The 54,686-nt window shown below is 64.3% G+C and carries 56 protein-coding genes and 1 pseudogene (1 of these 57 only partly in view); 38 read left to right on the forward strand and 19 right to left on the reverse strand.

The features are described 5' to 3' along the window. Positions 1-932, reverse strand: a 932-nt coding sequence (trmB, locus tag L0D18_RS08220; RefSeq protein ID WP_243028398.1) for a tRNA (guanosine(46)-N7)-methyltransferase TrmB, incomplete at its 3' end; no start/stop codon positions are given. A gap of 72 nt (positions 933-1,004) precedes the next feature. Here trmB and L0D18_RS08225 point away from each other — a divergent pair. From L0D18_RS08225 to L0D18_RS08235, 3 genes are all read left to right on the forward strand, one after another. Further along, positions 1,005-1,235, forward strand: coding sequence for a hypothetical protein (locus L0D18_RS08225; RefSeq protein ID WP_243028399.1), 231 nt, complete (start codon positions 1,005-1,007; stop codon positions 1,233-1,235). A 205-nt stretch (positions 1,236-1,440) separates the two neighbouring features. Next, entirely contained in the window at positions 1,441-1,611 is a 171-nt protein-coding gene (locus tag L0D18_RS08230; protein ID WP_243028400.1) for a hypothetical protein, read from the forward strand. Next, a complete protein-coding gene (locus tag L0D18_RS08235) occupies positions 1,608-2,582 on the forward strand; it encodes an HD-GYP domain-containing protein (protein ID WP_243028401.1) in 975 nt (324 codons plus the stop codon). The genes L0D18_RS08230 and L0D18_RS08235 overlap by 4 nt, the downstream gene beginning before the upstream one ends. Here L0D18_RS08235 and L0D18_RS08240 read toward each other — a convergent pair. The 3 genes from L0D18_RS08240 to L0D18_RS08250 are packed head-to-tail and all read right to left on the reverse strand — an operon-like array spanning position 2,579 to position 6,141. Then, positions 2,579-4,363 (reverse strand): menaquinone biosynthesis decarboxylase, encoded by a 1,785-nt coding sequence (locus L0D18_RS08240; RefSeq protein ID WP_243028477.1) that lies wholly within the window; start codon positions 4,361-4,363, stop codon positions 2,579-2,581. The genes L0D18_RS08235 and L0D18_RS08240 overlap by 4 nt on opposite strands. 42 nt (positions 4,364-4,405) lie before the next feature. Continuing rightward, positions 4,406-4,735 carry a YraN family protein gene (locus L0D18_RS08245; RefSeq protein WP_243028402.1) on the reverse strand — a complete coding sequence of 110 codons (330 nt, stop codon included), beginning with the start codon at positions 4,733-4,735 and terminating at the stop codon, positions 4,406-4,408. A gap of 53 nt (positions 4,736-4,788) precedes the next feature. Beyond that, positions 4,789-6,141, reverse strand: a complete 1,353-nt coding sequence (locus L0D18_RS08250; RefSeq protein ID WP_243028403.1) for a PASTA domain-containing protein — start codon at positions 6,139-6,141, stop codon at positions 4,789-4,791. Between the two features lie 56 nt (positions 6,142-6,197). Between L0D18_RS08250 and L0D18_RS08255 the strand changes: the two genes are divergently transcribed. Beyond that, positions 6,198-6,740, forward strand: a complete 543-nt coding sequence (locus tag L0D18_RS08255; RefSeq protein ID WP_243028404.1) for an NAD(P)/FAD-dependent oxidoreductase — start codon at positions 6,198-6,200, stop codon at positions 6,738-6,740. An 84-nt stretch (positions 6,741-6,824) separates the two neighbouring features. Here L0D18_RS08255 and L0D18_RS08260 read toward each other — a convergent pair whose 3' ends face one another. Further along, on the reverse strand, positions 6,825-7,595 hold the full coding sequence (locus L0D18_RS08260; RefSeq protein ID WP_243028405.1) for an SDR family NAD(P)-dependent oxidoreductase: 771 nt from the start codon (positions 7,593-7,595) through the stop codon (positions 6,825-6,827). A 4-nt stretch (positions 7,596-7,599) separates the two neighbouring features. Then, complete coding sequence (locus tag L0D18_RS08265) at positions 7,600-8,727, reverse strand: alanyl-tRNA editing protein (RefSeq protein ID WP_243028406.1); 1,128 nt, start codon at positions 8,725-8,727, stop codon at positions 7,600-7,602. A 19-nt stretch (positions 8,728-8,746) separates the two neighbouring features. On the opposite strand from L0D18_RS08265, the pseudogene L0D18_RS08270 reads away from it, so the two are divergent. From L0D18_RS08270 to L0D18_RS08285, 4 genes and pseudogenes are all read left to right on the forward strand, one after another. Continuing rightward, positions 8,747-9,165: pseudogene (locus tag L0D18_RS08270) on the forward strand (HEPN domain-containing protein). Between the two features lie 7 nt (positions 9,166-9,172). After that, on the forward strand, positions 9,173-9,475 hold the full coding sequence (locus L0D18_RS08275) for a nucleotidyltransferase domain-containing protein (protein WP_243028407.1): 303 nt from the start codon (positions 9,173-9,175) through the stop codon (positions 9,473-9,475). A gap of 54 nt (positions 9,476-9,529) precedes the next feature. After that, on the forward strand, positions 9,530-10,246 hold the full coding sequence (locus tag L0D18_RS08280; protein WP_243028408.1) for a pseudouridine synthase: 717 nt from the start codon (positions 9,530-9,532) through the stop codon (positions 10,244-10,246). Positions 10,247-10,271: 25 nt separating this feature from the next. After that, the gene (locus L0D18_RS08285) at positions 10,272-11,405 is read left to right on the forward strand and encodes a VanW family protein (protein WP_243028409.1); all 1,134 of its coding nucleotides are present in this window, start codon (positions 10,272-10,274) and stop codon (positions 11,403-11,405) included. On the opposite strand, the gene L0D18_RS08290 is transcribed toward L0D18_RS08285, so the two are convergent. Beyond that, positions 11,347-11,607 (reverse strand): hypothetical protein, encoded by a 261-nt coding sequence (locus L0D18_RS08290; protein ID WP_243028410.1) that lies wholly within the window; start codon positions 11,605-11,607, stop codon positions 11,347-11,349. The genes L0D18_RS08285 and L0D18_RS08290 overlap by 59 nt on opposite strands. Positions 11,608-11,633: 26 nt before the next feature. Continuing rightward, positions 11,634-13,904: a type I DNA topoisomerase gene (gene topA, locus L0D18_RS08295; RefSeq protein WP_243028478.1), complete on the reverse strand. Its 2,271-nt coding sequence runs from the start codon at positions 13,902-13,904 to the stop codon at positions 11,634-11,636. Positions 13,905-14,301: 397 nt separating this feature from the next. Between topA and L0D18_RS08300 the strand changes: the two genes are divergently transcribed. Beyond that, complete coding sequence (locus tag L0D18_RS08300) at positions 14,302-14,856, forward strand: hypothetical protein (protein ID WP_243028411.1); 555 nt, start codon at positions 14,302-14,304, stop codon at positions 14,854-14,856. Between the two features lie 4 nt (positions 14,857-14,860). On the opposite strand, the gene L0D18_RS08305 is transcribed toward L0D18_RS08300, so the two are convergent. Both L0D18_RS08305 and L0D18_RS08310 read right to left on the reverse strand, forming a co-directional pair. Next, positions 14,861-16,192 (reverse strand): acetyl-CoA hydrolase/transferase family protein, encoded by a 1,332-nt coding sequence (locus tag L0D18_RS08305; protein ID WP_243028412.1) that lies wholly within the window; start codon positions 16,190-16,192, stop codon positions 14,861-14,863. After that, positions 16,189-17,247 (reverse strand): alanine dehydrogenase, encoded by a 1,059-nt coding sequence (locus L0D18_RS08310; protein ID WP_243028413.1) that lies wholly within the window; start codon positions 17,245-17,247, stop codon positions 16,189-16,191. The genes L0D18_RS08305 and L0D18_RS08310 overlap by 4 nt, the downstream gene beginning before the upstream one ends. Positions 17,248-17,334: 87 nt before the next feature. On the opposite strand from L0D18_RS08310, the gene L0D18_RS08315 reads away from it, so the two are divergent. From L0D18_RS08315 to L0D18_RS08330, 4 genes are read left to right on the forward strand one after another with little or no spacing between them, the layout of a single operon-like run. Further along, on the forward strand, positions 17,335-17,817 hold the full coding sequence (locus tag L0D18_RS08315) for a DUF456 domain-containing protein (protein WP_243028414.1): 483 nt from the start codon (positions 17,335-17,337) through the stop codon (positions 17,815-17,817). 3 nt (positions 17,818-17,820) lie between these two features. Next, positions 17,821-18,075, forward strand: coding sequence for a glutaredoxin family protein (locus L0D18_RS08320; protein ID WP_243028415.1), 255 nt, complete (start codon positions 17,821-17,823; stop codon positions 18,073-18,075). 8 nt (positions 18,076-18,083) lie between these two features. Next, positions 18,084-18,914, forward strand: coding sequence for a prolipoprotein diacylglyceryl transferase (lgt, locus tag L0D18_RS08325; RefSeq protein WP_243028479.1), 831 nt, complete (start codon positions 18,084-18,086; stop codon positions 18,912-18,914). Positions 18,915-18,923: 9 nt separating this feature from the next. Beyond that, positions 18,924-19,991 (forward strand): cystathionine beta-lyase, encoded by a 1,068-nt coding sequence (locus tag L0D18_RS08330; protein ID WP_243028416.1) that lies wholly within the window; start codon positions 18,924-18,926, stop codon positions 19,989-19,991. A gap of 38 nt (positions 19,992-20,029) precedes the next feature. Here the strand turns inward: L0D18_RS08330 and L0D18_RS08335 are convergent, their stop codons facing one another. After that, complete coding sequence (locus L0D18_RS08335) at positions 20,030-20,494, reverse strand: Hsp20/alpha crystallin family protein (protein WP_243028417.1); 465 nt, start codon at positions 20,492-20,494, stop codon at positions 20,030-20,032. A 98-nt stretch (positions 20,495-20,592) separates the two neighbouring features. On the opposite strand from L0D18_RS08335, the gene L0D18_RS08340 reads away from it, so the two are divergent. From L0D18_RS08340 to L0D18_RS08350, 3 genes are read left to right on the forward strand one after another with little or no spacing between them, the layout of a single operon-like run. Further along, complete coding sequence (locus L0D18_RS08340) at positions 20,593-21,285, forward strand: sulfurtransferase (protein WP_243028418.1); 693 nt, start codon at positions 20,593-20,595, stop codon at positions 21,283-21,285. Then, positions 21,282-21,914: an MBL fold metallo-hydrolase gene (locus L0D18_RS08345; RefSeq protein WP_243028419.1), complete on the forward strand. Its 633-nt coding sequence runs from the start codon at positions 21,282-21,284 to the stop codon at positions 21,912-21,914. Before L0D18_RS08340 ends, L0D18_RS08345 begins: the two co-directional genes overlap by 4 nt. Further along, positions 21,902-22,657 (forward strand): zinc ribbon domain-containing protein, encoded by a 756-nt coding sequence (locus tag L0D18_RS08350; protein WP_243028420.1) that lies wholly within the window; start codon positions 21,902-21,904, stop codon positions 22,655-22,657. Before L0D18_RS08345 ends, L0D18_RS08350 begins: the two co-directional genes overlap by 13 nt. On the opposite strand, the gene L0D18_RS08355 is transcribed toward L0D18_RS08350, so the two are convergent. Continuing rightward, on the reverse strand, positions 22,654-23,082 hold the full coding sequence (locus L0D18_RS08355; RefSeq protein WP_243028421.1) for an OsmC family protein: 429 nt from the start codon (positions 23,080-23,082) through the stop codon (positions 22,654-22,656). The two genes, L0D18_RS08350 and L0D18_RS08355, sit on opposite strands and share 4 nt — an antisense overlap. Positions 23,083-23,202: 120 nt before the next feature. Between L0D18_RS08355 and L0D18_RS08360 the strand changes: the two genes are divergently transcribed. The 5 genes from L0D18_RS08360 to truA all read left to right on the forward strand — a co-directional run bounded on the left by L0D18_RS08360 (position 23,203) and on the right by truA (position 28,459). After that, complete coding sequence (locus L0D18_RS08360; RefSeq protein WP_243028480.1) at positions 23,203-23,982, forward strand: metalloenzyme; 780 nt, start codon at positions 23,203-23,205, stop codon at positions 23,980-23,982. Positions 23,983-24,063: 81 nt separating this feature from the next. After that, positions 24,064-25,059: an iron ABC transporter substrate-binding protein gene (locus tag L0D18_RS08365; protein ID WP_243028422.1), complete on the forward strand. Its 996-nt coding sequence runs from the start codon at positions 24,064-24,066 to the stop codon at positions 25,057-25,059. Between the two features lie 41 nt (positions 25,060-25,100). Then, positions 25,101-26,654, forward strand: a complete 1,554-nt coding sequence (locus L0D18_RS08370) for an ABC transporter permease (protein WP_243028423.1) — start codon at positions 25,101-25,103, stop codon at positions 26,652-26,654. Continuing rightward, the gene (locus L0D18_RS08375; RefSeq protein WP_243028424.1) at positions 26,633-27,685 is read left to right on the forward strand and encodes an ABC transporter ATP-binding protein; all 1,053 of its coding nucleotides are present in this window, start codon (positions 26,633-26,635) and stop codon (positions 27,683-27,685) included. The genes L0D18_RS08370 and L0D18_RS08375 overlap by 22 nt, the downstream gene beginning before the upstream one ends. Before the next feature lie 9 nt (positions 27,686-27,694). Further along, entirely contained in the window at positions 27,695-28,459 is a 765-nt protein-coding gene (gene truA / locus L0D18_RS08380) for a tRNA pseudouridine(38-40) synthase TruA (protein ID WP_243028425.1), read from the forward strand. 40 nt (positions 28,460-28,499) lie between these two features. Here truA and L0D18_RS08385 read toward each other — a convergent pair whose 3' ends face one another. From L0D18_RS08385 to erpA, 4 genes are all read right to left on the reverse strand, one after another. After that, complete coding sequence (locus L0D18_RS08385) at positions 28,500-29,687, reverse strand: ABC transporter permease (protein ID WP_243028426.1); 1,188 nt, start codon at positions 29,685-29,687, stop codon at positions 28,500-28,502. 9 nt (positions 29,688-29,696) lie between these two features. Then, positions 29,697-30,707 (reverse strand): ABC transporter permease, encoded by a 1,011-nt coding sequence (locus L0D18_RS08390; protein WP_243028427.1) that lies wholly within the window; start codon positions 30,705-30,707, stop codon positions 29,697-29,699. Positions 30,708-30,801: 94 nt separating this feature from the next. Then, positions 30,802-32,679, reverse strand: a complete 1,878-nt coding sequence (locus L0D18_RS08395) for a peptide ABC transporter substrate-binding protein (RefSeq protein ID WP_243028428.1) — start codon at positions 32,677-32,679, stop codon at positions 30,802-30,804. Positions 32,680-32,808: 129 nt separating this feature from the next. Next, complete coding sequence (gene erpA / locus L0D18_RS08400; RefSeq protein ID WP_243028429.1) at positions 32,809-33,189, reverse strand: iron-sulfur cluster insertion protein ErpA; 381 nt, start codon at positions 33,187-33,189, stop codon at positions 32,809-32,811. 82 nt (positions 33,190-33,271) lie between these two features. On the opposite strand from erpA, the gene L0D18_RS08405 reads away from it, so the two are divergent. The 6 genes from L0D18_RS08405 (at position 33,272) to L0D18_RS08430 (ending at position 39,723) form a co-directional block, all read left to right on the forward strand. After that, positions 33,272-34,402: a M24 family metallopeptidase gene (locus L0D18_RS08405; protein ID WP_243028430.1), complete on the forward strand. Its 1,131-nt coding sequence runs from the start codon at positions 33,272-33,274 to the stop codon at positions 34,400-34,402. 99 nt (positions 34,403-34,501) lie between these two features. Further along, a complete protein-coding gene (locus L0D18_RS08410; RefSeq protein ID WP_243028431.1) occupies positions 34,502-35,434 on the forward strand; it encodes a ribose-phosphate diphosphokinase in 933 nt (310 codons plus the stop codon). Between the two features lie 10 nt (positions 35,435-35,444). Further along, a complete protein-coding gene (locus L0D18_RS08415) occupies positions 35,445-36,161 on the forward strand; it encodes an alpha/beta hydrolase (RefSeq protein WP_243028432.1) in 717 nt (238 codons plus the stop codon). After that, positions 36,142-36,711, forward strand: coding sequence for a DUF72 domain-containing protein (locus tag L0D18_RS08420; RefSeq protein WP_243028433.1), 570 nt, complete (start codon positions 36,142-36,144; stop codon positions 36,709-36,711). The genes L0D18_RS08415 and L0D18_RS08420 overlap by 20 nt, the downstream gene beginning before the upstream one ends. Then, positions 36,708-38,600, forward strand: a complete 1,893-nt coding sequence (gene speA, locus L0D18_RS08425; protein WP_243028434.1) for a biosynthetic arginine decarboxylase — start codon at positions 36,708-36,710, stop codon at positions 38,598-38,600. The genes L0D18_RS08420 and speA overlap by 4 nt, the downstream gene beginning before the upstream one ends. Positions 38,601-38,646: 46 nt before the next feature. Further along, the gene (locus L0D18_RS08430; RefSeq protein WP_243028435.1) at positions 38,647-39,723 is read left to right on the forward strand and encodes a GGDEF domain-containing protein; all 1,077 of its coding nucleotides are present in this window, start codon (positions 38,647-38,649) and stop codon (positions 39,721-39,723) included. Positions 39,724-39,810: 87 nt separating this feature from the next. Here the strand turns inward: L0D18_RS08430 and metK are convergent, their stop codons facing one another. Both metK and L0D18_RS08440 read right to left on the reverse strand, forming a co-directional pair. After that, complete coding sequence (metK, locus tag L0D18_RS08435; protein ID WP_243028481.1) at positions 39,811-40,989, reverse strand: methionine adenosyltransferase; 1,179 nt, start codon at positions 40,987-40,989, stop codon at positions 39,811-39,813. Between the two features lie 100 nt (positions 40,990-41,089). Beyond that, positions 41,090-42,226: an RNA-guided endonuclease InsQ/TnpB family protein gene (locus tag L0D18_RS08440; RefSeq protein ID WP_243028436.1), complete on the reverse strand. Its 1,137-nt coding sequence runs from the start codon at positions 42,224-42,226 to the stop codon at positions 41,090-41,092. A gap of 83 nt (positions 42,227-42,309) precedes the next feature. Here L0D18_RS08440 and murI point away from each other — a divergent pair, with 83 nt between their 5' ends. From murI to L0D18_RS08490, 10 genes are all read left to right on the forward strand, one after another. Continuing rightward, positions 42,310-43,083, forward strand: a complete 774-nt coding sequence (gene murI / locus L0D18_RS08445) for a glutamate racemase (protein ID WP_243028437.1) — start codon at positions 42,310-42,312, stop codon at positions 43,081-43,083. Then, the gene (locus L0D18_RS08450) at positions 43,083-43,727 is read left to right on the forward strand and encodes an LOG family protein (protein ID WP_243028438.1); all 645 of its coding nucleotides are present in this window, start codon (positions 43,083-43,085) and stop codon (positions 43,725-43,727) included. The genes murI and L0D18_RS08450 overlap by 1 nt, the downstream gene beginning before the upstream one ends. A 5-nt stretch (positions 43,728-43,732) precedes the next feature. Then, complete coding sequence (gene rdgB, locus L0D18_RS08455; protein ID WP_243028439.1) at positions 43,733-44,344, forward strand: RdgB/HAM1 family non-canonical purine NTP pyrophosphatase; 612 nt, start codon at positions 43,733-43,735, stop codon at positions 44,342-44,344. A gap of 6 nt (positions 44,345-44,350) precedes the next feature. Then, positions 44,351-45,385 (forward strand): RMD1 family protein, encoded by a 1,035-nt coding sequence (locus L0D18_RS08460; protein WP_243028440.1) that lies wholly within the window; start codon positions 44,351-44,353, stop codon positions 45,383-45,385. 95 nt (positions 45,386-45,480) lie between these two features. Beyond that, the gene (locus L0D18_RS08465; RefSeq protein ID WP_243028441.1) at positions 45,481-46,677 is read left to right on the forward strand and encodes a sugar ABC transporter substrate-binding protein; all 1,197 of its coding nucleotides are present in this window, start codon (positions 45,481-45,483) and stop codon (positions 46,675-46,677) included. A 122-nt stretch (positions 46,678-46,799) separates the two neighbouring features. Beyond that, entirely contained in the window at positions 46,800-48,128 is a 1,329-nt protein-coding gene (locus L0D18_RS08470) for an ABC transporter permease subunit (protein WP_243028442.1), read from the forward strand. Next, positions 48,129-49,448, forward strand: a complete 1,320-nt coding sequence (locus L0D18_RS08475; protein ID WP_243028443.1) for a sugar ABC transporter permease — start codon at positions 48,129-48,131, stop codon at positions 49,446-49,448. Between the two features lie 4 nt (positions 49,449-49,452). Beyond that, positions 49,453-51,165 carry a glycoside hydrolase family 13 protein gene (locus L0D18_RS08480; protein WP_243028444.1) on the forward strand — a complete coding sequence of 571 codons (1,713 nt, stop codon included), beginning with the start codon at positions 49,453-49,455 and terminating at the stop codon, positions 51,163-51,165. A gap of 9 nt (positions 51,166-51,174) precedes the next feature. Continuing rightward, entirely contained in the window at positions 51,175-51,534 is a 360-nt protein-coding gene (locus L0D18_RS08485) for a hypothetical protein (protein WP_243028445.1), read from the forward strand. An 18-nt stretch (positions 51,535-51,552) separates the two neighbouring features. Beyond that, on the forward strand, positions 51,553-53,790 hold the full coding sequence (locus tag L0D18_RS08490) for an endonuclease MutS2 (protein WP_243028446.1): 2,238 nt from the start codon (positions 51,553-51,555) through the stop codon (positions 53,788-53,790). Here L0D18_RS08490 and L0D18_RS08495 read toward each other — a convergent pair. Continuing rightward, positions 53,780-54,187: an acyl-CoA thioesterase gene (locus tag L0D18_RS08495; RefSeq protein WP_243028447.1), complete on the reverse strand. Its 408-nt coding sequence runs from the start codon at positions 54,185-54,187 to the stop codon at positions 53,780-53,782. The genes L0D18_RS08490 and L0D18_RS08495 overlap by 11 nt on opposite strands. Positions 54,188-54,236: 49 nt before the next feature. Between L0D18_RS08495 and L0D18_RS08500 the strand changes: the two genes are divergently transcribed. Next, a protein-coding gene (locus L0D18_RS08500; protein ID WP_243028448.1) for a M3 family oligoendopeptidase crosses the window boundary here: on the forward strand, positions 54,237-54,686 show its 5' portion. Its footprint extends 1,236 nt past the window's final position; only the first 450 of its 1,686 coding nucleotides appear in the window; its start codon is at positions 54,237-54,239; its stop codon lies beyond the right edge, outside the window.

Below are 54,686 nucleotides of genomic sequence, written 5' to 3' on the forward strand. Positions count from 1 at the left end.
GTGTGGTCCTGCACCACCTCTAGACCCATCCTCTCCAGCTCCCGCACCAAGGCCTGCACCGCCCCCCTAACCCCATCGGTGATGAGGGGGCTTCCGAAGCGGCTTACGCCCGCGTAGATGCCCTTGGTACTCCCCCGCACCTCCAAGAGCAGGCCCTGGGTGAGGTCCTCCTCCTCCACATGGGTGAGGACATAAAAGCCCTCCTCCCCCCGGGCCACCTCCAAAAAGACCGCCACCCCGCCCGGAACAACCACGGGGGCCTTAACCAAGACCAGCTTTTCCGGAAGATTCCCCTTTAAGAGGGCGTGGGCCACCTGATACCTCCTTATGGGCGGCCAAGGCATGGGATCCTCGGCCACCTTGGTAAAGACCGCATGGAAAAAGGTGCGGCCTGCCTCCTGCCACTTGAGGGCGTACTTGGTGCGGAGATGGGCCTCAGGAGGGTCCTTCACCTCCACCCGGTAGAGCCGGGTTCGTTCCGCCTCCTCCAGGGCGAAGCGAAAATACTCCTCGTGGTCGGTGGTGAGAAGGAGGTCCCCGCCCTCCCCAAGCCGGGTGGAAAGCCTGCGGAAAAAACCCTCCTGCAAAAGGCGCTTCTTCTGGTGGCGCTTTTTGGGCCAGGGGTCGGGGAAGTTGACGATCACCCGCCTAAGGCTTCTCGGTGGAACCAGGTTCCGTAGGGCGAAGGGGCCTTGTCCGTGGTAAAGGCGCACGTTCCCAATCCCCTCCCGCCTCAGGCGCCTATAGGCCCTAAGGACGCTGGCCGCCGAAACCTCGGCCCCCAGGATGAGCCAGTGGGGGTGGGCCTGGGCCAGCTCCGCGGTGAAGCGTCCGTCGCCAAAGCCCACCTCGAGGACCAAAGGCCCCTCCTGGCCAAAGAGGTCCTGGATGCGGGGAGGCCAGGTGGCCAAGGAAGCGGGTCGCACCAACACAAAGGGAGATTATAGGACCTTTTCAAAACCTTTTCACAGGATAGACCCAAGATGGAAGCAGGAGGTTGGGTTATGGCCCTCTTTGGCAATCTCCATTCCGTACCCCTGGAGGAGCTCCTCCAGGTCCTGGCCCAAAAGGAAGGGGCCCTAGAGATTTGGAACGTAAAGGATATTCCCGCCACCACCATCTACCTGAAGCCCAGCCGTATCCGCTCCGTTGACCAAAACGGTAAGCCCCTGGATTCCCTGATGGCCCAAGGCCGTCTTACAAGCCCTGATCCAAGCCCGGCAAGGCAGCTTTGAGTTCATTCCCGGGGCAAAACCCAAGCACCGGCACCGCCTGAACTGGCCTCTGGAGAAGGTCCTTCTCAGCACCGTCACTCTTCAGGACGAGCTGGAACGCTACCGCCCCTACCTCCCCCACCCCCGGGCCATTTTCAAGGCCACCCTTATAGCAAGGAAGCATCTTTCCCAGGAAAGCTTTTTGCAAAAGGCCCTGCCCCACCTGGTGAGGGGGGCTTCCGCAGAAACCTTAGCCAAAGCCCTGGAAATGCCCCTAGACCTGGCGCGGTTTTACCTCTTCCACCTGGAAAGAAAAGGCCTGGTGGAACGCACAGGACAGATGGAAAGTGGCCGGAGTGGCCTCTTGACCTTGATCCTTAAGGGGGTGGGGCTATGAAACCCAGCGCAGCGTTTTCCCCCAAGCGGGTTTTGTTGGTGGATGACGAACCTATCCAGCGCCTTCTCCTCATGCGGGCCCTCGAGCCCCTAGGGGTAGAGGTGCAGGAAGCCCGGAACGGCCAAGAAGCCCTGGATCTTCTTAAGGATGGCCTCCCCCAGGTGGTGCTCACCGATTTGCACATGCCGGTCATGGATGGCTTGGAACTCACCCGCAGGGTCAAGGCCCTTGATCCCCTTCTCCCCGTGATCCTCCTCACCGCCGATGGGGACAAGGAGGTGCGCCTAAGGGGGATAGAAGTCGGGGCCGACGACTTCCTGAACCGCCCCGTGGACCTCACGGAACTCCGGCTCAGGGTGCGGGGGCACCTGGAAAGGCGCCGGCTTCAGGAAAAGCTGGAGGACCTGGAAAGAACCCTCCTGGCCTTGGTGCGGGCAGTGGAGGCCAAGGACGCCTACACCGCCGGCCACGGGGAAAGGGTGGCCCAATACGCCCTTTGGACCGCGGAGGAGCTAGGGGCCAGGAACGGGGAGCTGGAGGACCTGCGAATGGGGGCGCTGCTACACGACGTGGGCAAGATCGCCATCCCCGACCATATCCTGCGGGGCGACTACACGCTCACGGAAAACGAGTGGCGCTTCATCCGACAGCACCCGGTGAAGGGCGATGAGATCATCCAGCCCCTAAGGGCTTACCCTCGCCTAAGGCCGTATGTGCGCTGGCACCATGAGAAGCTGGACGGCTCCGGCTACCCCGATGGCCTTACCGATATCCCCCTCCTGGTCCAGGCCCTCACCGCCGCCGACATCTACGATGCCCTCACCAGCGTGCGCACCTACCGCAAGCTCTTGCGCCCCGAGGAAGCCTTAGGGGTGCTGGAGGAGGAAGCGAGAAAGGGAAGGCTCCACCGGGAGGTGGTGCGGGCCATGAAAAGCGGCCTTATCCGCAACCGAACCCTGCGAACGGCCTAAAGGCCGTACTCCTCCCAACGGGAGTCCACCAGGGCTTGGATGCGGGGGTCCATGCGGATGCGCTCGGGCCAGGTGCGGGTGAAGCCCTCCTCGGGGAACTTACGGGTGCCGTCCAGCACCAAAACCGGGCCCTCCACCCCCTGCATGACCCGGGCATCCCGCTCCGGGTCTATGTTGTTAAGAACGGCCCAAAGGAGCTCCTCAGGGGTCAAGAGGGTGTCGTGGTCCGCCAGGAGAAGAAGGCGGATGCCAGCGCTTTGCGGGGTGTTGAGGAGCCTTTCCGCCAAGGAGAAGGCCTGCCCTGGGCGTTCCTTGCGCAAGGCCACGCCCCAAATCCCCGGCCACTGGCGTTGGTCCTCCACCTCCAGAGGGGGTAGTTCCGCATGCGCCCGGGGTGTGAAGGGCACCTCTCCCCCCTCCTCAGGAAGCTTGCGGGTGCCGTCCAGGACCAGCTTTCCCCCAAAGGCAAAGCCGCGGGAGCTATGGTCTAGGACGTCCATGGGCCCTCTTAGAAGAAGGGTATCCCGGCCAGGTAGGGCATGCTTAAGGGCCTCCTGCAGGGTCCTAAAGCCCGGCTTCACCGGCACGTCCCCGTCCACGGCCACGATCACCTTGGCGAACATCATCTGGCCTAGGCCCAGCATCCCATAGGCCACCTTGTAGGCCTGGCCTGGGTACTCCTTGCGCAGGGCCACGTTCACCCAGTTGTGGGCCACCCCCTCGGGGGGCATGTGGTAGTCCACCACCTCGGGGAGCACCAAGCGCAAGGGGGGCAGGAAAAGCCGCTCGGAGGCCTCTATGAGGTAGGCATCCTCCATGGGGGGCATCCCCACAATGGTGGCGGGGTAGATGGCTCCCCGCCGGTGGGTGATGGCGGTCACGTGAAAACGAGGGTAAAGGTCCACGGGGGTGTAAAAGCCGGTGTGGTCGCCAAAGGGGCCTTCCTCCACCAGGGGCTCTTCCGGGTCAATGTAGCCCTCCAGGACAAACTCCGCCTCGGCAGGCACCGGCAGGTCCACGGTTAGCCCCCGGGCCAGCTCCACTGGGGCTCCCCGCAGAAAGCCCGCCAGGTGGAACTCGCTCACCCCGGGCAAGGGGGGCAAGGGGGCGGTGGCGGCATAGGTGAGGATGGGATCCCCTCCCAAGGCCACGGCCACCTCCAGCTTTTTCCCCTGTTTCCTGGCCTTCTCCAGGTGGCGGCGGCCCACCTTGTGGAGCTGCCAGTGCATGGCGGTGCTCTTCCCGTCCAGGACCTGCATCCGGTACATGCCCACGTTGAGCTCCCCGGTCTCTGGGTCCTTGGTGATCACCAGGGGCAGGGTGAGGAAAGGCCCTCCGTCCAAGGGCCAGCACTTGAGGATGGGAAGGCGGGAAAGGTCCACCGCCTCCCCCTTCAGGACCACTTCCTGGACCGGAGCCCTTCGCACCCACCTGGGGAAAAACCCTTTGAGGAGAGGGAGCTTGGGAAGCAGGCTCAAAAGGGCGGAAAGTCCCCCTTTGCCAGGCTTAAGGGCCAGCAAGGCTTCCACCTTGGCCGCAAGCTGGTCCAGGTCCTCCACCCCCAAGGCCAAGGCGGTGCGCTCCCGGGTGCCAAAGAGGCCGATGGCCACGGGGAAGTCCTTACCCACCACCCTTTCAAAAAGAAGGGCTGGCCCCCCCGCCTTCACCATGCGGTCCGCGATCTCGGTGATCTCCAGTTCGCTGGAAACGGGTACCCTGATGCGCTTAAGCTCCCCCCTCTTTTCCAGGGACAGGAGGTAGGCCTCGAGGTTCCTAAACACCCCCAAGCTTACCCAAAGGGGAAAAGCCGTGAGGATTGCCGCCTACACTTCCAGCACCAGGTGCTCCAGCCGGTGGGACCTTGGGGTGCCGTGGACCAGGATGGCCTCGAGCCTCACTGGGAGATCGTCCCGGCCCAAAAGGTGGTGGGCGCTTTTCAGCAGGCGCTCCACCTTCCTCGGGGTAATGGCCTCCAAAGGGCCTCCAAACGCCCCCGAGCCACGTTGCTTCACCTCCACCACCACATACACCCCGTCCTTCTCCATGAAGAGGTCCACCTCGCCAAAAGGGGTGCGGCGGTTGCGCCCAAGAAGCCGGTACCCCCGTTCAAGAAGATAGGAAAGCGCCAAGTCCTCGGCCCAACCTCCCCTCATCTACCCCCTCCAGATGGGGTTTCCTTCCGTACCGGCGCGAGGCCAAAACGGCTTCAAGGCGTCCACTCCTGAAAGAGCTCCCCGTCCAGGTAAAGCCGAAAGAGGACCTTCCCCACCACCTGGTAGGTGCCCGTAACCCGTAAGCCCTCCTGCCCTTCCCCCTCGTAGACCAGGTGCTCCCCCCGGTCGTCTACAAACACCAGGCGCACCTGGCGCCCCTCCGCCTCCGGGGGGAGGTTCAGGTCTAGGGAGACGGTACGCACCTCGGGCTCCTTAGGGGGTGGGGGGTTCAAGGCCCCCACCCGCACCTCTCCCCTCACCGCCACCCTTAGGCGCACCCCGCTTCCCGGGGGCATGGGGGTACCGGGGGCCGGCTCCTGGGCCAAAACCGTGCCGGGGGGAGCACCGGAGGGCACCTCTTCCACCTGGACCTGCAGGCCCATGGCGTTCAGGAGGAAAAGGGCCTCCTTTTGGTCCAAGCCCGTGAGCTGGGGCAGGGGCACGGTGGGACCCAGGGAAGCCCCTCGGGAGACCAGAAGGCGCACCGTGGCCCCAGGGGGCAAGGGGGTGCCAGGAGGCGGATCGCTGGCCAGCACCGTGCCCAAGGGCTCGGGGCTTTCCACCTGGGCCACCCCAGCCAGGCGGTACCCCAGCTCGGAAAGCCGGGCCTCGGCCTCCTCCTGGCGAAGCCCCTTCAGCTCGGGCAAGGGATTCAGCCGGGCCTGGTTAAGGGTAAGGCGCACGGTGCGCCCGGCCCGAAGGCGGGTACCCGGTGGGGGCTCCTGGGCCAGCACCACCTCCTTGGGCTTGGCGGGGTCGTTACCCTCTTCCACCTCCAGCCTAAGCCCCGTATCCTTCAGGAGGAGAAAGGCCTCCCGGGCGGTTTTGCCCACCAGGTCCGGCACGGCGTACTCCGGGGGGTTGAAGTAGCGGTAAACCCCTTGGGAAAAAAGCCATAGCCCCAGGAGGAAGAGGAGAAGGCCCGGGGCCACCCCCAGAAGAAAGCCAGGCCGAAGGCGGGAAGCGGACCGGGCCAAGGCCCGCCGGGCAGGCCCTAGGGGCCAGGGGGATAGGTAGGCCACCCCTTCCTCGGCCATAGCCAGGTGCTCCGGGCCGAATCCCAAGGGAGCCAGGGCCTCGAGGGCAGCCCGGGGCGGCGCTTTCCGGGCCAAGGGACGCTCGGGGAAAAAGGCGTAGTAGCGCCCAGGCTTGGCGGAAACCACCGCCTCCACAAGCCCAAGCTCCTCTAAGCGTTTGATGGCCGCCCGGTACCGGTAAAAGCGCTCCTTGTCCTCGGGGGTGTGCACTTGAAAGAAGAAAACCACCCCGCCCTCCACCCGATAAAGGACGATCCCCTCCTTTTCCTCGAGGGTTTCCAGCACCGGGTAGCGGTCATCCAGAAGCATGCGTGCCCGATTATACTCCCCCAAGAGAACCCCCAAACCCCTATACTCTAGGTGGTATGTGGGATGTTCTCGTGGTGGGTGGTGGTCCTTCTGGTCTTTCTGCGGCCCTTTTCCTGGCCCGAGCCGGGCTTAAAGTCTTGGTGTTGGACGGCGGGCACTCCAAGATCCGGCAGGTGAGCCGGGTGCCCAACTACCCGGGCCTTTTGGATGAGCCCTCTGGGGAAGAGCTGTTGGAAAGGCTAAAGGAGCACGCCCGCCGCTACGGGGCCGAGATCCGCAAAGGGGTGGTCAAAGGGGTGCGGGACCTGGGAGGGGTCTTTGAGGTGGAAACCGAGGAGGGCGTGGTGGAAGCCGAACGGCTTCTTCTTTGCACCCATAAGGACCCCACCCTGCCCTCCCTCCTAGGCCTAACCCGAAAGGGCGTCTACATTGACACCGACGAGATGGGGCGCACCAGCTACCCCCGGGTCTACGCCGCTGGGGTGGCCCGGGGTAAGGTGCCGGGGCACGCCATTGTGAGCGCAGGGGACGGGGCCTATGTGGCCGTGCACCTCATCTCCGACCTGCGGGGAGAACCCTACAAGGACCACGCCACCTGAAACCGAGGCTCCACCTCCAAGATGGCCTCCAGGAAAGGGCCTTCCCGGGGCCCCCACCCTGGCGCAAGCCAGGGTGGGGCCGTCTCATACCGGCCTACCCGCCATCATGAAGCTGGCCGTCATGCCCCCATCCACCACCAGGATGGCCCCGGTGATGAAGCTGGCCTTCTCCGAGGCCAGGAAGAGCACCGCCTCCGCCACCTCTTCCGGCTGGCCCAACCTTCTTAGGGCATGCAGGTCCTCCCAGTCCCTTTGGGTCTTCTCTGGGTCCTCGGAAAGGGCGATGGCCTCCAGCACCGCTTCCGTGGCGATGGCCCCTGGGGCCACGGCGTTCACCCGGATGCCCAGAGGGGCCAGGTCCAAGGCCAAGGACCGGGTGAGGTTGACCAGCCCCCCCTTGGAAGCGTTATAAGCGGCGTTTTCCTGCTCGGCAAAGAGCCCCTGGACGCTGGCCACGTTCACGATGGCCCCCCTACCCACCTTGGCCATCTCCTTGGCCGCCAGGGCGGAAAGGTGCATGGGGGCGGTGAGGTTGACCTCCAACACCTTTCGCCACTGGGGAAGCTTCACGGTAAGGGCCGATCCCGGGGCGCCCGTGGCGGCGTTATTCACCAACACGTCCACCCGCCCCAAGGCCCGGGCCGCCTCCTCCACGAAACGCACCCGGTCCCTCTCCTCGGCCAGATCCGCCTGCACGAAAAAGCCCCCCACCTCCTCCGCCACCTCCCGCCCCTCAGGCCGTAAGTCGCAAAGAGCCACCAAAGCCCCCTCCCGGGCAAAGGCCCGGGCGATGGCCCGGCCTATGCCCCGGGCAGCTCCTGTTACCAAAACCCCCTTCCCCTCAAAAAGCCCCATGCCCCTAGCTTACGAGGCCCGGGTCCAGGGCCTCAGCCACCCTTTCCTTGGGCAGGCTCCCCTGCACCACCTCCTTCCCCCCGCCCTTGGCTCCCAAGGCTTTGAGCCTTCCCAAAACCGCCTGCCGACCTGGGCCAAGGGCGGCAAAGCGCCCTTCGGAGGAGAGGAGCAAAAAGGTCCTGTCGCCCCAGGAGAGGAGTTTCTTGGCCAGGTCTCCCAAAACGGCAGCGGGCACCAGGAGCACCCCTTCGGCCAAGGCCCGGGGCAAGAGAGCCTCCACCAAGGCCTCTTTAAGCTCCAGGTTCTCCCCCTTTAGGGCATAAAGCTCCTCCTGAAGCTTGCGCACGGGCTTCTCCAGCTCCAAGGGGCTGGTGGAGAAGGAAAGGGCCAGGCGGGAAAGGAGGGCGTGCTTGGCGTGGTAGTCCTCCAAGGCCTCCCAGCCGGCCATAAAGTAGACCCGGCTTCCCCCTTTGTACCGCTCCCACTTGAGTACCTTAATAGGCCCGGCCTGGGCGCTGGTCCTGAGGTGGGTGCCCCCGCAGGCCGCCAGGTCAAAATCCCCGATCCTAACCAGGCGCACCCTGCCCTGCACCTTGGGCGGCCGCCTTAAGGGGTAGCGGCCCAGTTCCTCCTGGGAAACCCAGAAGGCTTCTATGGGATAGTCGGCGTACACGGCGAAGTTAGCCAGGGCCTCGGCCTCTTGGACCTTGGCGTCTTGGGCTTCCTCCTCGAGGTCCACCGTAGAGATAGGGCTATCCAGGCTCACGGCCACCGTGTGATATCCCCCGGCCCGCAAAAGGGCCTGGGAGAGGATGTGCTGGGCGGTGTGGCGCTGCATGTGACGAAAGCGCCTATTCCAGTCAATCTCCCCCTCCACCTCCACCCCCTCGGGGATGGGAGCCGCCATGCGGTGCACCACCTCCCCAAAGGCCTTGGCCTCCTCAAAAACGTGCTCCACCCGCACCTCGCCAAAATCCCCCCTCAAGACCCCCGTATCCGCAGGCTGCCCCCCGGACTCGGGGTAAAAAAGGGTCTCGGAAAGCACGGCATAGTGGCCCTTCGCGTCGCTCCAAGCCCGTACCACCCGTGCCCGAAAGCGAGTGGCGTAGCTATCCTCCTGGTAAAGCCTCATGCCCTTTAGGATAAGGTGGATGGTGCCCTTGGACTTTGAGGAATGGGCAAGATGGCGCTCCCAAGCCCGGCACACCCTGGCCTCCGGTTGGCAGGACCTGAAGGAGGGGGATTACGACTGGGCCAGCTTTAAGGCCCATCAGGCAGCGGAGTTCGCCCTTAAGGGCCTTTTACGGGGGCTGGGCGGCCCGCCTTCGGACACGCCCTTATCCGCCTGCTCCAGGCCTTAAAGGAGGCAGGCCTTGAGGTCCTCGAGGCCTTGGAAGAAGGGGCGCGAGCCCTAGACGCCCACTACATTCCCGCCTGGTATCCCGATGCCTATCCCGAAGGAAGCCCCCACGAGTACTACACGCAAGCCCGGGCTGCGGAAGCCTTAAGAGCCGCCGAGGACATCCTGAAATGGGCAGAGGAGGCTTGGCATGGCTTCAGAGGCCCTTAAACTGCGAATGGCAGCCTGGGAGGCCCTCCTGGAAGAGGCCAGGACCTATGCCCAAAGGGTGCGGGAAGCTTTGGGAGAAGCCCGGGTTTACCTCTACGGCTCCGTGGCCCGGGGAAGCTTCAACCTGGAAAGCGACATAGACCTCTTGGTGGTCTCCCCCCATCTGCCCAAGGACCCTTTGGAACGCTTCCTCCTTCTCCAAAGCCTGAACCTGGGCCGGGTGGAGGCCAAGGGCCTGACCCCTGAGGAGCTCGCCCAACAAAAGGCCAAGGGGGCCTTGTGGTGGCTGGAAGGAGCCTTGGAGCTGTAAGGCTGCCCCAAAGGGGCCCTTTGCGAGCAGAATGAATCTGGGGAACCAGGCGATATGGGAAGGGAAAGGCTGGACAAGGTCCTTGCCCGCCTGGGCCTAGGAAGCCGCAAGGAGGTGGCCCGCCTGGTGCGAAGCGGCCAGGTGCAGGTGGGGGGCCAGGTGGTCCAGGACCCTGCCTTTCCCGTACCCCCAGGGGCGCGGCTCGAGGTGAACGGCCAATCCCTAGCGCTGCGGCGCCATCACCATATCCTCTTGCATAAGCCGGCAGGGTACATCACCAGCCGTACGGAAGGCCCTTCGGTCTATGCCCTCCTGGAGGGCTTTCCCACCCGGGACCTCTCCCCGGTGGGCCGCCTGGACAAGGACACGGAAGGCCTCCTCCTCTTCACCACCCACGGCGAACTCCTCCACCGCCTCACCCACCCCCGGCACAAGGTGGAAAAGCGCTACCTGGTCCACCTGGAACGCCCGGCCACCTGGGAGGACCAGAAGGCCTTCAGCCAAGGGCTTCTTTTGGATGGGGAACAGCTCCTCCCGGCAGAACTCACCTGGCAGGAGGACCCCACCTGGGTGGAGCTGGTCCTAAGGGAAGGCCGCTTCCACCAGGTGAAGCGCATGTTCCAGGCCCGGGGCAACCGGGTCCTCTACCTGAAGCGGCTCTCCTTAGGCCCCCTCACCCTGGGCGACCTGCCCAAGGGCCAGGCCCGCTACCTGAGCCCGGAGGAAGAGGTAGCCCTATACCAGGCGGTAGGTCTTTTTACAAAGCCTTGACAAGCAACCTGCTAGCATGGCCTCCATGCTCCGTCGCTTCACGTGGGCCCTCGCCCTCGGGCTGGCCCTGGCCCAAGGGGGGAGCGATTCCCCTCCCATCCAAGCCATCCTGGTCCTGGAAGAGGACGCCGTAGAGGAGGGCATCCTGCGAACCTATGTGGGAAGCCGGTCCTACGCCATCCGTTCGGAGGAGGAACTAAAGGCCCTCCTAAGGGAACTCCGCCGGGAACCCAGACCCCCTAGGTTTATCCTGCAGGGTGGCCGCTGGCGAGGGGTAGAGAAGAAGGGGATCTCCTTTGATGAGGCCCAAGCTTTGGCCGCCTACCGGGAAGCCCTGAGGGGGGGGCGCAAAAGCTTCCGCCTCCCTGCCCGTTACACCTCACCAAGCCCAAGCCTGAAGGACCTCTACGCCCTGGGGGTGCGGGAACACCTGGCCACAGGGGAAACGGATTTTCGGGGTTCCAGCCGGGAGCGGGCCCATAACCTGCTCCTAGCCTCCAGCAAGCTGGACGGTCTCCTCATCCCCCCGGGAACCTTCTCTTTAAACCAAGCCTTGGGGCCCATCACGGAAGAAGAAGGCTACAAAGAGGCCTTTGTCATCGTGGGCGATCGCACGGAGCAAGGGGTGGGCGGCGGGGTCTGCCAGGTATCCACCACCTTGTTCCGCGCCTTTTTCTTGGCGGGGCTTCCCATCCTGGAGCGCCACGCCCACAGCTACCAGGTGGCCTACTACAAGCCCCCGGGTCTGGATGCCGCGGTGATCCAACCCTACAAGGATTTAAAGGTGTTGAACGACACTCCAGGCCATATCCTGGTGCAACGCTCCGTCCAGGGCACCACCCTCCGTTTCCACCTCTTTGGCACCAAAGACCGGGAGGTGCGCTGGGAAGGCCCCTTCATTTCCGACAAGAAACCACCCCTCCCCCCAAAGGAGATCCCGGACCCCTCCCTACCCCCCGGCGTGCGCAAGCAGGTGGACTTTGCCGCCGAAGGTGCCCGGGTGGAGGTGAGGCGCACGGTGCGCTATAGGGATGGCCGGGTTCGGGAGGACAAGGTGGTCAGCGTCTACCGCCCCTGGGGAGCGGTCTACCTGGTGGGGCCTAAACCAGCTCCAAAAGCACCACCCGCTCCACCGGCACCAAGCGGTGGGGCTCCGTAACCCGGGCAGCCTCCCCCCTTTTCAGGTGCAAGTACCGGCCTTGGGGTAGGTCAATGACCAGCTCCCCCTCGAGGACCAGATAAAAGCCCCCTTTCTCCCGGCCCTCTTCCTGGGTTAGGGGGTAGCCCTGCACGGGCACCCCGGGCACCTCCACCCTTCCCTCCCGCGCCAAACGCAGGAAATGCACCTTGAAGCTCTCCATCGGGTAGCCACCTCCTGCCCGCCAGGCTACCGCTTGAGCTTGGCCCGGCCCTTAGAGGCCTTGGTTCCCTTGCCGGCCGAGGGGGTCTTAGGGGCGGGGATCAACTTGGGGTCATGCTGGGGACAAGAGGGGTTTAAGCAAGCCCCTTCCCCCTTTTTGGCCAAAGGCCAGCCACAGGCGGGACAGCTTTGCTCCAACAAGGGATAGAAGCTTAAAAAGCCACAGGCGTTGTTCTCGCACTTGTAGTAGGGTTTTCCCCGCCGGCTTCGCTTCTCCAAAACTTGGCTCCCACATTTAGGGCAGGCATGACCCGTGGGCTCCCCGTCGTCCCGGGTGTAGTCGCATTCCGGATACCCCGAGCAGGCAATAAAGCTCCCGTAACGGCCTTCCCTGCGCACCAGGGGCTTTCCGCATTTAGGGCAGGCCTCCCCAATGGGCTCCGCTTCCTTTTTCTTTTCCAAAGGCTCGGTATACGTGCATTCAGGATAGCCCGTACACCCCAGAAACTGCCCATAGCGGCTTACCTTTAGCTCCAAAGGCCTTCCGCACTGGGGGCAGGTCTTCTTGGGCACCCGGGAAAGCTCCCCCAAGAAGGGCTCGTAAAACTCCCAGACCACTTTAGGCCAAGGAACCTTCCCCTCCTCCACCTGATCCAGCCCGTCCTCCATGCGGGCGGTAAACTCGTAGGCCACCACCTGGGGAAAGCGCTCCTTAAGGTAATGGGTCACCTGGCGGCCCAAAGGGGTGGGCAGGAGGGTGCGCCCCTTGCGCACCGTATACCCCCGCTTCTCCAAGGTTTCCAGGGTGGGGGCATAGGTGGAAGGGCGGCCAATGCCCAGTTCCTCCATGGTCTTCACTAAGGTGGCATCGGTGTAGCGGGGTGGGGGTTCGGTGAAGTGCTGCTTGGGTACCAGCTGGACGGGCTCCGCCTTCTCCCCCTCGGCCACCTCAGGCAGGACAGAGGCTTCCTCTTGCCTACGCAAATCTGTTTGCCCTTCGGGCAAAGCATCCTGATCTTCCCCCGGCACCTCAGAGGAGGTGGCCTCCCGCCCCCAGGCCTTTAGGTACCCCTCAAACTGCAAAACCGAACCCGAGGCCCGGAAGGTAAAGCGAGGGGTTTCCCCCTCATCCTGCAACAGGACCACCGTCTGCTCATAGAGGGCATCCCCCATCTGGCTGGCCACAAAGCGCCGCCAGATGAGGTCATAAAGGCGGTACTCCTCCTCGGAAAGGTACTTCCTCACGCTTTCTGGCGTACGCCTGGCATCGGTGGGCCGGATGGCCTCGTGGGCGTCCTGTACCCCCTCCTTGCGGTTGCGATAGATCCTAGGGGCCTCCGGCAGGTACCCGGACCCAAACATTTGCCGTATGACTTCCCGCGCCACCTGCAAAGCCTCCGGGGACACCCGCACCGAATCCGTGCGCATATAGGTGATGAGGCCCACCGTGCCCTCGGGAAGATCCACACCCTCATACAGGCGCTGGGCGACGCGCATGGTGCGGCTTGCCGTGTAGCCCAGGCGGCTGCTGGCTGCCTGTTGCAGGGTGGAGGTGGTGAAAGGGGGCGGGGGGGATTTGCGCCGCTCCTTGGTCTCCACCCGGGCCACGCGGTAGGCCTTTGCCCAAGCCTCCTCAGCCAGGACCCTGGCCTGGGCCTCACCCGCCAGGTGAAGCTTCCCCTCCTTCTCCCCCTGGCCAGCCCAAAGCCGCCTGCCCTCCACCTCGTAGAGGCTGGCGGAAAGCATCCTGTCCTGGCCCAGGGTGAAAACCCCCTCCAAGGTCCAGTACTCCTCCGGGCGGAAGGCCTCTATCTCCTCCTCCCGCTCCACCAGAAGCCGCAGGGCCACGCTCTGAACCCGGCCAGCGGAAAGGGCCCGCTTGCGGAACTCCAGGGAAAGAAGAGGGGAAAGGTTGTAGCCCACCAGCCGGTCCAGCACCCGCCGGGCTTGCTGGGCATCCACCAGGTTCTGGTCAATGGGCCTCGGGTTTTGCACCGCCTGCCGCACCACCTTGGGGGTGATCTCGTGGAACTCCACCCTCAAAGGCTCCCCAGGATCACGCCCCAAAAGCCTCGCCACATGCCAGCCAATCGCCTCCCCTTCCCGGTCGGGGTCCGTGGCGATGAGGAGGCGCTTTCCCTTTGCCGCCCGCTTTAAGGCCTCCACCACCGGCTTTTTATCCTTCTTCACCTCGTAGGCGGGAGCGAAGTCCCGCTCCACATCCACCCCAAGCTCCCTTTCCGGCAGATCGGCCACGTGCCCCAGGCTGGCCCGCACCTCATAACCTGGACCCAGCATCTTCTGGATGCTCTTGGCCTTGGCGGGAGACTCCACCACCACCAAGGTGGCAGCCTGGGAAGAAGCCTCTTGAGGCTCCTTCTGCAAGGGGCCTTTGGTCTTGGAAGGGCTCACCCCTTTCGCCCTCGGCATCGCCCCCCATTTAGGGGCCTTTGGCGTTGCTTGTCAAGACGGAAACCCCAGAAGGCCTAGACCATCCCGCCTTGGCGCTCCATTAGCCCTCCAGTCCCAAAGTGTTTGCACGAATAGGCAAGCCTGACCAAAATGCCATGGTGGGGCTTTCGCAAGGCTTTCACAGCAGGCTCATAGCCTGGTTCTCGGGAGGTGGATATGAACGGAAAAACCCTGTTACTCAAGGCCTTCTTTAGCCTGGGCCTCCTTCCCCTACACCTTTACCGTGGGTAGCGCCTGGCCTAGGGAAGCCGATGGTGGCCTCAGGGCCTGTGCCCTAGAGGTCCGGGCCCTGGCCCCCGCAGGCGAGCCAAGCGGAGCCATGGACATCGCCCTCCTGGAAGCCCGCCTCACCTGGGCCTATAACGCCAGCGTCCAAGAACCCGACACCCTCACGGACACCCTGCAGGTGACCGGTGGAGAGGTGCGCCTGGACAAGCGGGTGCGCAACGTCTCCCAAAACACCCCCTTCGGCACCACCGCCCAGGGCAAGCCCAATGAGGTCCTGGAGTACTGCATCGCCTACCGCAACCTGGGCACCCAGCCCGTCAGCAACTTCACCCTCTCTGACCCCGTGCCCTTCTTCACCGATGCCCTCACCGCCGTGGCCGGCTACGGGGGCCAGGCCATCCGCTGCACCCATGGAACCACCACCCAGTACCTCACCGCCCAAAGTGGAGACGATGCCGGAGAGATCGCCAGCGGCCTCGTAAGGGTGGCCGTGGGCACCGTGGGGCCAGGGGAGATGGGAGAGGTGTGTTACCGGGTGAGGATCCGCTAGGCCCCTACCCTTCCCCGGGGTTCTTCCCTTGAGGAAGAGAAACCCCAGGATGGCTCCGGGGAAGGAGCCTCCTCTCCCAGGCCGCCTCCAAAAGCTCCTCCCGGAAATCGGGGTGGGCAATATGGATAAGGGCCATGGCCCTCTCCCGTAAGGAACGGCCAAAGAGCTCGGCCACGCCCCACTCGGTGACCACGTAGTGCACATCGGCCCGGGTGGTGACCACCCCCGCTCCTGGCCGAAGGTAGGGGACGATGCGGCTATGCCCTTTGGCGGTGGAGGGAAGGGCGATGATGGGCTTGCCCCCTTCGCTCCTGGCCGCCCCGCGGATAAAGTCCAGCTGGCCGCCAAAGCCGGAGTAGATGCGGGTGCCGATGGAATCCGCCACCACCTGTCCCGTGAGGTCCACCTCGATGGCGGAGTTGATGGCCACCATTTTGCGGTTTTGCGCCACCACAAAGGGGTCGTTCACGTAGTCGGCGGGGTGGAGCTCAAAAAGGGGGTTGTCGTGGACGAAGCGGTAAAGCCTTTCCGAGCCCAGGACAAAGGTGCCGATCACCTTGCCGGGGTGGAGGGTTTTCTTGGCCCCGGTGATGAGGCCCTTTTCAAAGGCCTCCAATACCCCATCCGAGATCATCTCCGTGTGGACCCCCAGGTCGCGCCGGCCCTCCAAGCTGGCCAAGACGGCATCGGGAATGGCGCCGATGCCCAGCTGCAGGGTGGCCCCGTCCTCTATAAGACTCGCCACGTGCTCCCCAATCCTCCGCTCCACCTCGCCAAACCCCTCCCGCCTCAGCTCGGGCAAGGGCCAGTCCAACTCCACGATGGCGGTGAAGCGGGAGACGTGGACGAAGGTATCCCCCAGGGTCCTGGGCATGCGGGGGTTCACCATGGCGATCACCAGGGGGGCGGCCTCGAGGGCCGCCTTGGTGGCGATCACCTCCACCCCTAGGGAGCAAAACCCGTGCTCATCGGGCGGGGAGACCTGGACGATGGCGGCATCCAGGGGCAGGATGCGCCTTTTGAAAAGCCAAGGCACCTGGTGGAGCATGACGGGAACGTAATCGGCCCGGCCCTCGTTCACCGCCTCCCGGTCGGCAGGCCCCACAAAGAGGGAACGGCGGCGGAAATGCCCCTCCATCTCGGGGAGGCCGAAGGGATCCTCCCCCATCTGGAGGAGGTGCACCAGCTCCACGTTCTCCAGCTCGTCCTTACGGGAGGCCAAGGCCTTCAAGATGGGGGTAGGGGTAGCGGCGTTCCCGGAGACGAAGACCCGCATGCCCGACCGGATGAGGGTTACGGCATCTTCCGGAGAAGTCAGCTTCTTGCGGTAGCTCATTCCAGGTGCCCTCCTTTCTGGCCCAAGAGGAGGTAGGCCCCTTGCCGGAGCTCGGGCACCCTCAAGGGGTCGTCCTCCACCTCCAGGAGGAAGGGCAAAAGGGTGGCGGTGAGGGCGTGGCTGGCGGTGCGGGGAACCAGGGCAGGGACGTTGGGGAGGCAGAAGTGGGTGATGCCCATCTCCTGGTACACCCCCACCCGGCTGGTTTCCGCAATCCCCCCCTGGTCAATGGCGAAGTCCAGGAGCACGGCCCCCGGGCGCATGCGGGAAAGCAGGGCCCGGCTTAGGAGGAGGGGGGCCCTTTCCCCCGGTACCGCCACCGCCCCCACCAGGACATCGGCGAAGGCCACGTACCGCTCCAAGCGGGTCTGGGTGATGAGGGCCGTGACCGCCCCTTTGGCCTCCTTGGAGGCTTCCTCCAGGGCATAAAGCTCCTTATCCAAGAGGTAGACCGAGGCCCCCACCCCCAAGAAGGCCCGGGCCGCCGCCCTCCCCAAAACCCCCGCCCCCAGGATGACCACATCCGCAGGGGGAATCCCGGGTAGGCCGGAAAGGAGGATGCCGGGGCCCAGGGGGGCTTCCAGGAGCCTCCCCGCAATCTGGGGGGCCAGGCGGCCGGCGATCTCGCTCATGGCCTTGAGCACGGGGCGCCTGTCCCCTTGGCCCACCAGTTCGTAGCCGATGGCGGTAAGGCCCTTTTCCGCCATGGCCTCCACCAGGCCCGATTCCGCCACCGCCAGGTGCAGGAAGGCCATGACCGTGGCCCCGGGGCGGAGGAGGGCCAGCTCCTCGAGGGTGGGCCTTCCCACCTTCAAGACCACCTCCCCCCGGCCAAAGGCCTCCTCCCGGCTCACCAGCCGGGCCCCAGCCTCCTCGTAAAGGGCATCGGCAAAACCGGCCCGCTCCCCGGCCCCCCGCTCCACAAAGACCCGGTGGCCCCGGCCCACCAACTCCCGCACCCCTTGGGGAGTGAGGGCCACCCGGCCTTCCCGCACCTCCCCGAAGGGGGGTTGGGTCTTGACCACGCCCTGTTCCTTGGGTAGGCCAAACTCCATACCCGCCTCCTCGCCTTGAGCTTAAAGGGGAAGCGGAGGGCGGATGTCCCTTTTCCTTCTCATGGAATCCCATCCTAGGCTTGTTTTGTGGATGCCTTCGCCGACTGGCTCTTCGTGGTCCTTTGGGGAGCGGGGGTGCTCTTAACCTTGGTGCCCTTTGTCCCCGCCACCTTGCTCATCCTGGCCGCCGCCCTGCTCCATGAAGCCCTGGTGGGCTTCCGGGAGCTCTCCCTGGGGGTGTGGCTGGCCTTGGGGGCCTTGGCCCTTTTGGCCATGACCTTGGACAACGTGGCCACCCTCCTAGGAGCCCGGCGTTATGGGGCCAGCCGGGCCGGGCTTTGGGGAGCGTTTTTGGGGGGCATTCTGGGCCTTTTCCTTGGGGTTTTAGGAGTGCTGGTCTTGCCCTTCCTCCTGGCCTGGCTCTTTGAGTATCTTTCGGGAAGAAGGATAGAGGAGGCCCTAAGGGCCGCCTGGGGAACCCTGGTGGGCCTCATGGGCGGCGTGGTGGCCAAGGTGCTGGTGCATGTGGCCATGGGGCTTTTGGTCATCCGGTCCATCTTCCACGGCTAGGGTATGCTTTCTTCCATGGACCTGGTTTTCGTCACCCGTGAGGGGTGCGGGCTTTGCGAAAAAGCAGAAAGGGCCCTTTGGACCCTAGGGATTCCCTATGTGCGCCGGGACGTGGACCAAGACCCGGAGCTCTTCCGCCTCTACACCTTCCGGGTCCCCGTGCTTCTCCTAGGGGACAGGGTGCTTTTAGAAGGGATTTTTGACGAGAGATCCCTACGGGAGCTGGCGGAAAGGCTCCAAAGAGGGGGTGGGGCATGAACCCCACCATGATTCAGGTGGGCCCTTTGCGCATCCAGTGGTATGGTTTCCTCCTTACCCTGGCCATCTTCATCGGCTTTGAGCTGGCCAAGCGCAGGCTTAGGGCCTGGGGGCTGGATGCGGAAAGGTTTGAAACCGTGGCCTTCTGGGGGGTGGTATGGGGGGTGGTGGGGGCGAGGCTAGGCTATGTGCTCACCTCCCCCGGCCCCTTCCTGCAAAACCCCTTGGAGATTCTCTACATCTGGCACGGGGGGCTCTCCTTCCACGGGGCCATCCTGGGTGGGGCCTTGGCCTTCCTCTACTTCCACAGGAAGAAGGGCTACCCCCTTTGGCCCTACCTGGACGCCGCCACGCCCGGCGTGGCCCTGGGCATCATCGCCGGCAGGATCGGGAACCTCATGAATGGCTCGGACACCGTGGGCCGCCTCACCTCCTTGCCCCTCGGCTTCACCTGGCCGGAGTGGGCCAAGGGGTTTCCCGGAATCTGCCCCGGCATTGAGGATATCTCCCAGGTCTATCGGTGTGACGAGCTCCTCCGGGGCCCCGTGCACCTTACCCAGATCTACGGGGCCTTGGTGGGCCTTATCCTCCTCCCCCTCTCCTACCTTTGGCTTCGCAAAAAGCCCTTCTATGGGTATGCCTTTTGGAACTTTATCCTTTGGTACAGCGTGCTGCGCTCGGTTTTGGAGGAGCCTTTCCGCCTGAATCCCTTGTGGCTTCCCGTCTACCGGAACGATGAACTGGGCATCGGTCTTTTCACCGCCACCCAGGTGGTGAGCCTCCCCCTCATCCTCCTCTCCTGGTACATGCTCCGCCGGCTGGGAAGGGGATCTGGTTAAGATAACCCCATGGTTCCTCCCCGCAAGGATTCCCTCAAGTGGAGCACCTACCCGGAAGACGTCCTGCCCCTATGGGTGGCGGATATGGACTTCCCCGTGGCCGAGCCCATCCGCCAGGCCATAGGGGAAAGGGCCCAGGGGTTTTTGGGCTACCCCCCCCGGGAAGGGGACGGGGAGCTTAGGGCCCTCATTCTGGAGAGGGCAGGCCTGGAGGGAGAAGTAGCCTTTATGCCGGGCGTGGTGGTGGGGCTCTATGCCGCCGTGGCCGCCTTCACCGCCCCGGGGCAAGGGGTCTTGACCCAGGTCCCCATCTATCCCCCTTTCCTGGCCGCCATCCGGGAGCAAAGGCGCACGGTCCTGGCCAACCCCTTACGGGAGACGGAGGCCGGGTACCGGCTGGACCTTCAGGGCCTGGAGCGCCTGGCCTACGCCAGCCGGCTCCTCCTCTTCTGCCATCCGCAAAACCCCACGGGAAGGGTCTTTGGGGAGGAGGAGCTTGCCGCTTTGGCCGCCATCGCCCGCAGGCACGACCTCATCGTGGTCTCCGACGAGCTCCACGCCCCCCTCACCTACGAGAGGGGCCACGTGCCCTTGGCCCGCTTCCTCCCCGAGCGCACCCTAACCCTTTTGGGCCCCGGGAAGGCCTACAACCTGGCCGGACTGCCCATGGGGGCGGCGGTAGGCCCGAAGCCCCTGGTGGAGGCCTTGAGGCGCCACCTCCCCCACACCTTCCCCAACGTGCTGGCCATGGCCGCCTGGAAGGCGGCCCTAAGGGAAGGGGAGGCCTGGCTTGGGGAGACCCTGGCCCGGCTTAGGGCGAACCGCGACCGGGTGGCGGCCTGGGCCAAGGAGGTGGGTCTTGGTCACTTTCCCCCAGAAGGAACCTACTTAGCCTGGCTCAAGACCCCCATCCCTAAGGCAGGGGCCTTTTTCCTCAAGGAGGCCCGGGTGGCCTTGAACCCCGGGGAGAACTTCGGGGAAGGGTACGACCGCTACGTGCGCCTCAACTTCGCCACCTACCCCGAGGTCCTGGAGGAGGCCCTAAAGCGCTTGGAAGGTGCTTTAAAAAAGGCCTAACCCCTGGAGAACCCCCAGGGGTTAGGCAGGACCAAGGCCTAGTGGACCACCTCAATGGGGATCCGCTTGGCCCGGGCCTCGGCCACCTTGGGCAGGGTGAGGCGCAAGACGCCATGGCGGAACTCCGCCTTGGCCTGGGAGGCATCCACCTCCACGGGAAGGGTGAAGGTGCGCACGAAGGAGCCATGGGGGATCTCCTGCAGGTAGTAACGGCGCACCTTGGCCTCCTCCGCGGGCTTCACCTGGCCCCTGATGGTGAGCTTGCTGCTCTCGAGGCTCACCTCGAGGTCCTCCGGGGCCAGGCCCGGCACCACCATCTCCAGGACCAAGGCCTCGTCGGTCTCGTAGAGGTCCGCGGGCGCCATGTGGGTGGCCACGGGCCGGGCAAAGTCCCCCAAGACCTCCTCAAAGAGCCGGTTGGCCTCCTCCAGGAGGGAGAAAGGACCCCAGGTGCGGAAGGGGGTGATCTCCATGGGCCGTGCATCCCTGCGAACCAGGGCCATACCTATCACCTCCTGCTTCACTTATATCACTTGCACCTTAGTTTGTCAAGTATCCTTATCCTCTAGCGCCTACCCATGCGCCCCCTATAATCAGGGGCATGGAGATCCCTCCCGAAGCCGTCCTGGTGGATACCCGTCCCCGGGCCGCCTACGAGGCCGGGCACCTACCGGGTGCCCGCCACCTGGACCTTTCCGCCCCCAGGCTTCGCCTGCGGGAAGAGGCGGAGCTGAAAGCCTTGGAAGCGGGCCTAACGGAGCTTTTCCAGGAACTGGGGCTCAAAAGCCCCGTGGTCCTCTACGACGAGGGCCTCACCAGCCGCCTTTGCCGCACCGCCTTTTTCCTGGGGCTTGGAGGCTTAGAGGTGGAGCTTTGGACCGAGGGCTGGGAGGCCCACGCCACCGAGCGGGAAGAGCCCAAACCTGAGCGCTCGGATACCATAGCCCGCCTCCGGCGGGACTGGCTCCTCACCGCGGACGAGGCCGCGAGGCACCCCCTCCTCTTGGACGTGCGTAGCCCCGAGGAACACCAGGGCAAGGTCCACCCCCCTTGCTGCCCCCGGGGAGGACGCATCCCCGGAAGCCGGAACGCCCCCCTGGGGCTTTTTCTGGAGCCGGACAAGGTGCTAAAGCGGCTCGGCCTGGAGCCGGGGCAGGAGGTGGGGCTTTACTGCCACTCCGGGGCCCGGAGCGCCGTGGCCTTCTTCGTGCTGAGGAGCCTCGGGGTCAGGGCCCGGAACTACCTGGGCTCCATGCACGAGTGGCTCCAGGAGGGGCTTCCCACCGAGCCATGAGGGTGTACCGGCTAAGCGTGGGCCCCCTGGAGGCCAACGCCTACCTGGTGGCGGGGAAGGAGGGTGCCGTGCTCCTGGACCCCGGGGACGAAGCGGAAAGGATCCTGGCCCTCCTGGAGTCCACGGGGTTAACGCCCCAGGCCATCCTCCTCACCCACGCCCACTTTGACCACCTGGGGGCCGTGGCCCCCTTGGTGGAGGCCCTGTCCCTACCCGTCTTCCTCCACCCCCTGGACCTTCCCCTTTACCAAAAGGCCCAGGAGATGGCGGCCCTCTTTGGCCTCTCCATCCCCAAGCCTCCCCTACCCGTGGAACCCTTGGCCGAGGGCATGTCCCTTTTTGGCCTTAAGGTCTGGCACCTTCCCGGCCATAGCCCCGGGCACGTGGCCTTCCTCCATCTGGAAGCCTCCCAGTCCCCTATGGTCTTCTCCGGGGACCTCCTCTTCCGGGGAAGCATCGGCCGCTACGACCTTCCGGGGGCAAACCGGGAGGACCTTTTCCGCTCCCTAAAGCGCCTCCTCACCCTGCCCCCCAAGACGGAGGTCTACCCAGGGCACGGGCCCCCCACCACTTTGGCCCTCGAGGGCAAGACCAACCCCTTCCTCCTAGGGTTAGAATGGGAAGCGTGAACGGGGCGGATGCTCCCCACAGGGGACAGCTTGAGGCGCTTAAGGCTCTTTACAGCCTTCAGGAAAAGGACCTGGAGATAGACCGATTGCAAAAGGAGGCGGAAACCCTTCCACAAGACCTCGTGGCGGTGAAAGCCCAGGTGGAGGCCCTGGAAAGCCGGCTCGCGGACCTCCTGGAGCGCCAGGCAGAGCTTCGCAAGGAGTACAACCGCCACAGCCTGGACATTGAGGACCTCACCGCCAAGGAGAAGCAGGCGGAGGCCGAGCAACGCCAGGCCCAAAGCGCCCGCGAGCAGACCCAGTACGAGAACCGCATCCAGCAGATCAAGGACCGCATCAAAGAGCTCCTGGAGCTTTCCACCCCCATCATGGAGGCCATGGAGAACCTGGAAGGCGAGATCCAGGAGGTGGAAGCCGAGCTCGCCGCCTTAAAGCCCCGCCTGGAAGAACTCTTGGAGGCCAACCGGGTACGGGTGGAGGCCCTAAGGGCGGAAATCGCCCTCAGGCTAGAGGAACGTTCCCTCATGGCCCAGGCCATCCCTGCCCCCGTCCTGAAGGAGTACGAGGCCATCCGCCGGGCCCGCAAGGGCACCGGCATCGCCCGCATGCTCCGCCAAGGCCAGGTTTTCCGCTGCGAGGGGTGCAACGTGGTCCTGCCCACCCACGTGGCCCAGAAGGTAGTCCAGGGGCAGCTGGTGCGCTGCCCCTCTTGCGGCCGGCTCCTGTGGAAAGGGGAGGGCTAGACCAGGCGGGCCTCGAGGGTGATCTCCTTCACCGCCCCCAGGGCCCGGGAAACCGGGCATCCCTCCTTGGCCGCCTGGGCGATCTCCTGGAACCTCTCCGGGGTTATCCCCGGCACCTCCGCCTCGGTAACGAGGTCAATGCGGGTGATGGTGGCCTTTCCCTCCACCATCTCCAGGTGCACCCGGGCCTCCGTGGAAACCCGCTTGGGGGTGAAGCCCTCCCGCTCCAAGGAGGCCGCCAAGGCCATGGAGAAGCAGCCCGCATGGGCGGCGGCGATGAGCTCCTCGGGGTTGGTCCCCGGCCCCTCCTCAAACCTGGAGGGGAAGGAATAGGGCCCCTCAAAGGCCTGGCTTTGCAGCTTCATTAGACCCTGACCGTTACGCAAACCGCCTTCCCATATCGCATTGGCCTTTCTTACCGGCATAGCTTTACCTCCGGTTCCAGGATACCCCTCACCCGCACAACCGCCGGGTGAGGCAAGGCACCTTCTACCCCTATCCCTTGCGGTTTGACGAAGGGGCTTAAGCGGAAGCACACTAAAGGCGTGCTCTTCCTCTTCGTGGACGGCCTCGGCCTAGGTGAGGCCCTGGAGGACCTTTTCCCCTTCCTCCTAGGGCTTTCCCCTAAGGCCTTGGACGCCACCTTGGGGGTGGAGGGCCTGCCCCAGTCGGGCACGGGCCAGACCACCCTCCTTACTGGGGTCAATGCCCCCCGCCTTCTCGGCCACCACCAGGGGCCTTTCCCCAGCCCCAGGCTCAGGCCCCTTCTGCAAAAAAGCCTGTACGCCTGGGCGAAGGAAACAGGCCTACGCATCCTCCACGCCAACGCCTACCGGCCCGAATACCTGAAAGGGGCCACCGAAGGAAGGAGGCTTCTCCTTTCCGCCTTCGCTCAAGCCGCCCTCTTAGCAGGCCTTCCCCTTTTGCCCCTGGGCCACCCAGAGGCCCTCTCCCCTGGGTTTTGGGAGGATCCCTATAGAGCCGGTGCCCAAGCGGCTTCCCTGGCCCGGAGCTTCCACCTGGTGGTCCTGGAATACTGGGCCCTGGACCTCTTCGCCCACCGTTTCCCAGAGGCGCTACCCGAACGCTTCCTGGAGCTTTCCCTTTTCCTGAAGGGCTTCTTGGAGGAAGGGGGCACCCTCCTCCTCACCTCCGACCACGGCAACGCCGAGGAGCCCTGGCACCGCCAGCATACGCAAAACCCCGTGCCCTTAGTCTATACGGGGCAGCAAACCGGCTTCTGGCCGGAGGACCTGGTGGGCTTACTCCCCTGGCTGCAAGTGATTATCACTTCTAAACCTATAAAATCCGACCGGAATACTTGACTTTAATCCCCCCTTGGGGTAAAGTCCCCAGGCAGAGGGGCCCCTCGTCCCCGGCTTACCACCGGGGGGAAAGGAGACAAGATGCGGCTTGGAAGGTTTGTGACCCTGATAGGCATCGTGGCTTTAGGGCTGGCTTCCGCCCAAGGACAGACCCTGACCGTCTACTCCGGACGGGAGCAGAGCCTTGTGGAACCTCTAGTGAAACAGTTCCAGGCAGAAACCGGCATCCGGGTCCAGGTGCGCTATGGCACCGACGCCCAGATCTTGGCCGCCCTGCAGGAGGAAGGAGGCCGCTCCCCCGCGGATATCTTCTGGGCCAACACCGCAGGCGCCTTGGGCCAGGCGGCAGCCAAGGGGCTTCTTAGGCCCTTGGGAGAAACCCTCTTGCAGCAACCTGCGGCCTTCGTGCCTGCCTCCAAGGCTTGGGTTCCCATCACCTTGCGCCTTAGGGTCTTGGCCTATAATCCCCAGAAGTTTAAGCCGGAAGAACTCCCCACGAGCATCCTGGACCTCCCCCGCTTCGCCCAGGACAAGGGCCTGGCGGGTAGGATTGGCTGGACCCCCACGTACTCCAGCTTCCAGGACATGGTGGCCGGGATGATTGCTCTCCATGGGGAGGCCAAGACCCGGGAATGGCTTTCCGCCATGAAAGCCCTTAATCCCAAGAGCTATGCCTCCAACCCGGCCATGTTGGACGCTGTCCGCGCCGGGGAGATCGACCTTGGCTCCACCAACCACTACTACGTGGTGCGCTTCCGCCGGGCGGGGTACAACCTGGGCCTTCACTACTTCAAGGACGGGGATGTGGGCAACCTGGCCCTGGTCACAGGGGCGGGCATCCTCAAGACCTCCAGGAACCTGGTGGCCGCCAACCGCTTCCTCACCTACCTTCTTTCGCCCAAGGGGCAACAGTACTTTGCCGGCAACATAGGCGAGTACCCCCTGGTGAAAGGGGTGGTGGCCGACACCCACCTCCTGCCCCTGGAAGAGGCTCTGAAGAAGAGCCCGAGGCTAGACTTTGAAAAGCTCCCCTTGGACCAGGCCCTCAAGCTCCTTCGGGAGCTGGGTATCCTCTAAGGCTACCCCCTTGGGGGCAGGCCTGGGTGCCAAACCCAACGATGACCAGCGCAAGAGGGTTCCCCCAACTTCCCGGGCTTCTGCCCTTCCTGGTGCCCGCCCTCCTCACAGGGGGCGGGGTGGCCCTTCCCCTCCTCTACCTGGTCCTAAGGGCCCTGGAGGCCGATCCCGAAACCCTAAAGGCCATCCTCCTCCGCCCCAAGAACCTGGAGCTGGTTAGGAACACCCTTTCCCTCCTCCTGGGGGTTCTCCTGAGCACCACCCTCCTCGCCCTGCCCCTGGCCTTTCTCACCACCCGCACCGGCCTTAAGGGGAAGCGGCTTTTCTCCATCCTCCTCACCCTGCCCCTGGCCATCCCCGGCTACGTGGGCGCCTACGTGCTCCTGGCGGCCACGGGGCCTGGAGGCCTCCTGCCTTTGCCCCGCCTCGAGGGGTATTGGGGAGCTCTCCTCGTCCTTTCCCTCATCACCTACCCCTATCTCTTCCTGGGCCTTAGGGCTGCCTTTTTGGGACTGGACCCCAGCCTGGAAGAAGCGGCCCGGACCCTAGGAGTTGGGCCCTTAAGAGCCTTTTTCCGGGTGGTCTTCCCCCAGCTCCTTCCCGCCCTCCTCTCCGGGTATCTGGTGGTGGGTCTCCACGTCCTGGGGGATTTCGGCACCGTGAGCCTTTTGCGCTACGAAACCTTCTCTTACGCCATTTACCTGCAATATAACGCCGCCTTTGACCGGGTTTACGCTGCCTGGCTAGCCCTCGTCCTCCTCCTCTTCACCGGGGGGCTTCTCCTTCTGGAAGGGGTCTTCCTCCGCCGGCTCAGCCTGGCCCGCACGGGCAAGGGAAGCGGGAAAAAGGCCAAGCCCATAAGCTTGGGGTGGTTTACCCCTTGGGCCTACCTCCTGCTCCTTCTTCCCGTCTCGTGGGCCTTGGTCCTCCCCCTCTGTGCCCTCTTCCATCTGGCAAGCCGCTTTCCCCGGGAAAACCTGACCGGGCTTTGGGAGGCTCTCCTCCACTCCGCCCTGGCCGCCATCCCCACCGCCCTCCTTGCCGTGGGCATGGCCTTACCCATCGCTTACCTGGTGGTGCGCCACCCCTCGCCGGCCTCCCGCCTTCTAGAAAGGCTTGCCTACATGGGCTACGCCATCCCACCCTTGGCCCTGGCCTTAGCCTGGATCTTCTTTAGCCTAAAAAGCCTCACCTTCCTCTACGGTACCCTACCCCTTTTGGTCCTGGCCTTGGCCTTCCACTTCCTAGCCGAGGGCCTGGGACCGGTGAGGGGAGCCCTATACCAGGTGCCCAGGCGCCTGGAGGAAGCGGCCAGGACCCTAGGGGACACCCCTTTCCGGGCCTTCTTCCGCGTCACCTTTCCCCTCCTTTGGCGGGGGGCGGTGGCCGGGGGAGCCTTGGCCTTTATCGGGGCGGTGAAGGAGCTTCCCATCACCTTGCTCCTGGCCCCCATGGGGTATAGCACCCTCTCCACCCGGGTTTTCAGTTACACTCAGGGGGCCATGTTTGCCGAGGCCGCCCCCTTTGCCCTGCTCATCGTTCTCCTCTCGGCAGCCTTTGTGGGGGTGTTGCTTTGGACCGAGCGCCGCTTTTAAGACTGGAGGGCATCGTCAAGCGCTTCGGGGAACACGAGGTGCTAAAGGGGATAGACCTCGAGGTCTACCCCGGGGAGATCCTAGCCCTTTTGGGGCCCTCCGGCTGCGGCAAGACCACCCTCCTAAGGGTGGTGGCCGGGTTGGAAAGCCCCGATAGGGGGCGGGTCCTCCTGGAGGGCAAGGACATCACCCTCCTGCCCCCAGAAAGGCGGGGCATCGGCTTCGTCTTCCAGGACTACGCCCTCTTCCCCCACCTCAGTGCCTTGGGCAACGTGGCCTTCGGCCTCAAGGGAAAGGACCGCCTGGAGAGGGCCAAAAGGGCCTTGGAGCGGGTGGGCATGACCCTATTCCAGGACCGCAAGCCTGGGGAGCTATCCGGGGGGCAGCAGCAGCGCATCGCCCTGGCCCGGGCCTTGGCCCCGGGGCCGAAGCTGGTTCTTCTGGACGAGCCCTTCTCCAGCCTGGACGCGAGCCTCAAGGCCAGCACCCGGGAGGAGGTGCGCAAGATCCTCAAGGAAACCGGCACCACCGCCCTTTTGGTCACCCACGACCAGGAGGAGGCTCTTTCCTTCGCCGACAGGCTTGGGGTGATGCGGGGAGGGAGGCTGGAACAAGTGGGCACCCCTGAGGAGGTCTACCTCAAGCCCAAGACCCCCTTCGTGGCCCAGTTTTTGGGCCGCACCAACCTTCTTTCCGGGGAGGGGTTTGGCCCCTATGCGGAAACCTGCTTGGGCCCGGTGCCCCTGGCCGAGCCTGCCCATGGCCCCCTTCTCCTCTCCCTGCGCCCCGAGGCCTTAAGGCTTTTGCCTGCAGAAGGCCAGGAGGGCACCCTGGGCCTGGTGGTGGCCCGGGAGTTTAAAGGGCACGACCTCACCTACCGGGTGCGCCTCCTTTCCCCAGAGAAGGAGATCCTGGTCCAGGAAGGCCCGGAAAGCCCTTTCCGGGAGGGGGACCGGGTGCGGCTTAAGGTGGTGGGGAAAGGGGTGGCCCTGGAGGGGCATCTCGCCAAGACCCTGGTGGGTGCGGATTAAGCTGGACCTGTGCGCCGCATCCTGATCCTCACCGAATACGACGGCACCCACTTCGCCGGGCTTCAGCGCCAGCGGCCTGGCCTGCGCACCGTCCAAGGGGAGTTGGAAAGGGTCCTGCCGGAGATCGGAGCCCTCCCCCAGGCGGTGGCCGCCGGCCGCACGGATGCCGGGGTGCACGCCCTGGCCATGCCCTTCCACTTTGACCTACCCAGCCGAATCCCCACGGAGAAGATCCCCGAGGCCTTGAACCGGCTTCTCCCCGAGGACCTCAAGGTGGTGGCCGCCAAGGAGGTGGCCCCGACCTTCCACGCCCGCAAGGACGCCCTATGGCGGGCCTACCGCTACCGCATCCTCCTAAGGCCCCACCCCTCCCCCCTCCTCCGCCACCGGGCCCTTTGGGTCCGCCATCCCCTGGACCAAGCGGCCATGCAGGAGGCCCTCTCCCTCCTTAAGGGGCGGCACAACTTCCTGGGCTTTGCCAAGGCGGAGGTGCGGGAAGGGGAAAGGGAGCTCTACGAGGCCAGGCTGGAGGAGGTGGAAGGGGAAGGGGGCAGGGAGCTTCGCCTTTACTTCCGGGGCCAGAGCTTCCTAAGGGGCCAGGTGCGGGGCATGGTGGGGACCCTTTTGGAGGTGGGCCTGGGCAAGCGCAACCCGGATAGCCTCCGGCTCATTCTGCAAACCCAGGACCGAAGCCAAGCGGGCGCCTCGGCGCCCCCTCAGGGGCTGTATTTCCTCGAGGCCGCCTACCCTCCGGAAAAACTAACCCCTCGGTAGACCAGGGGCCCCACCCGGGCTTTGCCCGGGTGGGGTGGCCCTAGAGGCGGCTTCTTGGGTCTAAGGCATCCCGAAGCCCATCCCCCAGGTAGTTAAAGGCCAAGACGGTGATGAAGATCATGAACCCCGGGGGCAGGGCCAACCAAGGCGCGGTGAAGATGTACTCCTGGGCGTTGGTGAGCATGTTGCCCCAGGTGGCCACCGGGGGTTGGATGCCAAAGCCCAGGAAGGAAAGGGCCGCCTCCACCAGGATGGCCCCACCGATCTGCAAGGTGGCCTGCACGATGAGGGGCGCCAAGGTATTGGGCACCAGGTGCCGGAACATGATGCGGGCGTCGCTAGCCCCCAAGGCTTGGGCGGCGGTGGCGTAATCCTGCTCCCTCAAGGAGAGGATATTCCCCCGCACCAGCCGGGCCGTGCCCAGCCAGCCGAAAAGCACCAGGATGGTGATGATGATGAAAACGCTGGCCGCATCGCCAAAGACCCCTTGGGCCCACTGGCCCACCTTCACCCCCGGGTCCCGCAGCAAAGCGGAAAGCACCAAGAGGAGGGGAAGGGTGGGGATGGTGAGCATGAAGTCAATGAGGCGGCTTATGGCCACGTCCAAATCCAAGCGGATCTGCCCCCTAAGCCCATACCAGGCCGCCCAAAGCACCAAGGCCAGGACCAGGCCAAAACCCAGGTAGCTCCCTACCCTGCCAGCACGAATCCCATCCTCGGCCAGCGTCCAGGCGATGGAGAGCGCCAGGTACAAAACGCCGTAGTAGAGAAACCAGGAAAAAACCCGCCAAAGGGCAAAGCTGAAGGGATAAAACCCCTCCCGTTCCCGCCTTAAAGGTCCCAGGTAAAAGCGCAAGGGGCGACCGGAAAAATACCCCGCCAGGGTGCCCATGATGGTGCCCAGGATCACGCTGGAAAAGGCCACGGCAAAACCCACCAAAAGGGAGATGCGGGAGCCGTAGATGATGCGGGAAAGCACATCCCGGCCCAGGTCATCGGTGCCCAGAAGGTGCTCCCGGGAAGGAGGGTTGAAGTAGTGCTGGCCCACGTCCTCCCCTGTGGGCTGGGCTGTGGGGTCGTAAGGAGCAATCCAGGGGGCGAAGATGGCCATGAGGATCAGGAGGATGATGACCACCAACCCGGCCATGGCCATCTTGTGCCGCCTTAAGCGGCGCCAGAAAAGGCCGAAGAAGGTACGGGGCTTGGCTTTTAGCGCTTGCGTCGCCATGATCCACCTCTAGCTGTAGCGGATGCGGGGGTCCACCACCGCATAGGCCAGGTCTGCAAGCAGGTTGAAAAGGGCCGTCATCAAGGCCAAGAAGGCCAAGGCCGCCATGGCCACGTTGTAGTCCTTCTCCACCAGGGCGTCAAAGATGGCCCGTCCCATCCCGGGGTAGCTGAAAATGGTCTCGGTGATGGTGGCCCCGCCCAACACCCCGGGGATGGCCAGGCCCACCAGGGTCACGATGGGAATGAGGGCGTTCCTGAGGGCGTGCTTGTAGAGCACCACCCGCTCGGCCAAGCCCTTGGCCCGGGCGGTGCGGATGTAATCCTGGGAAAGCACCTCCAGCAAGGAAGCCCGCATGAACCGGGTCCACTCCGCCATTTGCAAGGAGGAAAGGGCGATGACCGGCAGGATCAGGTGCCAGGCCCACTGCCCCAGGAAATACGCGAAGCTCACGGCCCCCGAACGCACATCCTCCCAAAGCACCCCGGGAACACCCCCGGTGGGAAAACGGGGAAAGCCAGGGATGTGGTCGGGAAACCAGATGGCAAAGAGGTAAAGGAGCAGGATGCCCAGGAAAAAGACCGGCATGGAAAACCCCACGAAGGAGAAGAAGGTGATGACGTAATCCGCCAGGGAGTACTGGCGCACGGCGGAGAAGATGCCCACGGGGATAGCCACCACCAAGGCCAGGGTCAGGGCCAAGCCCGAGAGGATCAGGGTCTTGGGCAAGCGCTGCACGAAGATGTACTCCGCCGCAGGGATGCCGTAGGTGCGGCTGTAGCCAAGGTCCCCCCGCACCGCCCGGGAAAGCCACTTGAAGTAGCGGATATGAAGGGGCTGGTCCAGGCCATAGGCCCGCTTCAAGGCCTCAAACTGCTCCGCGGTCATCCGAGGGTTTTGCCGCTTGAGCTCCTCCAAAGGATCCCCCGGCTGCAAGGCCAGCAGGGTATAGATCACCACGCTGGCAGCCAGGAGCAAGGGGATCATCTGCAAAAGCCTGCGCACCGTATAGGCAAACACCTTTGTACCTCCTGTTTTTGCGCCTCCAAATAGGCTATCGCCTGACCAAAAAGCCCGCTGGGCATTCCGCCCAGCGGGCCCCACTATACCATGTCTACTTGACGGAAAGGGCGTATTTCGCCTGGTCCCACTTCTTCACGGCGCCGCGGCTTTCCCAGCCGATCTCCCAAGCGTTCCAGCCGGGGTAGCCAAAGCCGCCCGCGTAGGCGCTGGCCACGTAGTTCACCAGGCCCTTGCGCACCACGTAGGGATTGGCGCGGAAGTAAAGGGGTAGGGCGGGAAGCTCCTCCGCCCAGATCTCCTGAGCCTTCCAGAAGAGCTGTTTCCGCTTGGCCTCGTCAAACTCCAGCACCCCCTGGCTGGTCAAGCGGTCAAACTCGTCGTTCCGCCAGCCACCGATGTTCTGGCCCTGGTAGTTGTTCTCCTTGGTGGGCACCATGATGGCCCCAGTGTTCAGGTTCTTGTACTGGAAGAGGCTGCCGTCCTCGGCCAGGCTAGAGACCCAGGCGAACTCAAACATCCCCGTCCACTTGCACTCGCTGGCCCGCTGGATGTAGTCGTCGGAGAAGACCACCGCCGAGGGGGCGTTGTTGATCTTTACGGCAATGCCAATCTTTTTCAGGTCCTCGGCGAAGAACTGCTGGGTGCGCTCGCGGATGGCGTTGCCCGCGGTGGTCACGTACTCAATCTCAAAACGAACGGTGCGCCCGCCCACGGTGCGCTGGAGGATTCCATCCGGGCCCTTCTTCCAACCCATCTGCGCCAGGAGAGCCTCGGCCTTCTTCAGGTCAAACTCGTACTTCTTGACGTTGGGATTGAAGAGGGGGTTGACGGGAGCGATCCAGGTGTGGGCCACAGGCTGGAGGCCATCAAAGAAGGCCTTCACCAACCCTTCCCGGTTCAGGGCGTAGAGGAGGGCCTGACGGGTGCGGACATCGTCCAGGCCCAGGTCCTTCACCTGCTGGCAGTTGGCAAACTTGTTGATGTCAATGTGCTCCCAGATGGCTCCGGGCACAAACCAGATGTCAAAGCGGCCAGGGGCACGGGAGGTGAGCTGCCGGCTACGGCCCTGGTCAAAGGTGAGGGAGACGCTGGAGGTGGCGTCAATGGAGCCCCCGATCACCGCCACCAGGAGGGAGTTGGTGTTCTGGATGAAGCGGTAGACCACCTTCTGCACGTACTTGCTTTCCCCACCCTCCGGCTTGATGGGGAAGTTGGTGTTGCGCTCCATCTCAATGGAGTTACCCGGTACCCAGCGCTTCAGCTTGAAGGCGCCCGAGTAGACCATGGCACCCCGGTTCAAGGCCTGGGGGGTGGAGAACTTGAGGAAGAAGTTACGGTAGAGCTCGTTGAGCTTCTCCGCGTCTTTATCGGGATTCAGGTTGCGGGCCGCCGCCTTTACCTTCTCCCACTCCGCCCCCATGATGTGCTTGGGAGCATAGCCTATGGGGGAGCCGTAGGAGCCGTAGGTGTCGTAGTAGTAGGCGGGCTCAAAGGTCACGGTGAAGTTGCGGGCATCCTTCACCTTGAGGCTCACCCGCTCCCAATAATCGGGGTTCAGGACGGGCATGCCCTTGGCCTTACCCACCTCGTAGTAGAAGGCCACATCCTCGGTGGTGATGGGCTTGCCGTCGGACCAACGGGCATCGGGGCGGATGGTGAGGTCCATCTCCAGCCGCTTCTTGCCCCCACCGATATCGGTCACCCGCAGGCGCCCGTTTTTCTCCGTGGGCACCTCGGTGGCCAGCACGGGGAAGTTCTGGCTATCGGCATTGAAGCCGATAAAAGGCGCAAAGAGATAGCCTTCAATCTCGCTCTTGATGGCCTGGTTGGAGATGATGCTTAAGAAGTCCCCCGCCAGCACCCTAGGCTCCTGGGAAGCCCCTACGACCAAGCTGTTGTCCTGGGGCCCTGCCAGGGCCAGGCCTAGGGCGGTTAGACCGACTAAAGCCAGCTTGCCTACTTTTCTCATACAGCCTCCTTTCTCCGTTGCGGCACTGCCCTTCGTGGCCGAGGCTATTATACGACGCTTACCATATAGGTCAAGAAAAAGGATAAAAGGGCCCAAAGATAGGGCCCCAAAAGCGCTTAGGAAGGGGAATCAATGGCCACAGGTCCTGGCTTCTGCTTCCTGGTCCTTGGTGCGGAAGGAGTGGCCGCAGCCGCAGGTGCTGGCGGCGTTGGGGTTGTGCACGGTGAATCCCCCGCCCATGAGGCTTTCCACCCAGTCGATCTCCGAGCCCACCAGGTAGGGCAAGGACATGGGGTCCACCACCAGGCGCACCCCGTGCATCTCCACCAAGGTGTCCCCCTGAAGCTCCCTCTCATCCACGGCCATGCCGTACTGGAAGCCCGAGCACCCGCCGGACTTGATGAAGACCCGGATGGCGGCGTGCTCCTTACCGTAGCGGGCCAAGATCTCCTTAGCCTTCTCCGCCGCCTGGGGAGTGATGCGGATTACCGCCCCCTCTGCTTTCACCATCTCGCAAACCTCCCTACCCCTTCACCCTAGCATGACAGGGGTACGGAAAGGTGAGGCGGGTTCCAAGGGCTAGGATATGGACATGAACCTACCCCGCATACAGGAGGTGCTTAGGGAAGAGAAGCTGGATGGCTGGCTCCTCTTCTCCTTTGGGAGGAGCAACCCCTTGGCCCTCGAGGTCCTCTCCCTCACCCCTCTTCACCTGACCCGACGCTTCGCCTACTTCATCCCCCGGGAAGGGGAGCCCACCCTCCTTTGCCATGCCATTGAAGAAAGCCTCTTCCCTTCCCTCCCTGGGAAAAAGCGCACCTACCACACTTGGCAAGGATACGTGGGAGCCCTTACGGAGCTTGTGGAGGGCTTAAGGCGCATCGCGCTGGAGTACGTGCCAGCAGGCTTGGTACCCTACCTTTCCCGGGTGGATGGAGGCACCTTGGACCTTTTGAGGGGGATGGGCCTCGAGCTCCTTTCCTCCTGGCCCCTCCTCCTCCTCTTCCAAACCTGGGGAGAGGCGAAGCTAAAGAGCCACCGCCGGGCGGTGAAGGGCTTGGTGGCCGCCAGGGACCGAGCGCTGGCCTTCCTGCAGCAAAGCCCCAGGCCCACGGAAAAAGCCGTGCAGGCCCTCTTGGTCCAGGCCCTGGAGGAACGGGGGCTGGTCTTTGACCATCCCCCCATGGTGGCCTTCGGCCGAAACGCCGCCAACCCTCACCACGCCCCCACGGACAAGGTCCTCGAGGAGGGCGAGGTGGTGCTTTTGGACCTGTGGGCTAAGGAAAAAGGGGGGGTCTACGCCGACATCACCTGGATGGCGGGCCTAAGGCCTCCTGAAGGGGCCCACCGGGCCTTCCAGGCGGTGACCAGGGCCCGGGATGCCGCCATCCGCTTCCTGGCCGAGGCCTACGGAAAAGGGCGCTACCCCAAGGGCTTTGAGGTGGACCGGGTGGCCCGGGACCTTTTGGAAGGGGAGGGCTACGGGCCTTACATCCGCCACCGCACGGGGCACAACCTGGGGGAGGAGGTCCACGGCTCCGGCCCCCACCTGGACGACCTGGAAACCCATGACTTCCGCCCCCTGGTGCCGGGGCTGGCCTTCACCGTGGAACCCGGGGTTTACCTACCCGATTTCGGGGTGCGCACCGAGGTGAACGTCTATGTGCATCCCGAAGGCCTCGAGGTCACCACCCCCTTGCAGGAGGGTCTCACCCTCCTTTAAGTAGCCCCTTTGGGGCTGACCTAGGTAGCCCCCACACGCTAGCCCTTGGGGAGCGAAGCGGGAGGCATACCCCTGGGGCGTGGTATCTTGGGGAACGGCATGGACCGCCCCCTGCTGATCTTCTCTGGTCAGTCCAATAAGCCCTTAGCCCAAGCCATCGCTGAGGCCCTAGGCCTTCCCCTGGGCAAAAGCACCACCCAGCGCTTCGCCAACGACAACCTCTTCGTGCGCTTTGAGGAAAGCCTAAGGGAAGGGGATGTCTTCATCGTCCAGTCCCTAACCCCTCCGGTGCAGGACCACCTCATGGAGCTTCTCATGATGATTGACGCCGCCAAGGGGGCCAGCGCCGCCCGGGTCACGGCGGTCATCCCCTACTTCTCCTATGCCCGCAGCGACAAGAAGGACGCCCCCCGCATCTCCATCGCCGCCAGGCTGGTGGCCGATCTTCTCCAGACCGCCGGGGCCGACCGGGTACTCACCATGACCCTGCACTCCCCCCAGGTGCACGGGTTCTTTAAGGTGCCCGTGGACCACCTCTCCGCCGAGCCCGTCATCGCCAACCACTTCGCCACCCGGGTGGACCTGGACAATGCCGTGGTGGTGGCCCCGGATGCCGGGGACCTAAAGCGGGCCAGCTCCCTGGCCCGGCGCCTCCGCCTCCCCTTGGCCTTCATTGACAAGGAACGGGTTTCCGACACCGAGGTACGGGTCCGGATGCTGGTGGGGGAGGTTAGGGGGAAAACTGCCCTGATCGTGGACGACGAGATCTCCACCGCCGGAAGCCTGGTGGAGGCGGTGGAGGCCCTGTTGCAGGCAGGGGCCAAGGAGGTCTACGCCGCCGCCACCCACGGGGTCTATGTGGGGCCGGCCCTAGAGCGCATCGCCAAAAGCCCGGTGCAGGAGGTGGCGGCCACCGACACCTGCCCCCCCAAGGAAGGCCCCAAGCTCAAGACCCTTCCCGTGGCACCCCTCTTCGCCGAGGCCATCTGGCGCATCCACCGGGGGGAGTCGGTGTCCAGCCTTTTCACCTGAGGGGAGCCGCATGCGGAAAGAGGCGTTTACCCTGGCAGGGCAGAGCGTGCTGGCCCATATCCCCAAACGCCCCAGGGCCCTCCTCCTCGCCCTCCACGGGCTTCAGGGATCTAAGGAGCACATCCTTTCCCTGCTCCCGGGGTATGCGGAAAAGGGCTTTCTCCTCCTGGCCTTTGATGCCCCCCGGCACGGGGAGCGGGAAGGTCCACCCCCTTCCTCCAGAAGCCAGAGCTACGTAGAGGAGGTTTACCGGGTGGCCCTGACCTTTGCGGAAGAGGCCAGGGAGGTAGCCCAAGAAGCCCAAAGGCGTTTCTCCCTCCCCCTTTTCCTGGCGGGGGGCAGCATGGGGGCTTTCGTGGTCCACCTGCTCCTTTCCCAAGGCTTCAAGGCACAAGGAGCCTTGGCCTTCATCGGTAGCGGTTTCCCCATGAAGCTCCCCCAAGGGCAGGAGGTGGCGGACGCCAAGGTTTTGGCCCTTTACGAAACCCCCCCTGCCCTGAGGGGAGAAGCCTATGGGGGTGTACCCCTTCTTCACCTCCACGGCACCAAGGACCTGATCGTGCCCCTTTCCCGCATGGAAAAAACCGTGGAGGCCCTGAGGCCCCATTACCCCGAGGGGCGGCTCGCCCGTTTCGTGGAGGAGGGAGCTGGGCACACCATCACCCCCTTGATGGCCCGGATGGGGCTGGCCTTTTTGGAGGCGTGGCTTGATCCTGGAAGGGCTTAGGGGGTATAGGGGCTACCCCGGGGGTTTTAAGGCCTACGCCAAGGCCTTCCCCACGGTGGAGCTTTCCTGGTGGCACCGGGTGGGGGACAGGAAGACCATAAGCCGGTTAAGGGCCTTGGCCCCCGAAGGGTTTCGCTTCAGCGTCTTTGGCCACAAGCACCTCACCTTCCAACCAGGAGGGGAGGAAAGGCGGACCCTAAGGCGCTTTCTGAGGCGCTTCCGCCTCTTCGGGGAGAAGCAGGGAGCGGTGCGGCTTGTACTGCCTAAGGGACTGAAGCCTGCCCAACTGGCCCGGTGGTTAGACCTCCTAGAAGGGGTCCTGGAAGAAGTGGGGCCGGTAGCCATCGCTTTCCAGGTGGAAAAGACCTTACACCTCCTTATCAGAAGCCGGGGTTTTGCCCTGGTAAACGAGGTGGAAAGTCCCTTCCTTTACCTACTGGACCCGGAGGAAGTCCCCAAGGAAGGCGAGGGGTATGTCTATCGGAGCCCAACCCCTTCCCAAGCTGCCCCTTCCGTCCTACACTTGGGGGCGGAGGTTGAACGGGATTGAAAACCGCCAGGCGCTTTTCCCCCAAAGAAGCGGAGGAGATCTACCTGGTGCCCTACTGGGGAGCGGGGTTTTTCCGGGTAGGGCGGGACGGAGAGTTGGAGGTAACCCCCTTGGGCCCGGAAGGCCCTTCCGCCTCCCTTTTGGAAATCGTGGAAGCCCTTAGGGACGAGGGACGGCCTTTACCTTTGGTGCTTCGGTTTCCCCAGATCCTCGAGGCCCGGGTAAAGGAGCTGAACGAGGCCTTCCGGAAGGCCATGGAAAAGTATGGCTACCGAGGAGCGTACCGCGGGGTCTATCCCGTGAAGGTGAACCAGCGCCGCTTGGTGCTGGAAACCGTGGCCAAGGCGGGGAAGCCCTATCACTATGGCCTCGAGGCGGGGAGCAAGGCCGAGCTGGCCTTGATCCTGGCCCAGGACCTCTCCCCGGAAGCCCTCATCACCACCAATGGCTTCAAGGACGACGACTTCATCCGCCTGGCCCTGACCGGGAGGAAGCTTTCCCGGAACGTGGTCATCACCCTGGAGAAGTTCGCCGAGCTTCCCCGGGTGATCCGGATCTCCAAGGAACTTGGCGTACGCCCCCAGCTGGGCATCCGTTACAAACTAAAGGCCAAGGGAGCTGGGCAGTGGGAGGCCAGCGGCGGAGAAAACGCCAAGTTCGGCCTCACCACCCCGGAGATCATCCGGGCGGTGGAGATCCTGAAGGAGGAAGGGCTCCTGGAGGCCCTGGTCATGGTCCATGCCCACATTGGCAGCCAGGTGACGGATATCCGCAAGATCAAGGCGGCGGTGCGGGAGGCGGCCCAGACCTATGTGCAGCTCAGGAAGCTGGGGGCCCCTCTCCAGTACCTCAACCTGGGCGGGGGCCTGGCCGTGGACTACGACGGCTCCAAGACCAACTTCTACGCCTCCGCCAACTACACCCTCCCCGAGTATGCCGAGGACCTGGTCTACGTGACCAAGGAGGTGGTGGAGGCCCAAGGGGAGCCCCATCCCACCCTGGTCACGGAGTCGGGCCGGGCGGTCACCGCGTACCATGAGGTCCTGGTCCTCGAGGTCATTGACGTGATCACCCCCCCGGGGGAGACCCGGCCCCATCCCCCACCCCCAGAGGCCCATCCCTTGGTCAAGGAGCTTTGGGAGAGCCTGGAAACCCTTTCCCCCAAAAACTTCCGCGAGGTCTACCACGACGCCTTCGCCGACAAGGAAACCCTGCAGACCCTTTACGACCTGGGGCTGGTCTCCCTGCAGGACCGCGCCCTGGCGGAGGAGATCTTCTACCACATCGCCCGGCGGGTGTACGCCATCGCCCAGGACCTTCCCTACGCCCCCGATGAGCTCGAGGACCTGGAAAAGCTTTTGGCCGACAAGTTGGTCTGCAACTTCTCCATTTTCCAAAGCCTTCCCGATGCTTGGGCCATCCACCAGCTCTTCCCCATCGTCCCCCTAAGCCGCCTCCACGAGCCTCCCACCCGCCAGGCCACCCTGGTGGATATCTCCTGCGACTCCGACGGCAAGATGGACCGCTTCATTGACCTGCACGACGTGCGCCACAGCCTGCCCGTCCACCCCATCCGCCCGGGGGAGGACTATTACCTGGGGGTCTTCCTGGTGGGCGCCTACCAGGACGTGTTGGGCAGCAACCACAACCTCTTCGGTCAGGTGGGGGAGGCCCACGTGCTGGTGGACGAGGAAGGGTTTGCCATTGAGCGCTTTGTCCCCGGGGAGACCGCGGAGAAGGTGATCGAGAAGATGGGCTTCACCGCCCGGGAGCTCTTCCTGGGCGTGGAGCGGCTGGTGCGGCAAAGCCGCCTTTCCCCCGTGGAAAAAGGGGCCTTCCTGGAACGGTACATGCGGGAGCTCCAGGGCTACACCTACCTGGAGGACTGAGGGGTCGTTAAGGGTTCGTTAAGGGGGACTAGGCCATCCTGGGGTCATGGCCCGGGTACGTGTCCCATATACTGGGGTTAGCTTGCACCCCACCCTCGAGCTCCTGGATCCCCTGCATCCTTTAAGGCGCAGAACGGCCCTATGGCTCTTACCCCTAGGTGCCGTTCTGGCCCTGGTGGCCTTCGCTACCTCTAGGGCCGCGGAGCTGGACCCGGTGGACCGCCTCCTCCTCCCCCTTCTGGCCCTGGGCTTCTCCCTTTTGGCCCTCATCCTCTGGCGTTGGCCGCGCACCTCCCCCTGGGTCCTGGCCACAGCCCATGCCCTGGTGGCCTCCTACCTCCTGGCCACCCTGGCCTACCAACTCCTTATCAGCCCCAACCCCATGGGCCTATCCCCCGCCGCTTACTGGGTGCCCTTTGTGTACTTCAGCAGCTTTCTCTTTTTTCAGACGCAGCAGGCGGTGCGCCTGGCCCTCCTCTACCTGCTCACCCTCTTTCTGCTTTCCCTCTTGGGAAGCGTTCGCGGCCATTTCCATGCGGAGCACCTCAACGCCCTGGCCCAGTTCTTCGGGGCCAACCTGGCCTATGTGGGCCTTCTCTACATGCTGGTGCGGGTTAAGGAAGGGTACCTGGAGGCCCAGCTGGAAGCCTATACCGACCCCCTAACTGGGCTTAGGAACCGGCGTTATCTGGATCTGGTGCTTGAGCGGGAGCTCTTCCGCGTCCAGCGGTATAACCGACCCCTTTCCCTTATGATTTTGGACCTGGACAACTTCAAGAGGGTGAACGATACCCACGGCCACCCCGTGGGGGACCGGGTGCTCAAAACCCTAGCCCGCTGCCTGGAAGAACACCTCCGGAAAAGCGACCGGGCCGTGCGCCTGGGCGGGGAGGAGTTCGCCATCCTCCTCGCGGAAACCCCCCTGGCCCAGGCGGTGCGCCTGGCCGGACGCCTGCGCCAGGCGGTGGCAGCCCTAAGGGTCCCCCCCGTGGCAGGGATGACCATCAGCATCGGGGTAGCCGAGGCCCGCCCTGATGACTCCCCCCTTTCCCTCCTGAAACGGGCCGACGAAGCCCTTTACCAAGCCAAACGCCGGGGGAAAAACCGGGTGGGGGTGGGCTAGTCCTTTTGCGGGGCCCCCACCCTGGCCCATGCCAGGGTGGGGTGGTATCCGGGGCCCCCAGTCTGACGAAGTCAGACTGGGGTGGTATTAAAGGCCCGCTTCCCGCCTCAAGGCCTCCACCCGGTCGGTTTCCTCCCACGGGAAGCCCATGCGGCCAAAGTGGCCGTAGGCGCTGGTGGGGGTGTAGATGGGCCTCAGGAGGTCCAGCTCCTCAATGATGGCCAAGGGTCTGGGGTCAAAGACCCGCTTCACGATCTCGGCCAGCTTCTCGTCAGGCAGGATCCCGGTGCCGAAGGTTTCCACCCGCAAGGATACGGGCCGGGCTTTGCCGATGGCGTAGGCCAGCTCCACCATGGCCCGCCGGGCCAGGCCTGCCGCCACCAGGTTCTTGGCCATGTAGCGGGCGTAGTAGCTGGCGGAGCGGTCCACCTTGGTGGGGTCCTTCCCGCTAAAGGCCCCACCCCCATGGGGCACCGCTCCCCCGTAGGTGTCCACGATGATCTTGCGCCCGGTAAGCCCGGTATCCGCATGGGGCCCACCCAGGATGAAGCGCCCCGAAGGATTGATAAGGTACTCCGTCTCCCCTTCCTTAAGGTACTCAGGAGGGATGGCCTGGCGTACCACTTCCCGGATCAGGTCCTCCCGGAGCTGGTCCGGCTCCACCTCGGGGGAATGCTGGGCGGAAACCACCACCGTCTTCACGTAAAGGGGCCTATCCCCCTCGTAGACCACGGTGACCTGGGCTTTGCCGTCGGGGCGCAGGTAGGGAAGAAGCCCCGTCTTGCGCACCTCCGCCAGGCGCATGGTGAGGCGGTGGGCCAGGGTGATGGGTAGGGGCATGAGCTCTGGGGTTTCGTCGGTGGCGTAGCCGAACATGAGGCCCTGATCCCCCGCCCCCACCCGGTCCAGGGGGTCGGTGGATTTCAGCACCCGCCATTCATAGGAAAGGTTTACCCCACCGGCAATGTCCGGGGACTGTTCGTCAATGGCGGTGAGAACCGCACAGGTGTCGGCATCAAAGCCGTACTTGGCCCGGGTGTATCCCACTTCCCGAACCGTCTTGCGCACCAGGCCGGGAATATCCACATACCCTTCGGTGGTGATCTCCCCCGCCACGAACACCAGCCCCGTGGTAACCAAGGTTTCCGCCGCCACCCGGGCCTTTTTATCCTGGGCGATCAAGGCATCCAAAATGGCGTCGGAGATCCGGTCCGCCAGCTTATCCGGGTGCCCTTCCGTGACCGACTCGGACGTGACCAGCCTCAACTTGCGCACCTCCCTCGCCCCCCACCGGGGCAACCCTGATAGTATAGCACCCCCCTTTTCCCGTCCAGGGTATGATGGCGGCTTGTAAACCACCCCACGCCTAAAGGCGGGGGCTTTCCGAGGAGAGACGATGCGGAGAAGATACCCTCAGAATCCGGGCCGGTTTACAACGGCCCATGCCCGTCGAGCCTGCTCTTCGGGCAATGTTGGTGGCAGCTACCCAGTCGGCGTTATGCTGGAAGCCACACCCCGTGCAGCGGAAGAGGGCCTGGCTCCGGCGGTTCTCCCTGGCGGTGTGGCCGCAGCGGGGGCACTCCTGGCTAGTGTGCCTCGGGTCCACCGCCACCACCCGCACCCCCCTCAGGGCCGCCTTGTACTCCAGCAGCGAGCGGAAGCGGGCGTAGGGCCAGAGGTTGTGCAAATACCGGGCCTCCTTGCCGCGCTGGGCGGTGCGACTTCTGAGCCCCGTCAAGTCCTCAATGGCCAGCGTATCGCCGGGTTCGAGGCTGTCCACAATCCGCTTTGCCAAGGTGTGCAGGGTGTGGTCCACGAAGCGCCGCTCTCTGCCGCAAAGCCGTTCCCAAAGGGCGCTCAGCCCCTTGGTGCGTTCGGTGTCGAGCCTGCTCCGTACCTCGGCGCGCTTGTTGCGGAGGTGGATGCGCCGGGACTTCACACCTCCGCCCGAGACCTGGATGCCGCTGGACAGGGTAGCCATGTAGCGCTGCCCCATATCCAAACCCACCACTTTACCGCCTGTGGGCGGGGTGGGGACTTCCACCCTGATACTCAGGTTGATGTACCACTTGCCCTTCGGCCCCCTGGTGAGCACCCCGCCCTGGACGCCCCTCGCCTTCGCCAGCATCCCCCGCTGGTAGTCCCCGAGCTTCATCGGAACGATGAGCCGCCCCGCCGTGGTGGTCAAGGACACCGATTCACCCCGCAGAGACAGGGTGCGCTGGTCAAAGGTGCAGGAAGTGGGTTGGTAGAACTTCGCCCGGTTGCCCTTCTTGCGACCCACGCGGGCAATCGCCTGCACCGCGAGGTTGGCGCTCAGGCCCATCGAACGGAGGTCGCGGTAGACCAGGCGGTGCAGCTTGAACCGCCGGAACTCCCCACGCTCCCTGGCAACCCGCAAAGCATGGTTGCAGGCTTCCGCAAAGAGGCGCACCGTGGCCTCCAGCGCCGCCGCCTGTTCGAGGGTGGGCTTGAGGGTGCAGCGGAGCGTGAGGGTCTGCATAGACGCAGCATAACACTTCATGCGAAAGGAGGAGCGGCGCTCCCCATGCCTGAGGGCAGGGGTATCCGCGCCGCGAGCTACGGATGAAGGACCCTAGGCGGCCCATCGGCGTCTTTGACTCGGGGGTGGGGGGCCTTACGGTGCTTTCCGCTTTGCGCCGGGCCTTGCCCCAGGAGGATTTCCTGTACTTTGGGGACACCGCCCGGGTGCCCTACGGCAGCAAACCCCTTTCCATGGTGCGGCGCTTCGCCTGGGAGATCTCCGGGTTTTTGCTCCGCCAAGGGGTGAAGGCCATCGTGGTGGCCTGCAACACGGCGAGCTCCGCTGCCCTGCCGGACTTGGCCGAGGACCTTTCCGTACCCGTCTTTGGGGTTCTGGAACCCGTGGCCAAAGCCGCCCAAGGCCGCGGCAAGGTGGGCCTCATCGGCACCCAGGCCACGGTGGAAAGCCGGGCCTACGAGCGGTACGTGGAGGTTTCCTGGGCCAAGGCCTGCCCCCTCTTCGTGCCCCTGGTGGAGGAAGGACTTTGGGACGACCCCGTGGCCCTTTTGATAGCCCAGCACTACCTGGAGGAGGCCCCCCAGGACCTCGAGGCCCTGATCCTGGGCTGCACCCACTACCCCTTCCTGAAGGGCACCCTGGCCAAGGTCCTGCCGGGGGTGAAGCTCATAGACTCCGCCGAGGCCACGGCGGAAGAGGTGGCCAAGGCCTTAAGAGGGCAAGGGCTTTTGAACCCCATGGGCCAAGGCCGGGTGGTGCACCTGGTCACCGGGGACCCGGAAAGCTACCGCAACCTAGCGGAGCGCCTGGGGGTCAAGGTGGAGGAGCTAAAGCGGGTCAGCCTGGAGGAGCTCTGATGCCCAAGAAACCCTTGATAGACCAGCTTCACCACGAGGACGCCTGGCGGCTTTTCCGCATCCTGGCGGAGTTCGTGGAGGGGTTTGAGACCCTGGCGGAAATAGAGGTGCCCTTGGTTTCCGTCTTCGGCTCGGCCCGCTTTGGGGAGGGCCACCCGGCCTACGCCCTGGGCTACCAGCTAGGGAAGGCTCTGGCGGAAGCGGGCTTTGGGGTGGTGACCGGGGGTGGGGGCGGGGTGATGGAGGCGGTGAACCGGGGGGCCTTTGAGGCGGGCGGGGTGAGCGTGGGCCTGAACATAGAGCTACCCCACGAGCAAAAGCCCAACCCCTACCAGACCCACGCCCTTTCCATGCGCTACTTTTTCGTGCGCAAGGTGCTCTTCGTGCGCTACGCCCACGCCTTTGTCTTCCTACCCGGGGGCTTCGGCACCCTGGACGAGCTTTCCGAGGTACTGGTCCTCATCCAGACGGAAAAGGTCCACCCCTTCCCCGTCTTCGCCCTGGACCGGAACCACTGGCAAGGGCTTCTGGACTGGATGGAATCCCTAAAGGAGAAGGGGGCCATTGACCCCGAGGACCTGGCCCTCATCACCCCCTTAGACTCCCCGGAGGAGGTGGTGCGGGCCTTAAAGGGTGTATCCTAGAAGGGATGCGGGTAGTCCTGGCCACGGGCAACCCCGGCAAGGTGCGGGAGCTTAAGGAGGGCCTAGCCCCTTTGGGCTGGACCCTTCTCTCCCTGGCCGATTTTCCCCTGCGCATGCCCAAGGAGGAGGGCACCACCTTCCTGGAAAATGCCCTCCTCAAGGCCGCTTACGTGGCCAAGGCCACGGGGCTTCCCGCCCTGGCGGACGACTCGGGCCTCGAGGTGCCCGCCTTAGGGGGCGAGCCCGGGGTCTACTCCGCCCGCTACGGAGATCGGGAAACCGACAGGGAGCGCAACGTCTACCTCCTGGAAAGGATGCGCCACCTAAAAGGAGAGGAACGGAAAGCCCGGTTTGTAGCGGTTCTGGTCCTAGCCTACCCGGACGGGCACGTGGAGGCCTACGAGGGACAGGTGGAGGGGTATATCCTCGAGGCTCCCCGGGGAGAAGAAGGGTTTGGGTACGATCCCCTCTTCTACGTACCTGAGGCTGGGAAAACCTTCGCGGAGATGTCCTTGGAGGAGAAGGCCCGGTACTCCCACCGGGGCAAGGCTTTAAAGGCTCTCCTCGAGGCCTACAAGCATGGGCCCCCACCGAGGGAAATATCCAATCTGGAATGAGGCCTGATGAACCTCCTTTCGCCCCACATCGCCCTTTACCGCCTTTACGACCTAGCGGACGAGATTGACCTTTCCCGTCTGGCCACCCCCAGGCTTCGCCTTTCCCGGCCCCGGCTAGGAGCGGTGCGCTTTGAAAACCCCCCGGCGCAGATCGAGCTAGGGGCAAGGAACGTGGAAGGCCTTTCGGGCCTCCTCACCGCTCGGCTCTACGAGTTCGGGGTGGTGGCCCTTTCCTTCCGCATCCACCTGGGGGAGAGGGTGCCTTGGGAAGCCTTTTTGGAAAAGGCCTTGTCCCTGCCCGAGCTCCCCTTTTGGGAGGGGTTTTTTCTGGCCGAGCTTGCAGCCCTCGAGCCCTACCTGCAGGGCGCCCTCCTGCGCCCCGAGGAAAAGCGCCTAAGCGAGGAGTTCACCGTCTACCACGCCTTGGGGATAGAGGGGGAAAAGGCCCATGCCCCCCCTGTGGACCTCACCCCCCTTTGGATGGGGGCCAAGGAGGAGTTCGCCCCCGAGGTCCGGCGGGAGATGGAGCGCTACCGCTACAGCTACTCCACCGAGGACCTGGCCCTTTTGGGCTTTGACCGGATCCTCATCCTGGACTCGGAGGGCATCTGGGACGTGGCCGACCTGGTGGAGTTCGTCCACGCCCAGCTGCTAGAGCTCTCCTACTACGACGGGGTCCTCACCCAGGAGCTGGAGGCCGTGCCCCAGGTGCTGAAGCCCCGGGGCCTTTGGGGTTATGGCCGCCTGCAGCGCCTGAGGCGGCACCTCATGGCCCGCCATGCGGAGATCGCCGACGTGCGGGCCCGCATGGAGGGAGCCTTGCGCATCACCGAGGACCTCTTCTACGCCAAGATCTACCGGGCCGCCCTGGAGCTTTACGGGGCCCACGAGCTGGAACGGAGCCTGGAGGAGAAGCTTAGGGTGTTAGAAGCCACCTACGAGATGGTCACCGAGGAGGTGGTCCACCTAAGAACCCAGGCGGTGGAGGTGGGTATCCTGGCCCTCATCGCCTTTGAGGTGGTGCGGGCCTTTTGGCATTAGGGGACTTGTGTCCTTGGGAGTAGGGAGTATACTCAGCCTGCAGGGCGCGGGAAAAAACCAAAGCGGAAACGCTACCAAGCGCCCGGAGGTGGGATATGAAACGAGCACTGGCGGCACTGGCCCTCGGCCTCTCCCTGGCCCTTGCCCAGGGGAAGATTACCGTCTGGACCCACTTTGGCGGCCCTGAGTTGGAGTGGCTCAAAGCCCAGGCCCAGGCCTACGAGAAGACCTCCGGCACCAAGGTGGAGGTGGTGGAGGTCCCCTTCGGGGACATCAAGCAGAAGTTCATCCTGGGGGCTCCCCAGGGGCAGGCCGCGGACCTGGTGGTCTCCATCCCCCACGACTGGCTGGGGGAGATGGCCCAGGCGGGGGTGTTGGAACCCATGGGGAAGTACGTGACCCAAAGCTACCTCGCCGACCTGCAAAGCGTGGCGGTGGAAGCCTTCACCTTTGGCGGTAAACTCATGGGCCTCCCCGCCTTTGCCGAGAGCGTGGCCCTCATCTACAACAAAAAGTACGTGAAGGAACCCCCCAAGACCTGGGAGGAGTTCCTGGCCCTGGCCCAGAAACTCACCACCGGCTCCACCTTCGGCTTCCTCTACAACATCGGCGACCCCTACTTCAACTTCGGCTTCTTCCGGGCCTTTGGGGCGGAAAACGTCTTCGCCAAGGACGCCAAGGGCAACCTGGACCCCTCCAAGCTCCTGATAGGTGGGGAGGTTGGGGAAAAAGCCCTAGGGTTCATTAAGGATCTTCGCTACCGCTACAACCTGGTGCCGGAAGGGGTGGACTACGGGGTGGCGGATGGGGCCTTTAAGGACGGGGCCCTGGCCATGATCATCAACGGCCCCTGGGCCCTTGGGGACTACAAGAAGGCCAAGATTGACTTCGGCATCGCCCCCTTCCCCACCCCCCCCGGAGCCAAGAACCCCTGGGGTCCCTTCCTGGGAGTGCAGGGGGTGGTGGTGAACGCCTACTCCAAGAACAAGACCGCCGCCGTCAACTTCGCCAAGACCCTGGTGACCGGCAAGAACCTGGTTTCCTTTAACCAGGCGGGAGGCCGCATCCCCGTTTCCAAGAGCGCCGCTAAGACCCTGGAGAAAGATCCCGTGGTGGCAGGCTTTTCCCGTGTCTTCGCCTTGGGCACCCCCATGCCCAACATCCCCGAGATGGGCAAGGTCTGGGGCCCCTGGGCCAACGCCATCAGCCTGGCCATCCAGCGGCCGGACTCCAACGTGAAGAAGATCGTGGAGGACATGGTGGCCGAGATCCGTAAGGCCATCGGCAGGTAATACCACCCCACCCGGGCTTTGCCCGGGTGGGGACCCCGGAACACACCCCGCAACGAAAACATGCGCACACATTTGGCCCCCTGCGGGAACCCCTTCCCCCGTGGGGGGCGTATCGTTAAACCATGAAACATCCTCCTGGTCTTACGGGTTTCCTCCTGGCCCTATCCCTCCTTTTGGGCCTCCTAATCCTCTCCACCGGGGTGGGCATCCTGGGCTACCTGGTCCTGGAAGCCTACTTCGCCCCCCCAGGCTGGTCCATCCTGGTCTTGGCCCTTCTGGTGCTGGTGCCGGGAGCCATCCTGGTAGGGCGCCTTTTCCCTTGGCTCACCGATTGGTACTACTTCCTTCCCGCCCTCTCCTTCCTCCTGGTCTTCACCCTCTACCCAGTAGCCCTCACCGTCTACCTGGCCTTCACCGACTACTCGGGGCGGAAGAACGGCTTCCCCGACCGCTCCACGGAAACCCGGGTGCTGAAACAGGAGGGCCCCAGGCTTACCCTGGAAGAACCCGTGCGGGAAGCCCTCCGCTGCGACCCTTGCACAGGAGAGCCCGTGGAGGTCTACAGCGAGGGGCACCGGGCCCGGGCCCGGATCCTGGAGGCCGAAGGCCCTACCCTTCTCCTGGACCGCACCCCCCCTTTCCCGGTGGAGTACGTGGCCAAGGTGAACGCCTTCCAGTTCGTGGGCTTGAAAAACTTCAGCTTTATCCTTTCCCAAGCCAGTAAGGCCCTTCTCCCCGTCTTCGCCTGGAACGTGGCCTTCGCCCTTAGCACCGTGCTTCTGAACGCCTTTTTGGGCTTGGTGCTGGGCCTCATCCTCAACAACAAAGCCTTGAAGTTACGGAACTTTTACCGCACGGTCCTCATCGTCTCCTGGGCCCTACCGGGGGTGATCACGGTACAGGTATTCGTGGCCCTTCTCAACTATAACTTCGGGGCCATCAACCGCCTCCTTGGCGTCTTGGGCATCTATCCCATCCCCTGGCTCAACGACCCCGACTGGGCCAAGGTGGCCATCCTATTGGTGAACCTGTGGCTCGGCTTCCCCTACATGATGACCGCCACCTTGGGGGCCCTTTCCACCATCCCCGACGAGCTCTATGAGGCCGCCAAGGTGGACGGGGCCACCCCCTGGCAGGCCCTTTGGGGCATCACCCTTCCCCTTTTGGAAAAGCCCATGGTCCCCATCCTGCTCTCCTCCTTCGCCTTTAACTTTAATAACTTCTACATCATCTACCTGCTCACCGGCGGGGGGCCCGCCCAGGAAGGCCGCCTGGCCACGGCCCAGGCCACGGACATCCTCATCTCCTGGGCCTACAAGACCGCCTTCAGCGCCGAGGGGCAGTCGGCCTATGGCCTTGGGGCGGCCATCAGCCTCCTCATCTTCGCGGTTACGGTGGCCATCAGCCTGGTGAACTTCCGCCTAACCGGGGCCTTGAGGGAGGTGAGGTAGATGCGGCGGCTTTTGGTCTTCCTCCTCTTCGGCCTGGGCCTTTACGGGGTCTATTGGTTTGCCGTCCACCGCCTCTTTGACCAGGGTTCCTACCGCAAGCAGGTGGCCTTCGGCAGCGTCTTCGTGCCCTACGGCTGGGTTTATGCCCTGGCCATCCTTCTGGGCCTGGTCCTCCTGGTCCTCCTCTATAGCCTGGTCTACACCGCCTTGGCCAACCGCCTCCAAGGGCGCAAGCGAAGCCCCTGGCCCCTTTTCTGGCAAGGGGTGACCCACCTTTTCCTCTGGGTCTTGATCCTCCTCGTCTACTACCCCGTGGTCCAGGTGGTGGCCGCCAGCTTTGATCCCACCAACAACCTCTTCAGCTTCCGCAAGCCGGATACGGGCTTCTTGCTCCTGGACGCCAAGGTCATCCCTTACGTGCCCGAGCCCTCCCTGGAGAACTACGCCAAGCTGGTGGAGGGGGTGGTCCTTTACCCCTACCAGGTGGGCCTACTCCTGCTTTCGGGGCTAGGGCTATGGGGCGTGGCCCTGGTCGGCCTCCTAAGGCGGCTAAGGCCTGGGGAGGACTGGATGGACCTCTGGCAAGGAAGGGCTTTGCTCCTCCTGGCCCTGAGCGTATTCGCCCTGGCCCTTTCCCTTTCCCCTAAGCAGTTCACCGGCCAAGGGACGGAGACCAAGTTTTTGCTTTGGGTACGGAACACCTTTCTCATCTCGGGCCTCACCGGTCTCCTCGCGGTTTTGCTCACCGCCACCGCGGGCTACGCCTTCGCCCGCTTCCGCCACCTGCCGGGGCGGTATCCCCTTCTCCTCTTCTTCATCTTCGTGCAGATGTTCCCCGGGTTTCTGGCCCTGGTGGCCATCTACTACCTGCTTTCCCGGCTGGACCTCCTGAACACCTTCACCGGGCTTGTGCTGGCCTACTCGGGGGGCATCATCAGCTTTGGCACCTGGGTGTACAAGGGGTATTTGGAGAGCCTCAGCCCGAGCCTCGAGGAGGCGGCCATGGTGGACGGGGCCACCAAGTGGCAGGTCTTCACGAAGATTCTCCTCCCCCTTTCCGCCCCCATGTTCGTCTTCATCTTCCTCCTGCAGTTCGTGGGCACCTACTCGGAGTTCATCCTGGCCAACCTGGTCCTCACCGGGGTGGAGAGCTGGAACGTGGGCGTGGGGCTTAGGAGCTTCACCACCGGCCAGTTCCAGACCAAGTGGGGGATTTTTGCCGCCGCCAGCGTGCTGGGCTCCCTGCCCATCCTCTTCCTCTTCTATGGCTTCCAGCAGTACTTCGTCTCCGGTTATACGGCGGGGGCGGTCAAGGAGTAACGCCATGGCCCACCACCATGACCTGGAGCATCTCCATCCCCCCTTGCCGGAGCTGGGGGAGGAGGTGAGCTTTTTCCTGGAAACCGAGGCCAAAGAGGGGCTCTTCCTTTACGAGAAGGATGGGGAGATCCACAAAAAACCCATGCAACGGGCCAAAGGAGGCCTAAGGGCACGGGTTCCCGTGCACACAAGCCCTTTTCGCTACTGCTTCCTCCTGCCCAAGGGCTTCTTGGGAAGCCATGGGCTGGAAAAAAGCCTTCCCCGCTACGACCGCTTCTTCCACCTCCTGGCGGGGCCCCTTCCCCCCAGGTGGGCCCTGGGCACGGTCTACTACCAGATCTTCCCCGACCGCTTCCGCCAGGGGCGCCCAGAGCTTGCCCCCCAGGATGGGGAATGGCTCCTTATGGGCAAACCCATCCGCAAAAAGGCCTGGAACGAGCCCCCGGGTCCGGAAGGGGCCTGGGAGTTCTACGGGGGGGACCTTTGGGGCATCCTCGAGGCCCTCCCCTACCTGGAGAACTTGGGGGTGGAAGCCCTCTACCTCACGCCCATCTTCCAAAGCAGAAGCAGCCACCGCTACGACACGGAAGACTACCTGCGGGTGGACCCCCACCTGGGAGGGGAGGAGGCCTTGGAAGCCCTCTATAGGGCCTTGGAGCAAAGGGGGATGTACCTTTTATTGGACGGGGTCTTCAACCACGTGGGGGCCACCCACCCCTGGTTCCAAAGGGCTTTGGAGGACCCCCAAAGCCCGGAACGGGGCATGTTCACCTTCTACCCCGATGGCTCCTACGCCGCCTTCTGGGGGTTAAAATCCATGCCCAAGCTGGACTACGCCTCCCCCCTCACCCAGGAGCGTTTCGTCTATGGGAAGAAGGCGCCCATCCGCCACTGGATGCGCCTGGCCCACGGCTTTAGGCTGGACGTGGCCCACTCCATTGGGGAAGGGGGGACCAACCGCAAAAACGCCCACTGGCTCCGTGCCCTGGCCCGGGCGGCCAAGGAGGAAAGGCCCGAGGCCCTGGTGATCGGCGAGCTTTCCTACGACGCCACCCCCACCCTGAGGGCCCATACCCTGGACGGGGCCATGCACTATGCGGGCTTCGCCCATCCGGTGATGGCCTGGCTTTCCGGTCGGGACGTGTACGGACGGGAGGTGGCCCTGAGCCCCCGGGAAACCTGGGAGGTGTTGCTGGACCACTACCAGGCCCTGCCCCTCCAGGTTAGGCATGCCATGTACACCCTTCTCTCCTCCCACGACATCCCCCGGGCCCTCTGGCGGCTTAGGGGAGATGTGGAGCGCTTTAAGCTGGCCTACGCTCTCCTCTTCGCCTTCCCGGGAAGCCCCGCCATCTACTACGGGGACGAGGTGGGCCTCTCCCAGCCCAACCCCTACACAAGGTGGCAGGGGGACCCCTACTGCCGGGCCCCCTTCCCCTGGGAGGAGGAAAAGTGGAACCGGGAGCTCTTGGCCTTCATGCGCAGGCTGGTCCAGCTTAAGCGCACCCACCCGGTCCTGCGTTTGGGGGGGCTTTTGCCCTTGGGGGCGGGGCAAGGGGTCCTGGCCTTCAAAAGGCGTTACCAAGGCCAGGAGGTCTGGGCCTTCTTCGCCCCCGAAGGGGCCAGGCTCACCCTCCCCCGGGGGCTGGACCTGTTGACGGAAAGGGAGGTGGAAGGGGAAGTGGAGGCCTCTTACCTCCTCTTCCAACCCTTATAATGGGAAGCCATGCGGCTTAAGAGGTTTGGCCCAAAGGCGCGGCGGATGGGCAAGCCCCTGGTCCCACCCAAAGAGGCTTCCCCAACTGGAAAAGACCTCCTGGTGCGGATGGAAACCCTAAAGGAGGAAGACCCCATCACTCCAGGCTTCCGTAGGCGGCTTGCCGCCTTGCTCCAGGAGGCCAAGGCCCGCTGGGAGAGCCTCACCCCAGAGGAGCGCAAGCGGCTCCTCTCCCTCCTCGCTGGGCTTCTTTCCCTCCTGCCCCTTGGGCGGCTGGGCCGGGCAGGCTTCCTCCTGCAAAGGGCCCTGGGCCCGGGTGGCCAGGTGGCCCTCTCCCTCCTCCTGCGCCTCCTAAGGCGCCAGGTCTAACCGGTATACTGGGCTTTTGTGCGGGACGTCCTCGAGGTCCTGGAGTTCCCCAAAGTCCGCGCCCTTCTTGCGGAAAGGGCCAAGACCCCCTTGGGGGAGGAGCTGGCCTTAGCCCTCTCCCCCCTGCCCAAGGAGGAGGCGGAAAGGAGGCTTGCCCTCACCCAGGAGGCCTTGGCCTACTACCCCTACACCCTCCCCGAGGCGGGGGCCTTGAGGGAGGCTTACCGCAAGGCTCAAGAAGGGGCCAGGCTCTCTGGCCCCGAGCTTCTCAAGGCCGCCCGGGTCCTCGAGGAGGCCCTAGCCCTTAAGGAGGAACTCCTTGCCCTGCAAAACCACCTGGGCCAGGTGGCGGCAGGCATCGGGGAGCATGGTGCCTTTCTCCAACGGGTGAAGAAAACCCTAGACGAGGAGGGAAGCGTACGGGATGAGGCGAGCCCCAGGCTCCTTTCCCTACGCCGGGAGCTAAAGCCCCTGCGCCAGCAAATCCTAGACAGGCTTTATGCCCTCTTAGACCGCCACCCCGAGGCGGTGCAGGACCGGTTCGTCACCCTAAGGCGGGAGCGCTACTGCATCCCCGTACGGGCAGGGATGGCCCAGAAAATACCCGGTATCCTCCTGGACGAATCCGAGTCCGGGGCCACCCTCTTCATAGAACCCCTTTCCGTGGTGAAGCTGAATAACCGCCTCCAATCCCTCCGCTTCCAGGAGGAGGAGGAGGTAAACCGCATCCTAAGGGAGCTTTCGGAAGCCCTGGCCCAGGATGAAGCCCTTCCCGGCACCCTAAGGGCCCTGGCCCTATTGGACCTCATCCAGGCCCAGGCGGCCCTGGCCCGGGACCTGGGGCTTAAAAAGCCCCAGTTTGGCGAAGGGTATGAGCTTTGGGAAGCCTTCCACCCCCTGATCCCGAACCCCGTCCCCAACTCCTTTAGCCTGGACGAGGAGAAACGCCTCATCCTCATCTCCGGCCCCAACATGGGGGGGAAGACGGCCCTTTTGAAAACCCTGGGTCTCGCGGTGCTCATGGCCCAGGCGGGGCTTTTCGTGGCCGCCAAGAGGGCCACCTTGGCCTGGCCCGATAGGGTCTTCGCCGACATCGGCGATGAGCAATCCCTTCAGGAAAACCTCTCCACCTTTGCTGGCCACCTGCAAAGGCTTAAGGAGATGCTGGAGGGGGCCACGGCCCGGAGCCTGGTCCTCATAGACGAGCTGGGAAGCGGCACCGACCCCGAGGAGGGGGCGGCCCTCTCCCAGGCCATCCTCGAGGCCCTCCTGGAGAAAGGGGTTAAGGGCCTGGTCACCACCCACCTCTCCCCCCTGAAGGCCTTCGCCCAGGGGCGGGAGGGCATCCTAAACGCCTCCATGCGCTTCGACCTGGAGGCCTTGCGCCCCACTTACGAACTTCTCCTAGGGATGCCGGGGCGAAGCTACGCCCTGGCCATCGCCCGGAGGCTGGCCTTGCCCGAGGCGGTCCTAGGGCGGGCAGAAAGCCTTCTGCCGGAAGGGGGCAGGCTGGAGGCCCTTTTGGCGGAACTGGAAGGGGAAAGGCTCCGACTGAAGGAGGAAAGGAACCGGCTCCAAGCCGAGCTGGCCCAGGTGGAGGCCTTGCGGAAGCAGCTAGCCGAGCGGGAGGCCCGCTTTGAGGAGGAGCGCTTAGAAAGGCTTAAAGCCCTGGAAGAGGAGATCCGCAAGGAGCTTCTCCGGGTGGAGGCCGAGCTTAAGGCCCTAAGGGAAAAGGCCCGGACCCAGGGAAAAAGGGACGCCCTGCGGGAGCTTCTAGCCCTAAGGGAGCGGTATGCCAAGCAGGCCCCTCCGGCCCCGCCCCTTTCGGGCCTCGCCGCCGGGCAGATGGTGGAGATCGCTTCTCTAAGGCGCTCGGGGAAGCTTCTTGAGCTTAGGGGCGAGGAAGCCCTGGTGCAGGTGGGCCCGGTCAAGATGACGGTGAAGGCCAAGGAGCTCACCCCCCTGAAGGCCCCCGAAGCCCCCAAGGCCCTGGGCCTAAAGCCTAAGCGGGAGGTGAGGGAGGTGAACCTAAGGGGGCTTACCGTGGAGGAAGCCCTCCTGGAGGTGGACCACGCCCTGGAGGAGGCCCGCTCCTTGGGCCTTGCCACCTTGCGCCTCCTTCACGGCAAGGGCACCGGGGCTCTCAGGCAGGCCATCCGCGAGGCCCTAAGGCGGGATAAGCGGGTGGAGACCTTCGCCGATGCCCCTCCCCACGAGGGCGGGCACGGGGTTACGGTGGTGGTGCTTAAAGGCTAAGGGAGCGGCCCTCCAAAGCCTCTATGCGCTGACGGATGGCCGGGGGCAAGGGAGCCGGCCTTCCCTCCTCCAGCCACACCTGCACCGTCTTGCCCCGGGCGGCTTCCTCCCCGTTGGCCAAGAGGAGGTATTCCATGTCAAAGCTGCTCCGCCCCAGGCGCACCACCCGCACCCCCACCTCCACGGAATCCTCCAGGAGGATGGGCCTTTTGAAATCCACCTCCGCCCGGGCCAGGATGAAGTGGCCCCTTTCCAACCAGTCCTCCTTAAGCCTTCGGAAGTAGGCGGCCCGGGCCACCTCAAAGTAGGTGAGGTAAACCGCGTTGTTCACGTGGCCCAAGGCATCCAGATCCCGAAAGCGCACCTGTATGGGGACGGACACGGGAAACCCCTCCATAGGACCCAAGGCTACCACAACTGACCCGTGGGTCAGGTATAGTGGGGCCATGGAAACCACCTGGGACCTAACCCCCCTTTTTCCCGGCTTGGAAAGCCCCGAGTTCCAGGCCGCCTGGGACGGACTACGGAACCGGATCGGCCAACTCAAGGGGTTGCTGGAGCAGGAAGCCCCCTTAGGAGAGGTTCTCTCCGCCCTGGATGCCCTAACGGAGGAAGCCACCCCCCTTTGGGCCTACCTCTACGCCCGCTTCAGCGCCGACACCAGCGACGAGGCCGCCTTGGCCAAGCTTTCGGAGCTGGAGGTGCTCTTCCTGGATTTCGCCCGCTTAAGGCCCCGCCTTATCCGTTACCTGGCCCTAAAGGACCCAGAGGAAGCCGGGCCTTACCGGATCCTGGTGGAGGAGGCCAAGGAGGAGGCCCTGCACATGATGCCCGAAGGGGAAGAGGTCCTGGCCGCGGAGCTTTCCCTATCCGGGCGCCAGGCCTGGGCCAAACTC

It is taken from the genome of Thermus albus, from assembly GCF_022760855.1.
Lineage (GTDB): Bacteria > Deinococcota > Deinococci > Deinococcales > Thermaceae > Thermus > Thermus albus.

Excerpts from the sequence above, each read along its gene's own strand:
- L0D18_RS08225 (WP_243028399.1), top strand. The coding sequence starts at position 1,005 with ATGGCCCTCTTTGGCAATCTCCATTCCGTACCCCTGGAGGAGCTCCTC.
- L0D18_RS08235 (WP_243028401.1), top strand. The coding sequence starts at position 1,608 with ATGAAACCCAGCGCAGCGTTTTCCCCCAAGCGGGTTTTGTTGGTGGAT.
- L0D18_RS08245 (WP_243028402.1), bottom strand. The coding sequence starts at position 4,735 with ATGAGGGGAGGTTGGGCCGAGGACTTGGCGCTTTCCTATCTTCTTGAA.
- L0D18_RS08250 (WP_243028403.1), bottom strand. The coding sequence starts at position 6,141 with ATGCTTCTGGATGACCGCTACCCGGTGCTGGAAACCCTCGAGGAAAAG.
- L0D18_RS08255 (WP_243028404.1), top strand. The coding sequence starts at position 6,198 with ATGTGGGATGTTCTCGTGGTGGGTGGTGGTCCTTCTGGTCTTTCTGCG.
- L0D18_RS08260 (WP_243028405.1), bottom strand. The coding sequence starts at position 7,595 with ATGGGGCTTTTTGAGGGGAAGGGGGTTTTGGTAACAGGAGCTGCCCGG.
- L0D18_RS08265 (WP_243028406.1), bottom strand. The coding sequence starts at position 8,727 with ATGAGGCTTTACCAGGAGGATAGCTACGCCACTCGCTTTCGGGCACGG.
- L0D18_RS08275 (WP_243028407.1), top strand. The coding sequence starts at position 9,173 with ATGGCAGCCTGGGAGGCCCTCCTGGAAGAGGCCAGGACCTATGCCCAA.
- L0D18_RS08280 (WP_243028408.1), top strand. The coding sequence starts at position 9,530 with ATGGGAAGGGAAAGGCTGGACAAGGTCCTTGCCCGCCTGGGCCTAGGA.
- L0D18_RS08285 (WP_243028409.1), top strand. The coding sequence starts at position 10,272 with ATGCTCCGTCGCTTCACGTGGGCCCTCGCCCTCGGGCTGGCCCTGGCC.
- L0D18_RS08290 (WP_243028410.1), bottom strand. The coding sequence starts at position 11,607 with ATGGAGAGCTTCAAGGTGCATTTCCTGCGTTTGGCGCGGGAGGGAAGG.
- topA (WP_243028478.1), bottom strand. The coding sequence starts at position 13,904 with ATGCTGGGTCCAGGTTATGAGGTGCGGGCCAGCCTGGGGCACGTGGCC.
- L0D18_RS08305 (WP_243028412.1), bottom strand. The coding sequence starts at position 16,192 with ATGAGCTACCGCAAGAAGCTGACTTCTCCGGAAGATGCCGTAACCCTC.
- L0D18_RS08310 (WP_243028413.1), bottom strand. The coding sequence starts at position 17,247 with ATGGAGTTTGGCCTACCCAAGGAACAGGGCGTGGTCAAGACCCAACCC.
- L0D18_RS08320 (WP_243028415.1), top strand. The coding sequence starts at position 17,821 with ATGCTTTCTTCCATGGACCTGGTTTTCGTCACCCGTGAGGGGTGCGGG.
- lgt (WP_243028479.1), top strand. The coding sequence starts at position 18,084 with ATGATTCAGGTGGGCCCTTTGCGCATCCAGTGGTATGGTTTCCTCCTT.
- L0D18_RS08330 (WP_243028416.1), top strand. The coding sequence starts at position 18,924 with ATGGTTCCTCCCCGCAAGGATTCCCTCAAGTGGAGCACCTACCCGGAA.
- L0D18_RS08335 (WP_243028417.1), bottom strand. The coding sequence starts at position 20,494 with ATGGCCCTGGTTCGCAGGGATGCACGGCCCATGGAGATCACCCCCTTC.
- L0D18_RS08340 (WP_243028418.1), top strand. The coding sequence starts at position 20,593 with ATGGAGATCCCTCCCGAAGCCGTCCTGGTGGATACCCGTCCCCGGGCC.
- L0D18_RS08345 (WP_243028419.1), top strand. The coding sequence starts at position 21,282 with ATGAGGGTGTACCGGCTAAGCGTGGGCCCCCTGGAGGCCAACGCCTAC.
- L0D18_RS08350 (WP_243028420.1), top strand. The coding sequence starts at position 21,902 with ATGGGAAGCGTGAACGGGGCGGATGCTCCCCACAGGGGACAGCTTGAG.
- L0D18_RS08355 (WP_243028421.1), bottom strand. The coding sequence starts at position 23,082 with ATGCCGGTAAGAAAGGCCAATGCGATATGGGAAGGCGGTTTGCGTAAC.
- L0D18_RS08365 (WP_243028422.1), top strand. The coding sequence starts at position 24,064 with ATGCGGCTTGGAAGGTTTGTGACCCTGATAGGCATCGTGGCTTTAGGG.
- L0D18_RS08370 (WP_243028423.1), top strand. The coding sequence starts at position 25,101 with ATGACCAGCGCAAGAGGGTTCCCCCAACTTCCCGGGCTTCTGCCCTTC.
- L0D18_RS08385 (WP_243028426.1), bottom strand. The coding sequence starts at position 29,687 with ATGGCGACGCAAGCGCTAAAAGCCAAGCCCCGTACCTTCTTCGGCCTT.
- L0D18_RS08395 (WP_243028428.1), bottom strand. The coding sequence starts at position 32,679 with ATGAGAAAAGTAGGCAAGCTGGCTTTAGTCGGTCTAACCGCCCTAGGC.
- erpA (WP_243028429.1), bottom strand. The coding sequence starts at position 33,189 with ATGGTGAAAGCAGAGGGGGCGGTAATCCGCATCACTCCCCAGGCGGCG.
- L0D18_RS08405 (WP_243028430.1), top strand. The coding sequence starts at position 33,272 with ATGAACCTACCCCGCATACAGGAGGTGCTTAGGGAAGAGAAGCTGGAT.
- L0D18_RS08410 (WP_243028431.1), top strand. The coding sequence starts at position 34,502 with ATGGACCGCCCCCTGCTGATCTTCTCTGGTCAGTCCAATAAGCCCTTA.
- L0D18_RS08415 (WP_243028432.1), top strand. The coding sequence starts at position 35,445 with ATGCGGAAAGAGGCGTTTACCCTGGCAGGGCAGAGCGTGCTGGCCCAT.
- L0D18_RS08430 (WP_243028435.1), top strand. The coding sequence starts at position 38,647 with ATGGCCCGGGTACGTGTCCCATATACTGGGGTTAGCTTGCACCCCACC.
- L0D18_RS08440 (WP_243028436.1), bottom strand. The coding sequence starts at position 42,226 with ATGCAGACCCTCACGCTCCGCTGCACCCTCAAGCCCACCCTCGAACAG.
- murI (WP_243028437.1), top strand. The coding sequence starts at position 42,310 with ATGAAGGACCCTAGGCGGCCCATCGGCGTCTTTGACTCGGGGGTGGGG.
- L0D18_RS08450 (WP_243028438.1), top strand. The coding sequence starts at position 43,083 with ATGCCCAAGAAACCCTTGATAGACCAGCTTCACCACGAGGACGCCTGG.
- rdgB (WP_243028439.1), top strand. The coding sequence starts at position 43,733 with ATGCGGGTAGTCCTGGCCACGGGCAACCCCGGCAAGGTGCGGGAGCTT.
- L0D18_RS08460 (WP_243028440.1), top strand. The coding sequence starts at position 44,351 with ATGAACCTCCTTTCGCCCCACATCGCCCTTTACCGCCTTTACGACCTA.
- L0D18_RS08465 (WP_243028441.1), top strand. The coding sequence starts at position 45,481 with ATGAAACGAGCACTGGCGGCACTGGCCCTCGGCCTCTCCCTGGCCCTT.
- L0D18_RS08470 (WP_243028442.1), top strand. The coding sequence starts at position 46,800 with ATGAAACATCCTCCTGGTCTTACGGGTTTCCTCCTGGCCCTATCCCTC.
- L0D18_RS08475 (WP_243028443.1), top strand. The coding sequence starts at position 48,129 with ATGCGGCGGCTTTTGGTCTTCCTCCTCTTCGGCCTGGGCCTTTACGGG.
- L0D18_RS08480 (WP_243028444.1), top strand. The coding sequence starts at position 49,453 with ATGGCCCACCACCATGACCTGGAGCATCTCCATCCCCCCTTGCCGGAG.
- L0D18_RS08485 (WP_243028445.1), top strand. The coding sequence starts at position 51,175 with ATGCGGCTTAAGAGGTTTGGCCCAAAGGCGCGGCGGATGGGCAAGCCC.
- L0D18_RS08495 (WP_243028447.1), bottom strand. The coding sequence starts at position 54,187 with ATGGAGGGGTTTCCCGTGTCCGTCCCCATACAGGTGCGCTTTCGGGAT.